At 71.0% G+C, this 55,717-nt stretch carries 49 protein-coding genes and 1 pseudogene (1 of these 50 running past the window's edge); 27 read left to right on the top strand and 23 right to left on the bottom strand.

Features of this window, described 5'->3' with window-relative positions; all coding sequences use genetic code 11:
* A protein-coding gene (locus ACFP2V_RS23690; RefSeq protein WP_381216010.1) for a peptidoglycan recognition protein family protein crosses the window boundary here: on the bottom strand, positions 1–363 show its beginning. 558 nt of this gene lie to the left of the window's left edge; 363 of the gene's 921 nt are visible here — the first part of the coding sequence; its start codon is at positions 361–363; its stop codon lies beyond the left edge, outside the window.
* 211 nt (positions 364–574) lie between these two features.
* Here ACFP2V_RS23690 and ACFP2V_RS23685 point away from each other — a divergent pair, with 211 nt between their 5' ends.
* Positions 575–1,759, top strand: coding sequence for a MarP family serine protease (locus ACFP2V_RS23685; protein WP_381216007.1), 1,185 nt, complete (start codon positions 575–577; stop codon positions 1,757–1,759).
* Positions 1,760–1,797: 38 nt separating this feature from the next.
* Here ACFP2V_RS23685 and ACFP2V_RS23680 read toward each other — a convergent pair whose 3' ends face one another.
* Positions 1,798–2,289, bottom strand: coding sequence for a GNAT family N-acetyltransferase (locus ACFP2V_RS23680; protein ID WP_381216004.1), 492 nt, complete (start codon positions 2,287–2,289; stop codon positions 1,798–1,800).
* Between the two features lie 71 nt (positions 2,290–2,360).
* Between ACFP2V_RS23680 and ACFP2V_RS23675 the strand changes: the two genes are divergently transcribed.
* Together ACFP2V_RS23675 and ACFP2V_RS23670 are read left to right on the top strand one after the other, a co-directional pair.
* A complete protein-coding gene (locus ACFP2V_RS23675) occupies positions 2,361–3,263 on the top strand; it encodes a TIGR01777 family oxidoreductase (protein ID WP_381216000.1) in 903 nt (300 codons plus the stop codon).
* 480 nt (positions 3,264–3,743) lie between these two features.
* Positions 3,744–5,138: an NAD(P)/FAD-dependent oxidoreductase gene (locus tag ACFP2V_RS23670; protein WP_381215997.1), complete on the top strand. Its 1,395-nt coding sequence runs from the start codon at positions 3,744–3,746 to the stop codon at positions 5,136–5,138.
* Between the two features lie 127 nt (positions 5,139–5,265).
* Here the strand turns inward: ACFP2V_RS23670 and ACFP2V_RS23665 are convergent, their stop codons facing one another.
* Complete coding sequence (locus ACFP2V_RS23665) at positions 5,266–6,732, bottom strand: regulator (protein ID WP_381215994.1); 1,467 nt, start codon at positions 6,730–6,732, stop codon at positions 5,266–5,268.
* Between the two features lie 413 nt (positions 6,733–7,145).
* Here ACFP2V_RS23665 and lipB point away from each other — a divergent pair, with 413 nt between their 5' ends.
* The 4 genes from lipB (at position 7,146) to ACFP2V_RS23645 (ending at position 10,384) form a co-directional block, all read left to right on the top strand.
* Positions 7,146–7,943, top strand: a complete 798-nt coding sequence (lipB, locus tag ACFP2V_RS23660; RefSeq protein ID WP_381215991.1) for a lipoyl(octanoyl) transferase LipB — start codon at positions 7,146–7,148, stop codon at positions 7,941–7,943.
* A gap of 139 nt (positions 7,944–8,082) precedes the next feature.
* Positions 8,083–9,048 (top strand): lipoyl synthase, encoded by a 966-nt coding sequence (lipA, locus tag ACFP2V_RS23655; protein ID WP_360037770.1) that lies wholly within the window; start codon positions 8,083–8,085, stop codon positions 9,046–9,048.
* Positions 9,049–9,320: 272 nt separating this feature from the next.
* Positions 9,321–9,524, top strand: coding sequence for an SCO2195 family GlnR-regulated protein (locus tag ACFP2V_RS23650; protein WP_381215988.1), 204 nt, complete (start codon positions 9,321–9,323; stop codon positions 9,522–9,524).
* Positions 9,525–9,682: 158 nt separating this feature from the next.
* A complete protein-coding gene (locus ACFP2V_RS23645) occupies positions 9,683–10,384 on the top strand; it encodes a DUF4191 domain-containing protein (RefSeq protein ID WP_381215985.1) in 702 nt (233 codons plus the stop codon).
* Between the two features lie 100 nt (positions 10,385–10,484).
* On the opposite strand, the gene ACFP2V_RS23640 is transcribed toward ACFP2V_RS23645, so the two are convergent.
* Complete coding sequence (locus ACFP2V_RS23640; RefSeq protein ID WP_381215982.1) at positions 10,485–10,955, bottom strand: RDD family protein; 471 nt, start codon at positions 10,953–10,955, stop codon at positions 10,485–10,487.
* Between the two features lie 243 nt (positions 10,956–11,198).
* On the opposite strand from ACFP2V_RS23640, the gene glnA reads away from it, so the two are divergent.
* Positions 11,199–12,608 (top strand): type I glutamate--ammonia ligase, encoded by a 1,410-nt coding sequence (glnA, locus tag ACFP2V_RS23635; protein ID WP_381215979.1) that lies wholly within the window; start codon positions 11,199–11,201, stop codon positions 12,606–12,608.
* Positions 12,609–12,677: 69 nt separating this feature from the next.
* Here the strand turns inward: glnA and ACFP2V_RS23630 are convergent, their stop codons facing one another.
* Positions 12,678–13,136: an ankyrin repeat domain-containing protein gene (locus ACFP2V_RS23630; RefSeq protein ID WP_381215976.1), complete on the bottom strand. Its 459-nt coding sequence runs from the start codon at positions 13,134–13,136 to the stop codon at positions 12,678–12,680.
* Between the two features lie 249 nt (positions 13,137–13,385).
* On the opposite strand from ACFP2V_RS23630, the gene ACFP2V_RS23625 reads away from it, so the two are divergent.
* Entirely contained in the window at positions 13,386–13,646 is a 261-nt protein-coding gene (locus ACFP2V_RS23625) for an SCO2583/SCO2584 N-terminal domain-containing protein (RefSeq protein WP_381215973.1), read from the top strand.
* 61 nt (positions 13,647–13,707) lie between these two features.
* On the opposite strand, the gene ACFP2V_RS23620 is transcribed toward ACFP2V_RS23625, so the two are convergent.
* On the bottom strand, positions 13,708–14,016 hold the full coding sequence (locus ACFP2V_RS23620) for a hypothetical protein (protein WP_381215970.1): 309 nt from the start codon (positions 14,014–14,016) through the stop codon (positions 13,708–13,710).
* A gap of 232 nt (positions 14,017–14,248) precedes the next feature.
* On the opposite strand from ACFP2V_RS23620, the gene ACFP2V_RS23615 reads away from it, so the two are divergent.
* The 8 genes from ACFP2V_RS23615 (at position 14,249) to ACFP2V_RS23580 (ending at position 21,893) form a co-directional block, all read left to right on the top strand.
* A complete protein-coding gene (locus ACFP2V_RS23615) occupies positions 14,249–14,608 on the top strand; it encodes an arsenate reductase family protein (protein ID WP_381215967.1) in 360 nt (119 codons plus the stop codon).
* A gap of 133 nt (positions 14,609–14,741) precedes the next feature.
* Positions 14,742–15,416: a hypothetical protein gene (locus ACFP2V_RS23610; protein WP_381215964.1), complete on the top strand. Its 675-nt coding sequence runs from the start codon at positions 14,742–14,744 to the stop codon at positions 15,414–15,416.
* A gap of 377 nt (positions 15,417–15,793) precedes the next feature.
* A complete protein-coding gene (locus ACFP2V_RS23605) occupies positions 15,794–15,916 on the top strand; it encodes a hypothetical protein (RefSeq protein WP_381215961.1) in 123 nt (40 codons plus the stop codon).
* Between the two features lie 118 nt (positions 15,917–16,034).
* Positions 16,035–16,766 (top strand): winged helix-turn-helix domain-containing protein, encoded by a 732-nt coding sequence (locus tag ACFP2V_RS23600; protein ID WP_381215958.1) that lies wholly within the window; start codon positions 16,035–16,037, stop codon positions 16,764–16,766.
* 67 nt (positions 16,767–16,833) lie between these two features.
* Positions 16,834–17,883 (top strand): SDR family oxidoreductase, encoded by a 1,050-nt coding sequence (locus tag ACFP2V_RS23595; protein WP_381215955.1) that lies wholly within the window; start codon positions 16,834–16,836, stop codon positions 17,881–17,883.
* A gap of 69 nt (positions 17,884–17,952) precedes the next feature.
* Complete coding sequence (locus ACFP2V_RS23590; RefSeq protein ID WP_381215952.1) at positions 17,953–19,326, top strand: sensor histidine kinase; 1,374 nt, start codon at positions 17,953–17,955, stop codon at positions 19,324–19,326.
* A complete protein-coding gene (locus ACFP2V_RS23585; protein WP_381215949.1) occupies positions 19,311–19,964 on the top strand; it encodes a response regulator transcription factor in 654 nt (217 codons plus the stop codon). The genes ACFP2V_RS23590 and ACFP2V_RS23585 overlap by 16 nt, the downstream gene beginning before the upstream one ends.
* Before the next feature lie 348 nt (positions 19,965–20,312).
* Entirely contained in the window at positions 20,313–21,893 is a 1,581-nt protein-coding gene (locus ACFP2V_RS23580; protein WP_381215946.1) for a DUF1996 domain-containing protein, read from the top strand.
* A 105-nt stretch (positions 21,894–21,998) separates the two neighbouring features.
* On the opposite strand, the gene ACFP2V_RS23575 is transcribed toward ACFP2V_RS23580, so the two are convergent.
* Positions 21,999–22,460 (bottom strand): hypothetical protein, encoded by a 462-nt coding sequence (locus ACFP2V_RS23575; protein WP_381215944.1) that lies wholly within the window; start codon positions 22,458–22,460, stop codon positions 21,999–22,001.
* A gap of 194 nt (positions 22,461–22,654) precedes the next feature.
* On the opposite strand from ACFP2V_RS23575, the gene ACFP2V_RS23570 reads away from it, so the two are divergent.
* From ACFP2V_RS23570 to ACFP2V_RS23560, 3 genes are all read left to right on the top strand, one after another.
* Positions 22,655–24,685 carry a hypothetical protein gene (locus tag ACFP2V_RS23570; RefSeq protein WP_381215941.1) on the top strand — a complete coding sequence of 677 codons (2,031 nt, stop codon included), beginning with the start codon at positions 22,655–22,657 and terminating at the stop codon, positions 24,683–24,685.
* A gap of 87 nt (positions 24,686–24,772) precedes the next feature.
* The gene (locus ACFP2V_RS23565; protein ID WP_381215938.1) at positions 24,773–25,492 is read left to right on the top strand and encodes a TetR/AcrR family transcriptional regulator; all 720 of its coding nucleotides are present in this window, start codon (positions 24,773–24,775) and stop codon (positions 25,490–25,492) included.
* 5 nt (positions 25,493–25,497) lie between these two features.
* A complete protein-coding gene (locus tag ACFP2V_RS23560; protein ID WP_381215935.1) occupies positions 25,498–25,926 on the top strand; it encodes a hypothetical protein in 429 nt (142 codons plus the stop codon).
* Positions 25,927–25,950: 24 nt separating this feature from the next.
* Here ACFP2V_RS23560 and ACFP2V_RS23555 read toward each other — a convergent pair whose 3' ends face one another.
* From ACFP2V_RS23555 to ACFP2V_RS23525, 7 genes are all read right to left on the bottom strand, one after another.
* Positions 25,951–26,319, bottom strand: coding sequence for a 5-carboxymethyl-2-hydroxymuconate Delta-isomerase (locus tag ACFP2V_RS23555; protein ID WP_381215932.1), 369 nt, complete (start codon positions 26,317–26,319; stop codon positions 25,951–25,953).
* Positions 26,320–26,384: 65 nt separating this feature from the next.
* Complete coding sequence (gene pulA, locus ACFP2V_RS23550) at positions 26,385–31,811, bottom strand: pullulanase-type alpha-1,6-glucosidase (protein ID WP_381215929.1); 5,427 nt, start codon at positions 31,809–31,811, stop codon at positions 26,385–26,387.
* A 204-nt stretch (positions 31,812–32,015) separates the two neighbouring features.
* The gene (locus ACFP2V_RS23545) at positions 32,016–33,389 is read right to left on the bottom strand and encodes an alpha-amylase (RefSeq protein ID WP_381215926.1); all 1,374 of its coding nucleotides are present in this window, start codon (positions 33,387–33,389) and stop codon (positions 32,016–32,018) included.
* A gap of 181 nt (positions 33,390–33,570) precedes the next feature.
* A complete protein-coding gene (locus tag ACFP2V_RS23540; RefSeq protein WP_381215923.1) occupies positions 33,571–34,263 on the bottom strand; it encodes an HNH endonuclease in 693 nt (230 codons plus the stop codon).
* A gap of 44 nt (positions 34,264–34,307) precedes the next feature.
* The gene (locus tag ACFP2V_RS23535) at positions 34,308–35,684 is read right to left on the bottom strand and encodes an AAA family ATPase (RefSeq protein WP_381215920.1); all 1,377 of its coding nucleotides are present in this window, start codon (positions 35,682–35,684) and stop codon (positions 34,308–34,310) included.
* A 127-nt stretch (positions 35,685–35,811) separates the two neighbouring features.
* Positions 35,812–36,021 carry a DUF397 domain-containing protein gene (locus tag ACFP2V_RS23530; protein ID WP_381215917.1) on the bottom strand — a complete coding sequence of 70 codons (210 nt, stop codon included), beginning with the start codon at positions 36,019–36,021 and terminating at the stop codon, positions 35,812–35,814.
* Positions 35,997–36,845 carry a Scr1 family TA system antitoxin-like transcriptional regulator gene (locus ACFP2V_RS23525; RefSeq protein ID WP_381215914.1) on the bottom strand — a complete coding sequence of 283 codons (849 nt, stop codon included), beginning with the start codon at positions 36,843–36,845 and terminating at the stop codon, positions 35,997–35,999. Before ACFP2V_RS23525 ends, ACFP2V_RS23530 begins: the two co-directional genes overlap by 25 nt.
* Before the next feature lie 119 nt (positions 36,846–36,964).
* On the opposite strand from ACFP2V_RS23525, the gene ACFP2V_RS23520 reads away from it, so the two are divergent.
* Complete coding sequence (locus tag ACFP2V_RS23520) at positions 36,965–37,249, top strand: hypothetical protein (protein WP_381215911.1); 285 nt, start codon at positions 36,965–36,967, stop codon at positions 37,247–37,249.
* Positions 37,250–37,322: 73 nt separating this feature from the next.
* Here ACFP2V_RS23520 and ACFP2V_RS23515 read toward each other — a convergent pair whose 3' ends face one another.
* The 4 genes from ACFP2V_RS23515 to ACFP2V_RS23500 form a co-directional block, all read right to left on the bottom strand.
* Positions 37,323–39,017, bottom strand: coding sequence for a glycoside hydrolase family 13 protein (locus ACFP2V_RS23515; protein ID WP_381215909.1), 1,695 nt, complete (start codon positions 39,015–39,017; stop codon positions 37,323–37,325).
* 191 nt (positions 39,018–39,208) lie between these two features.
* A complete protein-coding gene (locus ACFP2V_RS23510) occupies positions 39,209–40,126 on the bottom strand; it encodes a sugar ABC transporter permease (protein ID WP_381215906.1) in 918 nt (305 codons plus the stop codon).
* Positions 40,127–40,139: 13 nt separating this feature from the next.
* The gene (locus ACFP2V_RS23505) at positions 40,140–41,144 is read right to left on the bottom strand and encodes a carbohydrate ABC transporter permease (protein WP_381215903.1); all 1,005 of its coding nucleotides are present in this window, start codon (positions 41,142–41,144) and stop codon (positions 40,140–40,142) included.
* Positions 41,145–41,240: 96 nt separating this feature from the next.
* Positions 41,241–42,512, bottom strand: a complete 1,272-nt coding sequence (locus tag ACFP2V_RS23500; RefSeq protein WP_381215900.1) for an extracellular solute-binding protein — start codon at positions 42,510–42,512, stop codon at positions 41,241–41,243.
* A 457-nt stretch (positions 42,513–42,969) separates the two neighbouring features.
* On the opposite strand from ACFP2V_RS23500, the gene ACFP2V_RS23495 reads away from it, so the two are divergent.
* Positions 42,970–44,004: a LacI family DNA-binding transcriptional regulator gene (locus ACFP2V_RS23495; protein ID WP_381215896.1), complete on the top strand. Its 1,035-nt coding sequence runs from the start codon at positions 42,970–42,972 to the stop codon at positions 44,002–44,004.
* Positions 44,005–44,453: 449 nt separating this feature from the next.
* Here the strand turns inward: ACFP2V_RS23495 and ACFP2V_RS23490 are convergent, their stop codons facing one another.
* Together ACFP2V_RS23490 and ACFP2V_RS23485 are read right to left on the bottom strand one after the other, a co-directional pair.
* Positions 44,454–45,659 carry a PP2C family protein-serine/threonine phosphatase gene (locus ACFP2V_RS23490; protein ID WP_381215893.1) on the bottom strand — a complete coding sequence of 402 codons (1,206 nt, stop codon included), beginning with the start codon at positions 45,657–45,659 and terminating at the stop codon, positions 44,454–44,456.
* Positions 45,656–47,263 carry a sensor histidine kinase gene (locus ACFP2V_RS23485; protein ID WP_381215890.1) on the bottom strand — a complete coding sequence of 536 codons (1,608 nt, stop codon included), beginning with the start codon at positions 47,261–47,263 and terminating at the stop codon, positions 45,656–45,658. The genes ACFP2V_RS23490 and ACFP2V_RS23485 overlap by 4 nt, the downstream gene beginning before the upstream one ends.
* A 108-nt stretch (positions 47,264–47,371) precedes the next feature.
* Between ACFP2V_RS23485 and ACFP2V_RS23480 the strand changes: the two genes are divergently transcribed.
* Both ACFP2V_RS23480 and ACFP2V_RS23475 read left to right on the top strand, forming a co-directional pair.
* Positions 47,372–48,142, top strand: coding sequence for a response regulator (locus tag ACFP2V_RS23480; RefSeq protein WP_381215887.1), 771 nt, complete (start codon positions 47,372–47,374; stop codon positions 48,140–48,142).
* 389 nt (positions 48,143–48,531) lie between these two features.
* Entirely contained in the window at positions 48,532–49,557 is a 1,026-nt protein-coding gene (locus tag ACFP2V_RS23475) for a phosphatase PAP2 family protein (protein ID WP_381215884.1), read from the top strand.
* Positions 49,558–49,656: 99 nt separating this feature from the next.
* Here the strand turns inward: ACFP2V_RS23475 and ACFP2V_RS23470 are convergent, their stop codons facing one another.
* Positions 49,657–52,659, bottom strand: a complete 3,003-nt coding sequence (locus tag ACFP2V_RS23470; RefSeq protein ID WP_381215880.1) for a bifunctional [glutamine synthetase] adenylyltransferase/[glutamine synthetase]-adenylyl-L-tyrosine phosphorylase — start codon at positions 52,657–52,659, stop codon at positions 49,657–49,659.
* Between the two features lie 151 nt (positions 52,660–52,810).
* Here ACFP2V_RS23470 and ACFP2V_RS23465 point away from each other — a divergent pair.
* Positions 52,811–52,903: pseudogene (locus tag ACFP2V_RS23465) on the top strand (pyridoxamine 5'-phosphate oxidase family protein); the annotation flags it as partial.
* A 53-nt stretch (positions 52,904–52,956) separates the two neighbouring features.
* Entirely contained in the window at positions 52,957–53,418 is a 462-nt protein-coding gene (locus tag ACFP2V_RS23460; protein WP_381216061.1) for a VOC family protein, read from the top strand.
* 134 nt (positions 53,419–53,552) lie between these two features.
* On the opposite strand, the gene ACFP2V_RS23455 is transcribed toward ACFP2V_RS23460, so the two are convergent.
* Both ACFP2V_RS23455 and ACFP2V_RS23450 read right to left on the bottom strand, forming a co-directional pair.
* Positions 53,553–53,921 (bottom strand): helix-turn-helix domain-containing protein, encoded by a 369-nt coding sequence (locus tag ACFP2V_RS23455; protein ID WP_381215877.1) that lies wholly within the window; start codon positions 53,919–53,921, stop codon positions 53,553–53,555.
* Positions 53,918–54,316, bottom strand: coding sequence for a type II toxin-antitoxin system RelE/ParE family toxin (locus ACFP2V_RS23450; RefSeq protein WP_381215874.1), 399 nt, complete (start codon positions 54,314–54,316; stop codon positions 53,918–53,920). The genes ACFP2V_RS23455 and ACFP2V_RS23450 overlap by 4 nt, the downstream gene beginning before the upstream one ends.
* Before the next feature lie 434 nt (positions 54,317–54,750).
* Between ACFP2V_RS23450 and ACFP2V_RS23445 the strand changes: the two genes are divergently transcribed.
* Positions 54,751–55,689, top strand: a complete 939-nt coding sequence (locus ACFP2V_RS23445; protein ID WP_381215871.1) for a TauD/TfdA dioxygenase family protein — start codon at positions 54,751–54,753, stop codon at positions 55,687–55,689.
* Positions 55,690–55,717: the final 28 nt, after the last annotated feature.

Genomic DNA, 55,717 nt, shown 5'->3' with positions numbered 1-55,717 from the left:
GGCGCAGCCGTAGCCGTTGGGCGAGTCGGTGTGGTGGACGAAGACGGCGACGACCTTGTCGTCGTAGCGCGGGGGCGGTTGTTCGCGGCCGGCGTCGCCCACCCAGGCCGCTCTCGACACGATGGGGGGCCTGGGTGCCGTGTAGGCGGCCGCCTTGCGGGCGGGGGCGGGGGCGGCGGACGAGGGCTCCGCGGCCCGTTCGACGCCGTACGCGCACAGCACCAGGGCGACCGCCGCGGCGACGCCCGGCAGGCAGCCGAGCAGTACTTTGACGGTTCCGGGCAGGCTCGTGCGGCCGGTTGTGCGGGATATCCGGGAAGCACGGCGCGGCCGCGCTCCCCTTGGCCTTTTGAGGACGCGCATGCCTTCACTGTGGGTCGGATCGAGCGGGCCCGCGACGTGGCCGTGCCAACCGGTGGAGCCATGGTCCGGTCCACGGCGGAACCATCGTCCGGGTCCTCGACGTTCTTCCGGGTACACGCGCGTGCGGCCACTTCCCGGTGGTCACCCGCGCGTGGCTGATCACCGGGCCCCTCCCCCACGTATGAGAGGGCCCGAGAGAAAGGCGGCGTGCGTGCACCTGCTCGACATCCTGCTGTTGCCGGTCATCCTGGCCTACGCGGCGTCCGGATACCGGCGCGGTCTGCTGGCCGGCTGCGTGTCGCTGGCCGGTTTCGTGGGCGGTGCCCTCGTCGGCGTGTGGATTCTGCCCTGGGTGATGGACCTGGTGACCCCGGGGACGGCCGGGGCTACGGTGACGGCCCTGGTCACGGTGCTGCTGCCGGCGGCCGCGGGCCATGAGTTCGCGGGCCGGCTGGCGCTGCGGCTGCGGCGGGAGCTGGACCGGGGGCCGCTGCGGGTGGCGGACGGGGTCGGCGGGGCGGTGGCCAACTCGGCGGCCGTGCTGATCGTGGCCTGGGTGATCGCGTCCGTCCTCGGCGCCTCCTCGTCCCCGCTGATCACCTCCGCGATCCGGGACTCGCGGCTGCTCGGCGCGGTCCACGAGGTGATGCCGGACAGCACCCCCGCGTGGTTCTCGCGGGCCACCTCGGCGCTGACCGAGGCGGGCTTCCCGCAGGTCTTCAACCCGTTCGAGAACGAGTCGACGGCCGAGGTCGCCGAGCCCTCCGGCGACAGCGTCACCGCCGCCGCCACCCGGGCCGCCCAGCGGAGCACGGTGAAGGTCGAGGGCGTCGCGGGTCTCCAGGGCCGCGAGGGCAGCGGCTTCGTCTACGCGGCGGAGCACGTGATGACCAACGCCCATGTGGTGGCCGGCGTCGACGAGCCGACCGTGCGGGTCGGCGGCGTCGGGCGGGCGTACGAGGCCCGGGTGGTGCTGTTCGACCCGCAGAAGGACGTGGCCGTGCTGTACGTGCCCGAACTGCGGGCGCCCGTCCTCCGGTTCGTCGACGACGCCGACCGCGGCGACTCGGCGGTCGTCGCGGGCTACCCGCAGGACGGCGACCTGAATCTCCAGGCGGCGACGGTCGCGAACCGGGTGCGGGCGAGGGGGCAGGACATCTACGGGGACCAGGTCGTCACGCGCGAGATCTACTCCATCCGCTCCACCGTGCGCCCCGGCAACTCCGGTGGGCCGCTGCTGACCACCGACGGCCGGGTGTTCGGCGTGGTGTTCGCCCGGTCCACCTCGGACGTGGAGACCGGCTACGTCCTGACCGCGGCCGAGGTCGCCGGTGACGCGGAGCGCGCGGCAAACGCGACGTCACCGGTGGACACGGGGGAACCGGTGACGTCGTAGGCGGCGGCGCGGGGCACGTGGGCCGGCGCGGACTGCCGTCAGATCAGGGACCGGCCCATCAGTACGTCGTCGACGTACCGGCCGCCGAGGAAGAACTCCTCCGGCTGGACGCCCTCGACGACGAAGCCCTCGGACTCGTACAGCGCGCGGGCGGTGGTGTTGTGGCCGAGGACGCGCAGGGTGATGCGGCGGGCGCCCCGGTCCCGGGCCTCCTGGACGGCTGCCCGCACCAGGGCCCGGCCGATGCCCCTGCCGCGGACCTCCTCGGACACGGCGAGTCCGCGGATCTGCTGCACGTGTGCGTTGGAGGCGAGTTCGGTGGGGCAGCCGAGCCGGACGTAGCCGACGACGCGCTTCTCGTGCTCGGCGACGAGGTGGGCGGGGGGACCGAACCGCCCGCGGAAGAACGGCTCGTACGGCGGCTGCGGCGGTGGGCCGACGGCATTCAGGTGGGACCAGGTGTCGCGGTCCAGCAGGACCAGTTCCTGCTCGTCGGAGTGGTGTGCGGCGCGGATCGACAGGTCAGGCATGGGGGGCACTTTACGGCCGGGCCCGTCGTGTGTCCGCTGTGATGTCCGGGTGGCGGGGCAGGATGGGCATCATGGAACCTTCCCGAATCGCGGTGGCCGGTGCGTCCGGTCTCATCGGCGGCGCACTCGTACGGTCCCTCACCGCCGACGGGCACACGGTGGTGCGCCTGGTGCGCAGGACGCCCCACGCGGAGAACGAGGTGCGGTGGGACCCAGAGCGGGGGTCCGTGGACGCGGCCGGGCTCGCCGGGTGCGACGTCGTGGTCAATCTCGCCGGTGCCGGGGTGGGCGACCACCGCTGGACACCCGCGTACAAGGAGCGGATCCGCACCGGCCGGGTGCGGGGTACGGCAGCGCTCGCCGAGGCCGTCGCCGGGATGGAGCGGGACGTACGGCCGCGGGTGTTCGTGAACGGCAGCGCGATCGGCTACTACGGCGAGACCGGCGACCGGACGGTCGACGAGAGCGCGCCGGCGGGCTCGGGCTTCCTGCCGGAGCTGTGCGTCGAGTGGGAGGCCGCCGCGGCACCGGCGCGGGAGGCGGGCGTGCGGACGGCGTTCGCCCGGACCGGGCTGGTGGTGGCCCGCGGGGGCGGGGCGTGGGGCAGGCTCTTCCCGCTGTTCCGGGCCGGGCTGGGCGGGCGGCTGGGCGACGGGCGCCAGTACTGGTCGTACGTCGCCCTGCACGACGAGGTGGCCGCCCTGCGTCATCTGCTCGACACCGACGGGCTGTCCGGGCCGTTCAACCTGACCGCGCCGCATCCGGCGACCAACCGTGAGATCACCGAGGCGATGGCGCGTGTGCTGCGCCGGCCGACGCTGTTCGCGGTACCGGCGCCGGTGCTGCGGACGGTGCTCGGCGAGATGGCCCAGGACGTACTGGGCAGCGCCCGGGTGCTGCCGACGCGGCTGCTGGAGTCGGGGTTCCGGTTCGCTTTCCCGGACATCGAAGGGGCGATCCGCGCGGCGCTGTGACGGGGCGAGCGGGGCGGAGGGCATCCCGGGTGAAGGCCGGTGGGGGCTGGGGGGTGCGGGACAACCGGGGCGCGGGGCCCCCTGGGGTCTTTCGTTCGGATCAGGCCGGATCACGGTGCCGTGCCCCGCGAGGCGGAGGAGGGAGCCCATGGGGGTCTCCCCTGCTCGTGGGGTCCCCGCTCGAGCGGAGCCGGGAGTGGGGGGAGAAGCCGGGAGCCCGGGAAGAGGCCGGGGACCGACGGCAACGCGGCGAGGCGCGGTACCGGGCCCCGCGGACCCGGCGTGATCCACACGACAGGCCCTGAATGACCACTGCGTGCCGTCCGGCGGGCGTATGCGACCGCCGTGCGCCCGTGCCCCTGTCGATGCGCGACTCCCCGGGCGCCTTCCCGGACCTAACCTCAAGCAGAACTCGGGTATTCCTGGGGCCTGTTGGGGGCATGACGTCTCCAGCGTCCGCGCAACCTCTAGGAGGGGCACGTGCTTGAGCCCACGTACCAGGCGGACGTCGTCGTCGTGGGGGCCGGGATCGCCGGACTCTCCGCGGCGCGACGACTGACCAGCGCAGGAGTCACCACCGTGGTCCTGGAGGCCGCCCACGCGGTGGGTGGCCGGATGGCCACGGAGAAGGTCGACGGCTTCCGGCTCGACAGAATCGGGCAGTTGCTGTCCACGGCGTATCCCGAACTGCGGCCGGCCGCGGGCCGGGACGGGCTCGTACTGCGCCCGTTCGCGCCCGGGGTCCTGCTGCACAGCGACGGACGGCACCACCGCGCGGGCGTACCCACCGGGGCGCGGGGCGCAAGGGGCGCACTCCATGTGGTGCGCGCCCTCGCGAGCGCCCCCCGGGCGGGGTCGGCACCCCGGAGGCCGGTGGCCGTGCCCGGACGGCAGGTGTCCGCGCCGCGGAGCCGGACCGGCGCCCCGCTGGGCACCGCCGTCGACCAGGCCCGGCTGGGTGCCGCGTTCACCCGGCTCGCGGGCACACCGGTGGAACGGCTGCTGGCCCGGCCGGAGTCGACCGCCGCCGAGGCGCTGGTCGCCCGGGGCCTGCCGGCCCGTACCGTCGACGGCTTCCTCCGTCCGCTGCTCGCCGCCCTGTTGTGCGACCCGGACCTCACCACGTCGAGCCGGTGCGCGGATCTCGCCCTGCGCGCCTTCGCGGCCGGGCGGCTGTGTCTGCCGGAGGGCGGCGCGGAGGCGCTGCCGGAACTGCTGGCGCGAGGACTGCCGGCGGGCACGGTGCACACCGGCGTCCGGGCCACCTCCGTCTCGACGACGTCGGTGACCACCGCCGAGCACGGCGAGTTCCGCTGCCGCGCGGTGCTGATCGCGACGGACGCTCGCGCGGCCGCGCAGTTGCTGCCGGGCCTGCGGGTGCCGGACTTCCACCCGGTGACGGTGGTGCACCACGCGACCGACGAGCCCCCGCAGACCGGCGCCTCGCTGCTCCTGGACGCCGACCGGGGCGGTCCGGTGACGCACACGGCGGTGGTCAACCGGGTCGACCCGTCCCGGGCCCCGGCCGGCCGCGCGCTGGTGTCGTCCACGGTCCTGGGCCCGCCCGGGGCGCAGGTCGACACGGACGTACGCATGCACCTGTCCAGGCTGTACGGCATGTCGACGGCGCGCTGGGAGACGCTGGCGGTCCACCACACCGCCGACGCCGTGCCGGCGACGCCTCCACCGCACGATCTGCGCCGCCCGGTGCGACTGCTGGCGGGCCTGTACGTGTGCGGCGACCACCGCGACACCAGCACCGTGCAGGGCGCCCTGTACTCGGGCCGCCGCGCCTCGGCCGCGATCCTGGCGGACCTGGGCGCGGACCGCCCCATGCACAGGGCCGACCCCCTCCCGACGGCCCGAGCGGCCTGACCACCCCGGTGGGCGGCGCGGGGCGCCGCCCACCGTCTCCTTGCCGGACACCCCGCCCGCCACCGACGCACGGAGCTCCCCCCGACGCACGGGGCCTGTCCGGGCCCGCGCCCCTCGGCGTCGCCGCTCAGCCGTACGCCGCGATCCTGTCCCGGTAGACGCGGACCGGGGCCGCGTCCCGGTAGGGCTCCAGGCGACGCTCGAAGTCGCGGACGTACTCCACGGCCCGTACCGAGCGCATCTCGGCGGCCTGGCCCGCCGCCTCGGCGGCGAGGAGGCAGGCCTGGTCGAGTTCGCCGAGACCGAGGCGCGCGGTGGCGAGGACGACCCGGCAGAACAGGCGGCTGCGGGCGTAACCGGGGGCGCGCAGTTGCAGCGAGCGCTCCGCGTGCTGGGCGGCGGCCCGGAACTGCTGGAGGTCGCGGTGGCAGTGGCCGAACTCGTCGGCGAGCTGGGCCTCGTCGAAGAAGCGCACCCAGTGGGGGACCTCGTCGCCGGGCCGTGCGCTCTCCAGAGCGCGTTCGGCGCGTACCAGCGCCGCGGTGCAGGCGCGGACCTCACCGAGCACCCCGTGCCCGCGCGCCTCCACGGCGTGCAGCAGGGCCTGCACCAGGGGCGGGGTGGAGCCGCTCACGCCCTGCTGGGCCACCCGCGCCAGCTGCACGGCCTCCCGGCCGTGGCCGAGGTAGACGGCCTGCCGGCTCATGGTGACCAGGACGTACGCGCCGTAGGTCCGGTCCGCGGCTGCCTGGGAGAGGCGGAGCGCCTGGACGAAGTAGCGCTGGGCGAGCCCGTGCGCGCCGATGTCGTACGACGTCCAGCCGGCCAGCCGGGTCAGGTCGGCGACGGCGGCGAACAGGCGGCGGCCGGTCTGTTCGCCGTAGCTGCCGCGCAGCATCGGCTCGCACTCGTGCTCCAGGTAGCGCACCAGGGCCTGGCGGGCGTGGCCGCCGCCGTAGGCGTCGTCGAGGGTGCGGAACAGCTCGCCGACGGAGCGCAGGGCGGCGATGTCGCCGCCGGTGACCCGCTGGCCCGGGCCGCGTTCGGCGGCGTGCCGTCGGCGGGTGGCGAACCCGGGCGGCCGCCCCGCCGGTCCGCCCGCCGGTCGGATCTGGGCGGGGACGCGGACCGGCGGTTCGGCGCGGGCCACCTTCTCGTCGGCGCGGCCGATGAGCCAGTCCCGGCTGGGTACGACGAGCCCCGCCGAGGTGAAGGCGATCTTGCGCAGCTCGGCGTGGCTGCCGGAGTCCTTGCGCCACAGCCCGCTGACGATGTCGACGGCCTCGTCGGGGGTGGCGGCGAACTCCAGGCCCGCGTAGACGGGGGCGCAGGCGTCCAGGCCGAGGTCCTGGGCGGTGAGCCTGCGACCGAGGCGCCGGGTGAAGACCTCGGCGATGAGCGCGGGTGTGGTGCCCCTGGGCTGCTGCCCACGCAGCCAGCGGGTGACGGAGGTCTTGTCGTATCTCAGGTCGAGCCCGTGTTCGAGACCGAGCTGGTCCACGCGACGGGCGAGTCCCGCGTTGGAGAACCCCGCTTCTGCGATGAGCGCGGCGAGCTGGCGGTTGGGGGTGCGCTGCGCGGATCGTTCCGACATCTGCGGTGCGGTCTCCTGCCTTCCGGCGAACGTGGGTGGTGCCCGGATTGCCCGTGAGCAGCCCATGAGCAGCTCTTACGGCCTGCTGAACGGCGCGAATGTAGCGGAGAGTGAACACCTGGTCGCAGTCTTCGACTCGCATTCATCCGATCGTGTGAGAATTAACCTCGCGGCTGACGACGGACAGCGACCGGGGACCGCGGACCGGCACGGAACCGGTGCCCCCGCGGGCGCCGGGAGAGCTGCCGGAACAGCGGCCCGACCGGGCGCCGGAACAGCGACCGGTCCTACGGTCGTACAGTGGCTTGGGCACGTTTCGCGCCTTACCGCGCTTCCGTGTTTCCGTGTTTCCGCCTTGACGCTCGTCTGCCTTACTGCCTTACTGCCTTACTACTGCCTGGGAGGCACTCGCCGTGAGTGAGTTGCGGTTCGTCCGAATGGGTTTCGGGACCGAGTCCGTCGACTACCAGGTGGCCTGGGACGAACAGCGCCGGGTGCACGCGGCGCGGTTCGCCGACGAGGTGCCCGACACCGTGATCCTGCTGGAGCACCCCTCGGTCTACACGGCCGGCCGGCGCACCCAGGACAGCGAGCGCCCCCTCGACGGCACCCCGGTCATCGACGTGGACCGCGGCGGCAAGATCACCTGGCACGGTCCCGGCCAGCTGGTGGGCTACCCGATCCAGAAGCTGCCCCGCCCGGTGGACGTGGTGGCGCACGTACGGCGCCTGGAGGAGGCTCTGATCCGCACCTCCGCGGAGTTCGGCGTGGCAGCCACCCGCATCGAGGGCCGCAGCGGGGTGTGGGTGCTGGGCGACCCGGTCGAACAGCGCCCGGCACTCGGCGGACTCTCCCTGGACTTCGACCCCCGCCTGGCCGACGAGGAGTTCGACCCGCGGCTGAACGGCCCCGAGTACGCGCCCTCCAACGCCGGCCAGCGCCGCGAGGACCGCAAGCTCGCCGCCATCGGGATCCGGGTGGCCAAGGGCGTCACCATGCACGGCTTCTCGTACAACGTGCAGCCGGACAACAAGTGGTTCGACCGGATCATCCCGTGCGGCATCCGCGACGCGGGCGTCACCTCCCTCGCGGCCGAACTGGGCCGCGACGTCACGATCGACGAGGTGCTCCCGGTCGTCGAACGCCACCTGCGCGACATCCTGGAGCACGCCGACCCGAAGCCCCGGGAGATCGTCCGCGCGAGCGCCTGATCCGGCCTGATCCGAACGAGAGGCCTCGGCCCCGCGTCCGGGAATGTGCCCCGCGCCTCGGAGGTTGGCCTGACCGGCAGGCCCAACAAACACGGGCGTACCCTGGTGTACGCCGAAGAATCGAAGCTAGGGAGCCGATGTGTCCGCAGTCGCACCCGACGGACGCAAGATGCTGCGCCTTGAGGTCCGCAACAGCCAGACCCCCATCGAGCGCAAGCCCGAATGGATCAAGACGCGGGCGAAAATGGGGCCCGAGTACACGAAGATGCAGAACCTCGTCAAGAGCGAGGGCCTGCACACGGTCTGCCAGGAAGCCGGCTGCCCGAACATCTACGAGTGCTGGGAGGACCGCGAGGCGACCTTCCTCATCGGCGGCGACCAGTGCACCCGGCGCTGCGACTTCTGCCAGATCGACACCGGCAGGCCCGAGGCCCTCGACCGTGACGAGCCGCGCCGCGTGGGCGAGTCCGTGGTCACCATGGACCTGAACTACGCCACCATCACCGGCGTCGCCCGCGACGACCTGGAGGACGGCGGCGCCTGGCTGTACGCCGAGACCGTGCGCCAGATCCACGCGCAGACCGCCGCGCGCGAGACCGGCCGCACCAAGGTCGAGCTGCTGGCCCCCGACTTCAACGCCGTCCCGGAGCAACTGGCGGAGGTCTTCTCCTCCCGCCCCGAGGTGTTCGCGCACAACGTCGAGACCGTGCCCCGCATCTTCAAGCGGATCCGTCCCGGCTTCCGCTACGACCGTTCCCTGAAGGTCATCACCGCCGCCCGGGACTACGGCCTGGTCACCAAGTCGAACCTGATCCTCGGCATGGGCGAGACCCGCGAGGAGGTCGGCGAGGCACTCCGGCAGCTGCACGACGCCGGCTGCGAGCTCGTCACCATCACGCAGTACCTGCGCCCGTCGGTGCGCCACCACCCCGTCGACCGCTGGGTGAAGCCGCATGAGTTCGTGGAGCTGAAGGAGGAGGCCGAGCAGATCGGCTTCTCCGGCGTGATGTCCGGTCCGCTGGTCCGCTCCTCCTACCGTGCCGGCCGCCTGTACCAGATGGCGGTCGAGAAGCGCGGTACGTACGTCGCGGCGCAGGCCGTCTGACCCGACGCCCCCCGCACGCTCCGGCCTCGGGCGAGGCATACGTGTGAACTCTCGCACAAGATACTACTGGCCGGTAATGGCCGAGAAGACGCGGTCCCGGCCGTCCTCGCAGATGAGGGCGTACGCCGGGGCCGCGTCGGCTTTCCCGGGGCGCGAACCTCGGCTTCATGTCCGTTTGACCGGCGGGTCACGCCCTGGTAACACCAATCAGTGACCCTGGAATCACGCCACGTACTCCCGTACCCGAAGACGTTTCGAGGGGGACCTCCACGATGCAGGCCGCGCCCGTCCGCGCCACCGCCATCCCGTCCTTCGGCACCGCCCTGCGCGCTGTCGAGTCGCTCCTGATGAGCGGCGGCCAGCGCACCGCCCGCCGCAACGCCTGGACCTCCGTACTGGAGGACCGCCGTCGCGCCAAGGACCGGGTCGAGGCGCAGCGCGTGCTCGACCAGTCCCCGACCGTCACCAGCCTCTGAGCTCTTCCCCGTTTCCTGAACTCCTCCTGCCGCCACCCGGTTCCGTCCCGACACCGGTCCCGCGCCCGCTCCCCCGCGCGGCACCCGTCCGTCACCCTCCCGGCCCCTCACGGACACTGCCGTCGTCCTCGCTCCCGGGGACACGTAGACTTCGTGGCATGGCGAGGAAGGAAACCGCAGCGGACGCTGCGAACCCCGGGCGACTGAAGCAGATTGCCCTGACCTACAAGATGACCCGCAAGGTCGACAAAAAGATCGGTCTTGTACTCGCGGCTATCGGAATCGTCACCTTCGGTGTCTTCCTCGCGGTCGGTTTCTTGATCGGTCACCCCATCTATCTCGGCATCCTGGGCTTCCTGCTCGCCTTCCTCGCGACGGCGATCGTGTTCGGGCGCAGGGCCGAGCGAGCGGCCTTCGGGCAGATGGAGGGACAGCCGGGCGCCGCCGCGGCCGTACTGGATAACGTCGGCCGGGGCTGGACCACCACCCCCGCCGTGGCGATGAACCGCAACCAGGACGTGGTGCACCGCGCGGTCGGCAAGGCCGGCATCGTGCTGATCGCCGAGGGCAACCCGAACCGGGTGAAGAGCCTGCTCGCCGCCGAGAAGAAGCGGATGAACCGCATCGTCGCGGACGTGCCGGTGCACGACATGGTCGTGGGCACGGGCGAGGGCCAGGTCGAGCTGAAGAAGCTGCGCACGACCATGCTCAAGCTGCCCCGCGTCCTCACGGGCCCGCAGGTCACCGCGACCAACGACCGGCTGCGCGCGCTGGGCGACCTGATGAGCAACATGCCGCTTCCGAAGGGCCCGATGCCCAAGGGCATGAAGCTCCCGAAGGGCGGCCCGAAGGCCCGCTGAGGCCCCGTATACGACGCTTGTACCACGAAGAGGGGCGCCCGGAGTGATTCCGGGCGCCCCTCTTCGTGGTACCGGCTTCGCTGTACCGGCGCCGTTGGCGTCAGCTCCGTACCTCGACCGTGCCGGCGAGCCGGTCGTGCAGGCCGCGGCCGTCGCGGTCCCAGATCAGGGCGGGGACGGCCAGGCAGAGCAGGGCCGAGCGGACCAGGCCGCGCACCGGCTGGACCCGGCCGCTTTCGAGGGCGACGACGCGCAGGCCGAAGAGGCGCTTTCCGGGAGTGAACCCGACCGTGCCGACGGTGAGGACGCTCAGCACGAAGAACACCAGGAGCGCCCAGTTGCTGGTGCTCTGCCCGTCGTAGCCGTCGGTGACGAGGCCGTATGCGATCAGGACGCACAGCGCCCAGTCGACGACCAGGGCGCCGATCCTGCGTCCCGGACGGGCGATGGAGCCCGGCCCGCTCTCCGGCAGCCCCAGCTGCTCGCCCCGGTACCCGAACTCGGCGCCGGCGTCTTCCATGGCCGCGCGCGGCCCGGAGAGCCACGATCCGATTGCCTGCCTGTTGTCCACCCGACCACGGTACTGCGCCCGTATCCGACCGGCGGAGGGCGGGGTGGACAGGGGGGAACGACGATGCGACGGCGGGATGTGACAGGACTACCGTGAGAGATGAGCCGGTTAACTTGTGCGAAACAAATGAGTCACGCCCGAGAAATCACCCGTCCCTAGGGTCGAGGGCAGCGTGGGCCACCCGCACTGGCCGCACGAACGATCTACCACCCCGGCGGGACGGTCGGGAGTAGGAGGAGCTGGATGTTCCAGAACGCCGACGAGGCCAAGAAGTTCATCGCGGACGAGGACGTCAAGTTCGTCGACGTCCGCTTCTGCGACCTCCCGGGCGTGATGCAGCACTTCACGGTGCCTGCTGAGTCGTTCGACCCCGATGAGGAGCAGGCCTTCGACGGATCCTCGATCCGCGGTTTCCAGGCCATCCACGAGTCCGACATGGCGCTGCGCGCGGACCTCACGACCTCCAGGGTCGACCCCTTCCGCCGTGACAAGACGCTGAACATCAACTTCTTCATCCACGACCCGATCACGGGCGAGCAGTACTCCCGCGACCCGCGCAACGTCGCCAAGAAGGCCGAGGCCTACCTCACCTCCACCGGCATCGCGGACACCGCCTTCTTCGGCCCCGAGGCCGAGTTCTACGTCTTCGACAGCGTGCGGTTCAAGACCTCGGAGAACGAGTCCTTCTACCACATCGACTCCGAGGCGGGCGCCTGGAACACCGGTGCGCTGGAGGACAACCGCGGCTACAAGGTCCGCTACAAGGGCGGCTACTTCCCGGTCCCGCCGGTCGACCACTTCGCCGACCTGCGCGCCGAGATCTCCCTGGAGCTGGACCGGGCCGGCCTGAAGGTCGAGCGCCAGCACCACGAGGTGGGCACGGCCGGCCAGGCCGAGATCAACTACAAGTTCAACACCCTGCTCGCGGCCGCCGACGACCTGCAGCTCTTCAAGTACATCGTGAAGAACATCGCCTGGCGCAACGGCAAGACCGCGACCTTCATGCCGAAGCCGATCTTCGGCGACAACGGCTCGGGCATGCACGTCCACCAGTCGCTGTGGTCGGGCGGCACCCCGCTGTTCTACGACGAGCAGGGCTACGCCGGCCTGTCGGACATGGCCCGCTACTACATCGGCGGCGTCCTGCGGCACGCCCCGTCGCTGCTGGCCTTCACCAACCCGACGGTGAACTCGTACCACCGTCTGGTGCCGGGCTTCGAGGCCCCGGTGAACCTGGTGTACTCGCAGCGCAACCGTTCCGCCGCGATGCGCATCCCGATCACCGGCTCGAACCCGAAGGCCAAGCGCGTCGAGTTCCGTGCCCCGGACGCCTCCGGCAACCCGTACCTGGCGTTCTCGGCACTGCTGCTCGCGGGCCTGGACGGCATCAAGAACAAGATCGAGCCGGCCGAGCCGATCGACAAGGACCTCTACGAGCTGGCCCCCGAGGAGCACGCCAACGTGGCGCAGGTCCCGACCTCGCTCGGCGCCGTCCTCGACCGCCTCGAGGCCGACCACGAGTTCCTCCTCCAGGGCGACGTCTTCACGCCGGACCTGATCGAGACGTGGATCGACTTCAAGCGCACCAACGAGATCGCCCCGCTGGCCCTGCGCCCGCACCCGCACGAGTTCGAGCTCTACTTCGACGTGTAAGGAGCACCGGCCGGTCCCACACAGCCCGGCCACATCTCCGCCCGCACGCCGGGGACACTGCGAGGGCCGCTACCACCCTGCCGGGGTGGCAGCGGCCCTCACTGTCTCGTCCGAGTTCTGCGCGCCCGCTGCGAGGAGGAGTTCGGCCGTCTTTGCGTGCTGGCCGTTCCTGGCCCACTCGAGGGGCGAGCGGCCCTCGCCGTCGTCCTCACGGAGATCGGGATCGGCTCCATGGGCGAGGAGTTGACGTACGACATCGGCATGGCCCCAGGCGGCAGCCGCGCACAGAGGCGTTCCGTCCGTCAGGTCACGGCTTTCCACGTCCGGGAGGGCTCCCGCCTCCAGCAGGCAGGCGACGATCTCCACGGCCCCGCCGACGGCGGCCGCGTACAGCGGTGTCGTGCCGTGGGTGTCGGCGTCATTGGGGTCGGCGCCTGCCCGCACGAGGGCTCGCACCGTGCCGACCTCTTGGAACGCCGCCGCCTCGACCAGTTTTCCGGAGAGTTTCTTGCGCCTTCGCCTGTTCATCAGGGCGAGCGTATGCGACTGCTGCCTCTCCTCGTACTGCCGTTGTCGGCCGCCCCGCGCCACGGGCGGCCGTGCCACCCCCGTGCTCCGTCACCACGCTCCCCTGTCCGACGGTGCCCGCCGGGCCCCCGCGAAACCGTCCGGCCCGGCCGGGAACGAGGCTCCCACGTGTGTCCGGAAGACACTTTCCCCGGTGGGCCCGGCAAGGGATGATGGAACTGACACTGTTGTTCGAGAGAGGTCACGGGGATGCCCGAGAGGGACGACGAGGAGCGCGATTTCGACATCAAGTGGGCGGACACGGCCGAGCACAAGGAGCCGTCGGCCCGAGCCCGTATGCTCGCCGCGCGCTGGAGGGACAACCCTCCCGGCCCGGTCCCGTTCCGCGGCGAGCCGGAGCACCGGGCGTCCCGCCGCTCGTCGTCGTCCTGGGTCTCCACCGCCGTGGTCCTCGGCTGCGTCGCCGCGGTGATCGTTTTCCTCGGCTACATCAACTTCCGGCCGTACTGATCGCGGAGCGGCCGGGCACCCCCGGGGATCGGGGGCGCCCGGCACCGGTCAGGAGTCTGGTTCAGCGGTGGTAGCGCATGAAGGCCCGGACCATGTGGCAGGTCGTGTCCGACGGCGGGTGTACGCCGATCATGTTCGCCATGCCGCGTATCGTCTCGTCGCGGGCCTGGGCGGGGAGGTAGACGCCGGAGTCGAGCAGGGCGATGGCGAGCCGCATCGCCTTGAGGCGGCGGTTGTGCGTCACGTACCAATCCCGCGGGCGGCCCGGCGGCAGCGGCCGCTTCGCCACGGGCGCGCAGGGCATTTCGAGCTGGACGGCACGCTTCGCTGTGGACTGGGTGGGCATCGGCTTGAGTGCGGCAGCGGGCACAGGGATCCTCCTGTCGCGGTCAGGGCGCCCACCGGGATCCGTTCCGACCCCGGCAACACCCTCGAACACTGCTCCTAGTTTACTGCCCGGCACTGACATCCGGGGAACCTGAAGCAGCCACCGAACGACCAGGTGAGGGGGCGAATCGCGACCGTGGAACACCCGGTTCCAAGGAGGTGCGTGAGGCCGGAGGGAAATCGAACAGGGCCGGACCGGGCGTACGGTGGGCGGCATGGAGATCTGGATCAATCCGGCCTGTTCCAAGTGCCGGAGCGCCATCAGCCTGCTGGACGCCGAGGGGGCCGGTTACACCGTCCGCCGCTATCTGGAGGACGTACCGAGCCCGGACGAGATCCGGGAGGTGCTGGGACGGCTCGGTCTTGAGCCGTGGGACATCACCCGCACCCAGGAGGCCGCCGCCAAGGAGCTCGGGCTCAAGGAGTGGCCTCGGGACGACGGCTCGCGCGAGCGCTGGATCACGGCGCTCTCCGAGCACCCCAAGCTGATCCAGCGGCCGATCATCACCGCCGGGGACGGCACGGCGGTCGTGGCCCGCACCGACGAGGCGGTACGGGACGCCCTGTCCCGTTGAATACCAAGTCCCGCTGAAGACCAACCCCTTTGTGACACAGGCCACTTCGGGGAGTTGGCCGGACCGCTGAGCAACTCCGTTCGGCATCTCGTACATAGCGGCGTACGCTCCCCTACCGTTTCAGGAGGCGCGCATGTCGCGCAGGAGAACGCTCGGCCCCAAGAAGAAGATCGCGCTGCTGCTGAGCGCGGTGACGGTGGCCGGCGGCGGTGCCTTCGTCATGGCGAGCACGTCGAACGCCTCCCAGCCGCCCACCACCAAGTCGGCGGCCGACTCGACCGTCTGCCAGGGCCTCGCCACCGCGCTCGGCAACAACCAGAAGTTCATCGAGGGGCAACGGGCCGAGCCCGACGCGCTGTCCGAAGCGCGGATCGCCAACCGCGAAGCGGTCATCGCCGAGATCGAGCTCAAGCAGAAGGCGTCCGGGTGCACGGTTGGGGAGTCGGCTCAGGACTCCCAGCCCGCACAGCCCGCACAGCCCACGCAGCCCGCCCCGGACGAGCAGGCCGGCGGTGACGACGCGGCGCAGAACCCGGGCGGCGACGGCGCGGCGGCCTCCGGTCAGCAGGTGTGCAACGGTTCCACGATCACCCTCTCCGGCGAGGACGGCGCCCCGGCGGCGTCCAGCAACCAGTTCCCGGCGGGCACCCGACTCAAGGTCACCAACCTGGACAACAACAAGTCCACGACCGTCGAGGTCACCGGGGTGTCCGGCAGCTGTGCCCTGCTCAACAACGCGGCCTTCGAACAGGTCCGCGAGCCCGGCAAGTTCCTGATCCGCCGGGCGCTCATCGAGAAGGTGGGCTGAGACCCGGGGCCCGCCCCGGAATCCGGAAGCATCTCCCGCGGAGAACCCCTGCGGCACAGACCGAGTTCGGGGGTCGGGGCGTGCCGCAGCGCGCCTCGGCCCGGTCGCGCCCGGGGTGGGAGCCCTCCCCTGTTCGACCGCCGTCCGAACGCGAACGTCGACCCGTACCCGGTGACGTGTCTGATGGTCGACACGTGCTGCTCCGCGCTGGAGAAGGCCGGTCGGGTCCGAGTCGTCCCCCGGCACCACACCCGCCGGCGAAGCGAGGGGCACCCGTCCGCCGGGTGCCCCTCGCTTCGTCGGGTTTCACGCCGTCCCGGGCGTCCGTGCTGTGAACGAGGCTCCTGCCGTGGCCCGGGGTCTGCTTCAATGGGGGCATGGACGGTTTCCGGGAGCTCACCGCGACGGATCGCCACGACCTCGAGCCCTTCTGGCCCTCCCGTCAGCACGACGACTTCGACCGGGAGTGTTGCCGCGCGACGACCGCGCCGGCCCTCTGACGCCGTACATCCCGGCCTTCCGCCGGCGCGAACCGCGTACGTCCTCGACGAGCCCGGCCACGATCTCGCGGCCGTCGAGCATCTCGACGAACCCTTCGCGCGAAAGAGCTGACCTCTCATGGCGACCACTCGTTCCGTCTCCGCCACGGCCGACACGGCCACCACCGCCTCCGCGACCCCCTCCGCCTCCCCCGCCCCGCTGGGCGCCCCTCTCGGCACCTCACCCCACGCCTCCCGTACCGCGCCGGTGAACGGTCATCCGCGCCACCGGCTGCGGGCCGTCGCCCCGGACGGGGATCAGGGCCTCCCCTGGTCGAACGAAACGGAGAACTCGGGGAAGACGGTCGCGGACCTGCTCCCGCCGGGTGCCACCTGGCTGCCCGCGCCGCAGCACACCCTGCCCGCCCTGCCCGGACATCCGCCGATGGTCGGCTACCTGGTGCTGGTCCCCGCCGGCCGGCGGCCGCCGTTCCCGGTGGCAGTCCCGGGCCCCGGAACGGCGCAGCACCACGGCACGGCTTCCGCGGCCGCACCCGACGCCGCCGACGACATCGCCGTCGCCGTCGCCGACCAGCGGATCCGGGTCGACACCGTGCAGCGCACCGCCGAGGTGGACGGGCGGCAACTCGACCTCACCTACCTGGAGTTCGAGCTGCTCGCCCATCTCGTGGCGCACCCGAACCGGGTGCACACCCGCGACCACCTGGTCGCCACGGTCTGGGGCTACGGCCATGTGGGCGACGGCCGCACCGTCGACGTCCACATCGCCCGGCTGCGCCGCAAGCTGGGCGCGGAGCACCGGGGCGCGATCCAGACCGTGCGCCGGGTCGGCTACAAGTACACACCCTGAGCCCCCGCGCTCTGCCCTCAGCAGATCCCGTTCCCTCCGCCCCGCCCGACCCGGCAGAGTCTGACGTATGAGGCTTCTGATGCTGGGTGGTACGGAGTTCGCGGGACGGGCCGTCGTGGAGGCGGCGCTGGGGCGGGGCTGGGAGGTGACCGTCTTCCACCGGGGGCGGCACGCGGCCGTGCCGGGTGTGCGGTCGCTGCTGGGCGACCGCACGTCCGACGGCGGCCTGGCCGCCCTGGAGGGGACGGACGAGACGTGGGACGTCGTCGTCGACACCTGGTCGGCGGCCCCGCGTGCCGTCCGGGACACGGCGCGGCTGCTGCGGGACCGCGCCGACCGGTACGTGTACGTGTCGAGCCGTTCGGTGTACGAGTGGCCCGCGCCCGCCGGAGCCACCGAGGAGGCCCCCCTGGTGGCGGACGCCCGCGCGGACGCCGGTCACACCGACTACGCGCGGGACAAGCGGGGCGGCGAACTGGCCGTCGTGGACGCCTTCGGCGCCGACCGGTCGGTGCTGGTGCGGGCGGGGCTGATCCTCGGGCCGTACGAGAACGTCGGCCGGCTGCCCTGGTGGCTGAACCGGATGGCCCGCGGCGGCCCGGTCCTCGCGCCGGGGCCCCGTGACCTGACCCTCCAGTACGTCGATGTCCGCGACCTCGCCGAGTGGATCCTCGGGGCGGCCGAGCAGGGGATCGGCGGACCGTACAACCTGACCGGCCCGCAGGGGCACGAGACGATGGGCACGCTGCTGGAGGCGTGCGCGGAGGTGACGGGGGGCACGGCCGAACTACGGTGGACCGCGCCGGAGGCGATCCTGCGGGCGGGCATCGAACCGTGGACGCAACTGCCGGTCTGGGTGCCGCCGGGCGGCGAGATGCACGGCGCGCTGTACGCCTCGGACGTCTCCCGGGCACTCGCGACGGGGCTGCGCTGCCGTCCCGTCACCGAGACCGTGGCCGACACCTGGCGCTGGCTCCAGGGCCTCGACGGGACCGCGCCCCAGCGCCGGGACCGGACGGCCAAGGGACTCGACCCGGAGACGGAGGCGAAGGTCCTCGCGGAGATCTCGGAGATCGGGGCGGTCCAGGAGCCGGGCGGAGGCGAGGAGAGGGTGTAGGCAGCACCACCCCGGAGTCGGGGGGTTCGGCCCCGTGACCGGGTGTCGCGGCTCGGCCAGACTGACGTCATGACCACGGAGCGCATGAGCACGGACCGCACGAGCGGTGGCACGACGACCCCGGACACCACGAGCGCGGAGGCCGGGAGTCCGGAGGCCGGGAGTCCGGAGGCCGGGAGCGGGGTCACGAAGAGGGGCGGCGGGCGCGAACGGCGTACCAAGGGCCTTCTGAAGGGAGCGCTGCGGGGGCTGGGGCTGGCGCTGGTCTCGCTCCCGCTGTCGGTGTTCGCCTTCACCCTGACCCTGATGTCGATCGCGTTGATCCCGGCCGGTGTCGGCATCATCACCACGCCGTACGTACTGAACGGGGCCCGGACCTACGCGAACTGGCGGCGGGTGCTGGCCGCGGAGTGGGGCGGGGTGCGCATTCCGCCCGCGTACCGGCCGGTGCCGAAGGACGCCAACCCGTGGGCGCGCACCTTCGGAATGCTCCGCGACCCGGCGACCTGGCGGGAACTGCTGTGGCTGCTGGTCGACATGACCGCGGGGTTCGTCACCGCGCTGCTGCCGGCCATGCTGCTGCTGTACCCGCTGGAGGGGTTCGCGCTCGCGGCCGGGCTGTGGCGGGTGGTGCCGGACCCGTACTGGTACGGCTTCGTCCCGGTGAGCGACCAGATGACCGCGATCGGCGCCGGGACTCTGGGCGTCGGACTTCTCTTCTTCGCTCACTTCCTCTCCCCCGGGGTACTCACCGCGCACTACCGGCTCACCCGTGCCGTCCTCTCCCCCAGCCAAGGTGAACTGGAAGAGCGTGTACGGGTGTTGACCGAGACGCGGCGCGACGCCGTGGACACCTCCGCCGCCGAGCTCCGGCGCATCGAGCGGGATCTGCACGACGGGGCGCAGGCGCGGCTGGTCGCGATGGGCATGGACCTGGGGACCATCGAGGTGCTGCTCGACAAGGACCCGGAAAAGGCACGGGAGTTGATCGCGAAGGCCCGCAAGTCGTCGGTGGAGGCGCTGTCGGAGCTGCGCGAGCTGGTGCGCGGCATCCATCCGCCGGTGCTGGCGGAGCGCGGTCTGGGCGACGCGGTGCGGGCGCTGGCGCTGCGGCTTCCGGTGGCCACCGAGGTGAGCGTGGACCTGCCGGGGCGGGCCGAGGCGCCGGTGGAGTCGGCCGCTTACTTCGCCGTCAGCGAGGTGCTCACCAACGCGGTGAAGCATGCGGAGGCGGACCGGATCTGGGTCGATCTGCATCGCGCCGAGGGGTGTCTGCGGGTGAGCGTCACCGACAACGGCAAGGGCGGTGCGGCGATCGGGGCCGGCTCGGGGCTGGCCGGGGTGGAGCGGCGACTGGGTACATTCGACGGCGTCCTGGCCGTCAGCAGTCCCGTGGGCGGCCCCACCATGGTCACCATGGAGATCCCTTGCGAGTTGTCCTAGCCGAAGACCTGTTCCTGCTGCGTGACGGGCTGGTCCGGCTCCTCGAGGCCCACGGCTTCGAGATCGCCGCGGCGGTGGAGTCCGGACCCGAGCTCAGCCGCGCACTGGCGGAGCTGGACCCGGACGTCGCCGTGGTCGACGTCCGTCTGCCGCCGACGCACACCGACGAGGGGCTGCAGTGCGCGCTCGAGGCGCGGCGACGGCGGCCCGGACTGCCGGTGCTGGTGCTGTCGCAGCACGTCGAGCAGTTGTACGCGCGGGAGTTGCTGGCCGACGGCAGTGGCGCGGTGGGTTATCTGCTGAAGGACCGGGTGTTCGACGCGGAGCAGTTCGTCGACGCCGTACGGCGGGTGGCGGCGGGTGGCACGGCGATGGACCCGCAGGTGATCCAGCAGTTGCTGGCACGGAAGTCGGCCGACGACCGGCCGCTGGCGCGGCTGACGCCCCGGGAGCGGGAAGTGCTGGAGGAGATGGCTCAGGGCCGGTCCAACACGGCGATCGCCGGCAAGCTGGTGGTGACGGAACGGGCCATCGCCAAGCACACCGCGAACATCTTCGCCAAACTGGGCCTGGAGGTCTCGGACGACGACAATCGGCGGGTACTGGCGGTTCTCGCCTATCTCGACCACGGCCGGTGAAAGGGGACCCGGTCACGCACCCCACGTGGTCGATCAACAACCCCCGGTGTTCCAGGGGCTGTTGACACCAGTGTGTCGGCAGGAACTTCTCATCGATTTCCGTTACGGCTGAACACCCCCGGGGCGGCTCCCGTACTCAAGGGAGCCGCCCCGCTTCTGTTGGGCGATTCGATACCCATAGGGGGGTGCTCCTCAGCGAAGTCAGAGGAGTTGCGTGACTCCACCCACCGCTGAGGCGGCGGGCTTCCAACCCGAAGGCTGCGGGCCGGCCCGAACCGACCCCTTTGCGGGGCAAGCGCAAATTACCAGAGCACCGGGAAGGCCGAGGGCCCCCTTGCGAGGAGAATGATGGGACGCAATACAAGAAAACGCCGTATGCCGTTGGCCGCCAAGGCCGTGGCCGGGACGGCGGTCCTGGCGCTCGGTGGGGGCGGGCTGGTCTGGGCGAACTTCTACGCTTCGGCTCACGAGTCGAACCAGTCGCAGAACCGGACCAAGGCGAACGCGGCACGGCAGATCGCCACGATCGACTGCCCGGACGTGGGCCAGCAGCTCCCCGACGTACCGGACCCGGCCCGCGGTGAGGTCGACGGTGAACTGGCCTCGATGGACCAGCAGATCACCGACGCCTACCAGCGCCTGGTCACTACGCGCCAGGCGCAGGCCGGGGACTCGCAGTACGTCCAGAATGCCATTCTGGGTCCGCTCAAGGACCGGCGTAAGGTGCTCCTCGACCGGATCAAGCTGGAGATCAGCCGCGCGGGCGGCCAGGCTCCCGGGAACCTGGACGAACTCGCCTCCTGCTCCGGCCGCCCCGCCGACCAGCCGCAGCCGAACGACGGTCAGAACGACGGCGGTCAGAACGACGGCGGCCAGGACAACGGCCAGAACGGCGACGGCCAGAACGACGGCGGCCAGGACAACGGCCAGAACGGCGACGGCCAGAACGACGGCGGCCAGGACAACGGCGAAGGCCAGACCCCGAACGACAACGGCAACGGCGCCGCGGGCCCGTTCGCCGAGGACTTCATCGACATCAACGACGTCCAGCCGAACTCGCGCAACCTGCCGAACGGTCTGGCCGCCAACGGCAGGTCCGGCTCCAAGGGCAGCTTCACCACGAAGTGCGGTGTCAACGAGAACAAGCTGTACAACAGCGACAACATCATCGTGGCCCCCGGTGTCGCGAACGGCGCGCACCACATGCACGACTACGTAGGCAACCAGAGCAACAGCTCGCTCTCCAGCGACGAGGACCTGGCCGCCGCCGAGACCAGCTGCCAGAACCAGGGCGACAAGTCCTCGTACTTCTGGCCGGTGCTGCGCGTGCAGGACGGCACCCAGGAGTTCGACGCGGCCGACCAGGGCGGTGGCGCCGAGGGCAACGTCGGCAAGATCCTGCAGGTTCAGGAGGCCCAGCTCCGGTGGGTCGGCAACAAGCGGGGCAAGGTCGTCGCGATCCCGAAGCTCATGCGCATCATCACCGGTGACGCCAAGGCGTTCACCAACGGTCTGGCGAACGCCAACACCTCGTACAGCTGCACCGGCTTCGAGGACCGGCAGTCCACGGACAAGTACGTGCTGTGCCCCGAGGGCAGCCAGCTCGTGCGCACGTCCAAGTTCCAGAGCTGCTGGGACGGGCAGAACACCGACAGCGCCAACCACCGCGCCCACGTGGCGTTCGTCCAGCCGGACGGCAGCTGCGCGAACGGCTTCAAGGCCATCCCCCAGCTCCAGGTCCGCCTGGTGTACGACGTTCCCACCCCGACCATCGAGAACGGTCAGGTGAAGAACCCGTACGCCGTGGACAGCTTCCCGGAGCAGCTGCACAAGCCGATCACCGACCACAACGACTTCATCAACGTCATGGACGAGAACCTGATGAACAAGGTGGTCAAGTGCATCAACCAGGGCAAGAAGTGCACGTAGTCCCCACGGTTGTCCCCTGAGAAGGACCGGTGAGGGAGAAAGGGCCGGTGGCGGGAATCCCGCCACCGGCCCTTTCCGTGTGCCCGGTGTGCCCGGTGCGCTCGTTCAGCCTCCGTGCCCGGCGTGACCGGACGCGTGCGCACCGCCGCCGTGGTCCATGCTGCTGTGGTCGATGCCCTCCTCCACGTCGCCGCCGAGCCGGTCGCGCAGGTCGTCGAGCACGTTCTCCTCACCGACGGCGACCCACTTGCGCCCGACGAGGTAGAAGCCGCCGTAGTCCTTGGCCATGTCGATCCACTCACGCTGGCCGCGGTCGGTGGCGAAGGTGGCCAGGATGTACTTCTCCTTGCCGGTCTTGCAGATGGCCTGGCGGATGGTGTCGGCGTCGGTCTGCATGTTCGGCTCGCACTTCACCTCGGCGGCCAGGTGCTCCAGACTGCCGGTGGCCGTGGCCGGCACCTCGCTCTTCCCGTCGCCGTTCGTGTCCTCACCGCCGGACCCGCAGCCCGCCAGCGCCAGTACCGCCACCGCGCCGGTCAGCGCGAGCATCGGTCGGGTCAGCCTCATGAGTTCCTCCGGTCCCTCCGGCGACATGCCGCACGGAGCCCCGGCGAGGGGCTCTCCGCCTTCGATACGGCTCCGGGGCCCGGAGCGCTCAATCCCGGGCGGGACAAGGACCGCGGGGGCGGGACAAGCGAAGTCGGAGCCGGTGACGCTGCGCAATCAGGTGACTTACGGCCGCATCGCTCGTTCTGCCTGACGTGCAGTCACAGCATGCCGCCAAGCGCCCCGCGCCCCCCTCCCCCGACGGTCCGCTCCTCGACGTCGGGCAGGCCGAGGCCGCCCTCGTCGAGCACTATCCGCGGCTCGTCCGGCTCGCCTACCTGATGCTGCCGGCCGAGCGGGGTGTCCGGGGCAGGCGGGTACTGACCGCGCACGCCCTGGTGCAGCGCGCGCTCCCCCGCGGCCGCACCGCGGCGCCGGTCGTCCCCGCCCCGTCCCGGCGGTCCGCGACGCGCTCCGCCCGCTCCGGGCAGTCCGGCGGGGCCGCCGGCCGGGACGGCGACCGCGGCTACGCGCTGGTCAGGCTCCAGGTGGTGCGTGCGGCACTGCGGGCGAGCCCGTCGCGCAGGCGCGGTGCGCGGCGCAAACGGGCGGGGCTGCCGGCCCTGCCCGCACTGCCGCCGCTACTGCCCCAGGTATGGGGGCTGCGCCTGTACCCCCGGTCCGGCGGTGCCGGCGAACTCGCACTGCACCAGAAGCTGTCCGCGCTGCCCGGTCCGGCCCGCGCCGCCTATGTGCTGCGCGGTCTGGAGCGGCTTCCGGACGACGCTGTCCGCACGGTGCTCACCGACGCGGGCGTCGCCGACGCGGCTGCCGCGCTGCGCGAGGCGGACCGGGTGCCGGCCGAGTACCGGCTGCTCGACTCCCCCGCGTTCGACCCCTGCTCGCTGCAGGCCCGGCCGACCGATCTGGTGCACCGCCGCCACCATCTGAAGGCGGCGCTGGCCGCCGGGGCCGCGCTCGTCGTCTGCGGCGCGCTCATCGGGCTGCCGGACGACGGCTGGGCACCCGACGGTGCGGCCGCGCCGCCGTACGCGCGGAACCCGGCCGCCGAGGCCGCCCTGGCCCCGGGCCGGCTGACCCGGGTCTCCCCCCCCGCCTGGAAGACCTCCGCGCGTACCGACTTCTCCGTGTGGCCGGCCCGCGGCGGCCTGACCGGCGACTCCGGCCTGCTGCGCCGCGCCCTCGCCGTGTGGGCCCGGCCCGGCGAGCGGGTCCAGGTCTCGGCGACGCCGGGCACCCCGTCCGGCGGCCCGGCGGGGCCGCCCCAGCTGCTGTACGCCGGGGCGGTCGACAACGCGCGCGTGGTGGTCTTCCACGACGGCCTGCGCATCGCCAGGTACGCCGAGCCCGTGGACGGCGCCGAGGGCGCCGCTCTCGACTTCGCCCGGGTCGACGGCGCGGACCGGGCCGGGGCGAGCGCGCTGGTGCTGAGCCGGTCCGACGGCAATGTCCGCTATCTGACGGCGCCCTGGGTACGTGCGGCCGGTGCGCGGAACCTGCGCGAGCCCGGCGCGGACACGACGGACCTCTCGCTCGCCGACGGCGTGACCTCGCCGCTGGCGAGTCCGGCCCTGAAACCCGGCTCGTGCACCTCGTGGAACGTGCTGGAGCTGACCGACGACGCCGGCACCCGGCTGGTGACCGACCTCGGCGAGCTGGTCCCGGCCGTGCTGACCGCGGGGCGGCCCGGGGCGGCCGGTGGGGCCGCCGGTGCCGAGGCACTGCGCACCTGGGCGCCGTTCGCCTGCTCGCTGGCGTCGATGAGCTCGGCGGGCGTACGGAGCGTGAACGCGTGGGCCTTCGCCGAGCAGCCGCTGCCGGACGCGAGCGGAGCGAGGTGGGGGTCCTCCCGCCCGGAGGGCGGGGAGGGTTCGGCGGCCTGGGTGTGCACCCGGGCCGAGACCTGGCGGGGCGGCGGTACCCGGGTGCAGGCTCAGTTCCACACGCCGGGCGGGCCGTTCGGGGTGGTGGCGGCCCAGGCCGAGGACGTACCGCAGTGCGGAGAGCGTGAGCCTCGGGTGCTGGCCGGGGTGCTGTGGAAGTCCGGGGCGGGCACCTGGTACCTGCTGGCCGCCGGCAGCCGCGACACCACGTCGGTCACCGCGACGGGCGGTGTCAAGGGCACCGCGCAGGGCAACCTGCTGACCCTCGAGGCAGAACAGGGCGCCCAGGCCGACCTCGAGGGCACCCTGGAGAACGGGGACTCGGTCACCGGGCTCCGCTGACCCGGGGCGGGCCGGCCGACGGACCGGATGATCACTGCCGCCCGGTCCGGACCGTTCACGGCCGGGTTCGATCGGTAGGCTGTGTGTATGACTACCGGGGCACGCCGCAGAATGGGAGTCGAGGAGCGACGGCAGCAGTTGATCGGCGTCGCCCTCGAACTGTTCAGCCGCCGCTCGCCCGACGACGTCTCCATCGACGAGATCGCGTCGGCGGCCGGTATCTCGCGCCCGCTGGTCTACCACTACTTCCCCGGCAAACTCAGCCTCTACGAAGCCGCGTTGAGGCGTGCCGCGGACGATCTGGCATCGCGGTTCGTGGAGCCGCGCGAGGGCCCGCTGGGGGCGCGGCTGCTGCGGGTGATGGGCCGGTACTTCGACTTCGTCGACGAGCACGGGCCCGGTTTCTCCGCTCTGATGCGCGGCGGCCCGGCGGTCCCCGCGGGCGGAGCCTTCTCGATGAAGACCTCCTCGACCACCAACGCGCTGGTCGACTCCGTACGGCAGCGGGCGTACGAACAGATTCTGTCGCACATGGGCGCGGTGGATCCGCCCGCACGGCTGGAACTGGTGGTGCGGTCCTGGATCTCGCTCGCCGAGTCGACGGCGCTGCTCTGGCTGGACGGCCGTCGTATACCGCGGGACGAGCTGGAGACCCAGCTGGTGCACGACTTCGCCGCGCTCTGTGCCGTCGCCGCGGCCCACGACGAGAAGTTGGGCGTGCTGCTGCGCGACCTGCTCAAGAACGAGCCGGGCGACGGACCGTTCACCGACCTGGTCACCCGGCTCGTCGCACTGGCTTCCCGGTGAGCACCATGACGACGTGGGGTCTCGTCGTCGAGACGACGGTGGGTGGCGGGGAGCGCAAGCACACGGAGGCACAGGTGGTGGCGCACGTCACCGGGTCTCGGGCGGAGGCGTTCGCGGAGCTGGAGCGGCGGGCGCGAAACCACGTACCCATGCACCCCATGAGCCCCAAGCGCCGTCGCCTCCTGCGGGCCGGCGACGGGTTCCTGCTCGTCGTCGACGGGGCGTGGCAGTCGTTCGTGACCCGGTTCACCGTGGCGGAACTCCTGGAGGACTCCGCCGCGTCCCCCGCCCCGAAACCCGTGGTCGAGGCACCGGCCCCGCCACCGGCCGCCCCTGCCGCTCCCCCGGGTGAGCCGGCTGAGCGGCAGGCCGAGCTGGACGCGGACGGAGTGCCGGTGCGGCCGGCCTGGCTGGGCCGCACCGACCTGACGTGAAACCGTCCGCCGGCCGGTGAGGCCCTACGCGCTCTCGAACTTGCGGTACGACGCGTCGAGGTCGCGTACCTCGGCGGAGGCGTGCAGGGTCAGATCGCCGACCGCCCGCACATGCTTCCGTACCAGTTCCAGGACGGCCTCGGTGAGCCGCGCCTTGGTCTCCTCGGTCCGCCCGGGGAGCAGGGCGATGTGGACGTGCACGAGGGCGTGCTCCGCCTCCTCGTCGTGGCCGATGAAGACGTCCTCGGTCGGACGGAACCGGGTCTTGCACGCCGGGAGCTTCGCCGCCGCGATCTCCACCACGGTGGTGTGCAGGTCCCGGACGAAGGCGGGCCGGTCGTGGTCGAAGCCGTGCTTCAGCTGCGCCGAGTAGTCGACAGTGATCTGCGGCATGGGTGAGCCCTCCGGTTCCAGGTCGGAGGGCCCACCTTAGCTTCCGCGGTTCCGCGCCCGGTGCGTCAGCCGGCCGCGGTGAACACCGTGACCGAGCGGGCCGGGACGGTGAAGGTGCCGGTGTCCGCCGTGTAGGACGAGGTCCTCACCACCGCGTCCGAGCCCGCCGCCTGCACCGGGTGCAGGCGGTGGCCCGTGCCGGCGAGGGCGCCGACGCGCTGTTCCTGCCGGTGGGGCGTGGCGTTGAAGACGACGACCAGGTCGCCGAGGCGCATGGTGATCACGCCGGGTGTCTCGTCCTTCCCGGACAGCGGGAAGGACAGCGCGGACTGCACCTGCCCCGCGGTGTCGAGGGAGAAGGCCCCCTCCGTCGTACGGATCCTCAGCAGATCCCGGTACGCGGCCGAGGCGCCCTCGATCTGCGGGCACCCGACCCGCACCGCACCCAGCAGGGGCTTGGCGTGGGGCCACTTGTCGGCGTTGTCGGCGGCCGGGGGCAGACCGCGGCCGAAGCCGTTGCCGTCGGCGCAGTTCCAGTGGATGGCGTTGAACCAGTCGCCGCTGTCGTAGGAGTTGCGGTCCAGGGACTTGGAGCGCAGCAGGTCGGTGCCGGCCTGGGAGAGCGCCGGCCCCTGCGAGAGGGCGGCGGTCGCCATGGCGAGGACCTGCATACGGGCCCGGTCGTCGGCGCTCACGGACGTCGGCAGCTTGAACGCCAGCGCGTCGAACAGCGACTCGTTGTCGTGCGCGTCGGCGTAGGCGAGGGCGTCGCCCGGGACGGCGGCGTATCCGGCCGGTGAGCCGTTGTAGTCGACCTGGGAGCCCTTGACCTCCTTGCCGTCGGTGTCGGTGAAGCGGTACTCGGCGAGGTTGCCGCTCAGGCCCACCTTGATCAGGTCCTGGTAGTGCAGGAGCCGGGCCCTCTGCTCGGCCTCGGTGCCGTTGTCCTGAGAGGAGTTGGGGTCGGTGTAGAGGCCGGAGGCGAAGCCCTGGACGCCGGGGTCCTCGTCGAAGGGGCCGCCGCCGCGGACGGCGTCGCGGGCCCGGTCGGAGAAGGTGGCGATGCCGGTGCCGGCCATGTTCTGCTGCGTGGCCTGCTCGAAGCGGGCGTCGTCGGCGATCTCGCCGAAGTTCCAGCCCTCGCCGTACAGGATGATCTTCTTGCCGTCGACGCCGTCCTTCTTCAGGGTCAGCGCGTCGAGGGCCTTGCGCACGGCGAGCATGTTGGCCTTCGGGTGGTGGCCCATGAGGTCGAAGCGGAAGCCGTCGACCTTGTACTCCTTGGCCCAGGTGACGACCGAGTCGACGACGAGCTTGCCCATCATCGCGTTCTCGGGCGCGGTGTTGGCGCAGCAGGTGCTGTTGGCGACGGAGCCGTCGGCGAGGAGTCGCTGGTAGTAGCCGGGCACGATCCGGTCCAGGACGCTGGTGTTCGCCTGGCCACTGGCCGCGGTGTGGTTGTAGACGACGTCCATGACGACGCGCAGGCCGTCTTCGTTGAGCGCCTTGACCATCTTCCGGAACTCGACGGTACGGGCCGTGCCGTCCGGGTCGGTGGCGTAGGAGCCCTCGGGGACCGTGTAGTGGTACGGGTCGTAGCCCCAGTTGTAGGCGTCCTTGGCGGCGGCCTTCGCCACGCACTCCTGCTGCTTCTCGGAGTCGGCCGGGTGGGCGGCGAGGTCGCAGTCGACGGTCGCCCGGTCGGACTTCTTCTCGGGGATGGTAGCGATGTCGAAGGCGGGCAGCAGGTGCACGTAGGAGGTGCCGGCCTCGGCCAGCTTCCGCAGGTGCCGGGAGCCGTCGCTGTCCTTGTCGGTGAAGGCCAGGTAGGTGCCGGGCTGCTTCGCCGTGCGGTCCTCGACGGAGAAGTCGCGGATGTGCAGCTCCTGGATCTGGGCGTCCTTGAGGGGGACGGCCTTCGGCTTGTCCAGGCCCGACCAGCCCTTGGGGGCGAGGTCGCGGTCGCCGAGGTCGACGGCGAGGCTGCGCGCGGAGTCGGTGGTCAGGGCGACCGAGTAGGGGTCGGTGACCTTGTTGGTGACGAGCTCGCGGGTGCTGGGCGCCCACACCTTCACCGCGTACCGGTAGGGCTTGCCCTTCCAGGACGCCGGGCCGGTGACGGACCAGACGCCGGTGGCGTCGTCGCGTTTCATCGTGGCGGTGGAGCCGCCGATCTCCAGCGAGACGCTCTGCGCGGTCGGCGCCCACACGGAGAGCGTGGGACGGCCGTTGCGGAAGACCGGACCGAGCTCCGCCTTCGTCGCGCCGGCCGCGTACAGGTCGTCCAGGGCACCCGCGATCTGCACGCCGGTCGCCGCGAGGACCGCCCCGTTGACGGCGCGCTGGGCGGCGACGACCTGGCCGCGCAGGGCCTCGCGTACCCGGTCCCGGTCACGCGGGTCGACGGTCCAGGCGGTGCCGTCCTTCAGGTGCGGGAACTTCGCCTTCTGCGCGTCGGTGAGGGTGGTGGGAGCCAGGCGCAGGACGCGGGTGTCGTCGCCGGTGGCGAGCGTGCCGCCCTCCGCCTTCACGGAGCCGGTGCGGGAGGCGAGGAGCTGGGTGGAGGCGGCGCCCGCGGAGCCGTTCCAGACGACGGTGTTCCGGTCGATCCAGACCGCCTTCGAGGTGGTCAGGTCGACGGCGGCGGCCGAGCCGGGCGGCTGGGGCAGCAGGTACTTCTCCTCGCCGCTCACCAGCCACACCTCGTGGCCGTTCGCCTTGAGGTCGAGCGACTGGTCGGAGGGGAGGTCCTTCTCGTCGCCCTTGTGGATGATGTAGCTGAGACTGGTGGCACCCTCGGTGAGCGGTACCTCGAAGACCGCGCCATAGGGATCAGTCTTCACCGGCTTCAGGGGTTTCGACCAGTCGGTGGGGTCGGCGGCGCCGGTCCACGTGTGCAGTCCCCAGCCGTCGTAGTTCCCGTCGGCGCGGTGGTAGTGCAGCACCGCCTTGGTCGTGTCCTGCGCCGGGTACTCGGGCCGTTCGGTGGTGACGGTCTCCTTGCCCTGCTCGATCCAGATCTCGCCGTTCCTGGTGACGTCGATCGTGCGGTCGGTGGAGACGTCCTTGTCGCCGTCCTTGTCGATCACCAGGAAGCCGACGTCCGAGGCACCGGGCTTGAGCTTGACGTGGGCGAAGGCGCCGTAGGCGTCGCGGCCGGTGAAGGGGTGGCTGTCCGGCCACTCGGTGGCCTCGCCGTCGGCGAGGTCGCCCCAGGCGTACAGGCCCCAGTCGTCGTAGGCGCCGTCGGCGCGCTGGTAGTGGACGACCACGTGGTCGCGGGAGGCGGCGGTGGGCGGTTCCTCGACGGGCGGGGTGCCGGTGGTGGAGGCGGCCGGGGCGCTCGCGGTGCGGCCGGCGGAGTCGATCACGACGGCCTTGTAGCGCAGGGCGGTGCCGGCGGGCACGTCCGCGCCGATGGTGTGGGTGACCTGGTGGGGGGCGTGGTCGGAGGAGCCGAGCGTCCGCCACTTCCCGGTGCCGGTCTGGGCGGCGAAGACGACGCGGTTGAGCTGTCCGCCCTCGACGTCGGCGGTGAGCTCGACGGTGCCGGTGGCGCCGGCCTCGGGGGCCTTGAGGGTGACCGTGGGCTTGGCGGCCGGCTTGGCGAGCGGGCCGGACGCCCTGAGGACGATCGCCGAGCCCGCCGGGACGGTGACGGTGATCTTCTTGCCGGCGTCGCTGGTGACGGAGGCGTCGGTGCCGTGGATGCCGCGGAAGGTCATCCGGGCGGAGCCGGTCGCGAAGGTGGCCTTCTTCGCCTCGTCGGCGTTGTTGAAGGCGACGACGTACTCGGTGGTGTCCTGGCCGGTGCGGGTGCCGGTCGCGGTGCGGGAGAAGGCGTAGACGCCGGGGCCGTCGGCCGCGTACCGCTCCTGCTGCACACCGTCGGTGAGGGCGGGGTGGGCCTTGCGGAGCTTGGCGAGGGCGCTGATCTGCCGGTAGAGCGGGGCCTTCGTGTCGTAGGTGTCCTCGGCGTGGGTGCGGTCGGTGCCGATGAGGTCGTCGTCGAGGTAGTCGGCGGTGCGGGAGGCGAACAGGGTCTGGCGGGCGTCCTTGTCGCCGCCGGCGCCGGTGAAGCCCTGCTCGTCGCCGTAGTAGACGACGGGGTTGCCGCGGCTGAGGAACATCAGCTCGTTGGCGAGCATGTCCTTCTTCAGCAGGTCGGCGTCGGACGTCTTCGGATTGTCCTGCTTCAGGAACGTCCCGATGCGGCCCATGTCGTGGTTGCCGAGGAAGGTGACCTGCTCGTAGGCGTTGGCCTTGTCGGTCGTGTACTTGTGGTCGTCGCCGAAGACGGAGGCGAGTTTCCGTGCGCTGCCGCCCTGGGAGGCGTACTGGCGGGCCGCCTCCTGGAAGGGGAAGTCGAGGGTGGCGTCGAGGCGGCCCTCGGTGACGTAGGGGGCGGTGACGTCGGTGTCGGCGGAGTAGACCTCGCCGAACATGAAGAAGTCGTCGCGCCCCTTCTTGGCCGCGTAGGCGTCCAGGGCGGTGGCCCACTGGGTCCAGAACTCCATGTTGACGTGCTTCACGGTGTCGATCCGGAAGCCGTCGATGTCGAAGTCCTTCACCCACCGCTGGTAGATCTTCTCCATGCCGTCGACGACCTCGGGACGCTCGGTCCACAGGTCGTCGAGGCCGGAGAAGTCGCCGTACTCGCTGGACTCGCCGGCGAAGGTGGAGTCGCCCCGGTTGTGGTACATCGTCGGGTCGTTGAGCCAGGAGGGGACCTTGACGTTCTTCTTGGCGGCGGGGACGGCCGGGGTCCGCGGGAACGATCCTGCGTCGACGCGCGGGAAGGTGCGCGAGCCGTCGGCGTAGTCGGCGTCGTCGAAGGGCTTCCCGTCCTTGGTCAGGTAGGGGAAGGCTCCCTTGGAGAGGTAGTCGTAGGACTTCTCCTCGTAGTCGACGACATCGGCGGTGTGGTTGGTGATGACGTCGAAGAAGACCTTCATGCCCTTGTCGTGGGCCTTGTCGATGAGGGTCTCGAGGTCCTTGTTGGTGCCGAAGTGCGGGTCGACCTGGGTGAAGTCGGTGATCCAGTACCCGTGGTAGCCGGCGGACGCGTCCTCGCCGGTGCCCTGCACGGGCTGGTTCTTGAAGATGGGCGCCATCCAGATGGATGTGGTGCCGAGCCCCTTGATGTAGTCGAGCTTCTGGGTGAGGCCCTTGAGGTCGCCGCCCTGGTAGAAGCCCTTGTCGGTGGGGTCGTACCCGGTGCTGAGCCGCGAACCGGTGAGTCCGCCCCGGTCGTTCTTGGTGTCCCCGTTGGCGAAGCGGTCCGGCAGGACGAAGTAGAACTGCTCCCGGGTGAGGTCGTGCCGCGCGGGGGCCTTCGCCAGCGTGGCGTCGGACGGGGGCGCGGGGGGTGTGGCGGCACTGGCCGCCAGGGGCTGCACGAGGGCGGCGGCGAGCGCGGCCGCGGTGACGGCGGCCACCCGCCTGCCGTGCGCGGTGCGGCGTCTCCCGGACGCCGGCCATCTGGGTGTCACAGGCGTGAACTCCTTGCGATTACGGCTCATTCGGGGCCGATTCCGCACCACGGCACGACCTGTTCCAGCCATGTCACCGGGGTGTCGCGCGACCGTATCGCCGTTGAAAGCTTTACAGCAAGGGTTGTGAAAGTAACGGTAAGGACTTTCATGCGGACGCCGGTCGCGCCGCCTCCCCTGAACGGCGGCGCGACCGGCGCGCGTTCAGCAGGACGACTTGCCCGCGTACACCGCGAGGGCCGTGTTGGAGCCCAGGGTGGCGGTCAGCTGCCCCGAACCGTTCACCGTCACCTGCGTGTTGTTCTGGATGTTGCAGTACGTGCCGGAGGGCAGCGAGGTCTGGTAAGTGCGGGTCAGAGAGCCGGACTCGTGGTTGATGGCCACGAAGCCCTTGTTGCCCCGGCCGAAGGCGATGGCGTCGTTCCCGTTGTCCCACCAGTTCGTCACGGCCTGGCCGCGCGTGGTGTTGCGGAAGGCGACCATGGACTTGATCTCCGGCCAGGCGTGCTGGCACTTCCAGCCGTTCTGCCAACAGGCGTTCACCTGACCGCCGTTCGGCGGACCGGCGTCCGTGGAGGAGAACTCGTAGCCGGAGTTGATGTCCGGGGAGCCGTAGGGCCAGGCCAGCATGAAGACGTTGGCCAGGGTGTAGTTGGCGTTGTCCTTGTAGCTGAGCGTGGAGCCGTTGCGCTCGGTGTCGTGGTTGTCGACGAAGACGCCGGAGACACCGCTGTTCATGTAGCCCCAGCCCTCGCCGTAGTTCTTCAGGTAGGCGAGGTTCTCGTTGTTGAAGACCCGCTTGAGGTCGTAGGCGTAGCGGAACTCCTGGACGTCGCCGGTGCCGGTGTACTCGCCGGGCTGGACGGCCTCGCCGGCGCCGTAGATGGCCTCCTGCTTCCAGTACACGCCGGGGTTGGAGAGCCGGGACTTGATGTTCGCCAGGTCGGCGGCCGGTATGTGCTTGGCCGCGTCGATGCGGAAGCCGTCCACGCCGAGGGAGAGCAGGTCGTTGAGGTACCCGGCGATGGCTCCGCGGACGTAGTCCTCGCCGGTGTCGAGGTCGGCGAGACCGACCAGTTCGCAGTTCTGGACGTTCCAGCGGTCCTGGTAGTTGGTGATCTGCGAGGTGCAGTTGTCGAAGTCGGGCGCCGAGTACAGGCCGGGGTAGTTGTACTTGGTGTACGAGGAGCCGCCGGTGCCGGTGCCGCTGCCCGCGGACATGTGGTTGACGACCGCGTCGGCGACGACCTTCACGCCGGCCGCGTGACACGTGTTCACCATGTTCCGGAAGGCGGTGCGGTCGCCGAGCCGCCCGGCGATCTTGTAGCTGACCGGCTGGTACGACGTCCACCACTGCGAGCCCTGTATGTGCTCGGCGGGCGGGGAGACCTGGACGGAGCCGTACCCGGCGGGGCCGAGGGTGGTGGTGCACTCGCGGGCGACCGAGTTGAAGTTCCACTCGAAGAGGACGGCGGTGACGTCCTTGTTCCCGGGCGGCGCGGCCTGCGCGACAGTCGGGGTCATGACAACCGAGGCGACCGCGAGCGCGGCGACCCCGGCGAGGGTTCTGCGTGCCATGTGGGGTGTCCTTCTTCATCGAAGGGTGTGGGGAGTGCGAAGGCGGCTGAAGCTTCTTGCTGAAACCTTCAGAAACCTTGCGGTGACGCAGATGTTAAAGCTTCACCCTCCGAAAGGGCAGCGGTCGGCGTGAAGTTGCGGCAAGAAATTCCGGAAGGACGGCCTGCCGGTCCGTTCGGGATCAGCTGAGCAGCCCCGCCCGCACCCGCTCATCCGTCAGCAGTCGCAGCACCCCGGGGTCGTTGGCGAACACGTCCTCCGCTCCGGGGGCCATCGCCTGGTGGAACATCGCGTACACCACATCGGCGGTCGGCTGTTCCCATACGGTGCTCGTCCACTCGCGCACCCCCTCGGCGTCACCCTCCTCGTGTGCGCGCAGCCACTCCTCGATGCACAACCGAGTGATCCGGTAGACCTTCCGCCGGCCCCGTACCAGCACTCCGCGGTTGAGCCCGAAGACCTCGCAGGTCGCCTCTCCCCTGGGCGTCAGGGGCAGGTACTCACCCACCGCGAGCACCAGGTGAAGGTGATCGGCCGGGTCCTCACTGCTGGGGTCGATCAGCAGAGGACGCCCCCGGAGGTCGAGGGGAAACGCCTCTCGCTTCTGGTGGCTGTTGCAGAGGGAGCAGGCGAGCAGGTGGTTGTTCCAGTCGAAGGTGCGCAGCGGGGCCCGGCTCAGCGGCTCGAAGTGGTCGATGTCGGTGCCCTGGTTGTCGCCGCAGTACATACACCGCTCGATACCGGGGGCCATCCCCGCCAGGGCCTCGCTCAGCACGCTGTGGACGTGACGCCGCACGGTGGTGTGCTTCCACAGACCTCGAGCACGGTCCACCGGTTTCCCGGCCTTGCCTATCTCCTGTGTGTAGGCGGTCATACGCCGACGTGTCCGCTGCGGCAGACCGGTTCGTTGAATCCTGATCACGACGACCACTCATCGTCGGCTCGGTCACGCAGTCGCGCGGCCACCTCGTCCACGCGGGTCGCCGGGGAGCTCACCAGCTTGCGTTTCAACTCCCGGTAGCGCATGCGTTGTTCATCGCTCGCCCTGCCGCGCAGCACACTCATCTCCAGCGCCACGAGCTCGCTCCGCTTCCGTTCCGCCCTCTCCGAGTAGGGCGTGTCGAGCCCGAACAGGTACGACAGCACGGCGTCGTCCCCGCTTCCGTACACGACCCTGTCGTACACGTCCGGCGAGACCTTCTCGACCCGCCCTTCCTCCTGCGCACCCGGAAGCCGGATGAGACCTCCCGGATCGGCCGACTGGCAGATGTACGGGCTGTGGGTGGTGACGATGAACTGAATGCGGGGGAAGTGCGAGGTGAGCCAGCTGCCGATGCGCCTCTGCCAGGAGACGTGCAGGTGCGCGTCGATCTCGTCGATGATCACGACTCCCGGGTAGTCGGCGACCGGAATCTCTGTCTCCTCGTCGTAGAACACGTCCAGCTCGCCATAGGCGTCGTAGATCTGCCTCAGGAGATCCACGACGAGGGCGGCGACGGTCCGGTAGCCGTCGCTCATCTCCTTCAGCGGGAAGCGACGCTCCCGGTGCACCACCCACAGCCCTTCGGAGTCGACACCGTCGATCCGGCAGCCGTCGGGCAGCAGGTCGTCCCCGAGGATCTCCAACGCGGAGGCCAGCAGCTCCTCGGCTCCCTCCCGCTGCTCAAGCGCCCGCAGGTGCTGTTCGATGAGCCATGTCACGCCCTCGGCGAGCGAGGCGTCCTCGTGGAACAGACTCGCCTGCCGAGCCACCGGTCCTGCGGCCGTCATGAGCCGCTGCACCTCTCCCGAACCTCCGGCAAGCCTCCGGAAGGGGCCATAGGCAGCGCAGAACCAGCCTTCCGGATTGTCGGCCCAGGGGCCGCGTTGAGCGGTGATCGTCTTGGCACCGGTGTAGTTGACCGGGTCCAGGGAGGGTTGCACCGCTCTGCCGGGCTTCCCCTTCCCGTGGCCCGTCTCCGGAGGAAGAACCCACCGCAGACCCGACCAGAACGCCCTGGACGGCCGACGCCCCTGCGTGAAGCGGTCGAATGCGGGGTCGTGCGCCAGCTCCACTTCGGCGTGCGCTCTGCGTTCACCGTGCGCGACCCAGTTCTCGAATGCCGGCATCAGACTTCGCGCGGCGGCGGGACCGCTCACGGCCAGGGAGATCGCCCGCAGCAATGTGGTCTTGCCCGAGCCGTTACGGCCGGCCAGTACCGTCCACCCCGCGTACGAACCATCGGGCCGGGCCAGTTCGAGGTCCACCTCGTCGAACGACTTGATATTGGCCAGGTAGACCCTGGAGAGGTACATGATCCGATCCGCCCGATCCGCCGTTGCCTGCCGGGTACCCATGCTGTTTCGCCACGTCAGCCTAGATGAGGTCGGGCCTTGCCATCGGCCGCCGTTCGGACGGCACGACGAATCCGGAGGACCCGCGTCAGGACGTGCCGTGCCGTATGCCTTCGACGAACGCGGCCCAGGCGGCCGGAGCGACGAACAGAACCGGTCCGGTGGGGTTCTTGCTGTCGCGGACGGGGACGGTGCCGGGGATGTTGCCGGCGAGTTCCAGGCAGTCGCCGCCGCCGCCGTCGCTGTACGTGCTCTTGCGCCACACTGCGGCCGTCAGGTCGGGTCGGGTACTGCGCATGTCTCGTACTCCTTCATGGCCCGCCGGATCAGGGCCATGGATGCCTCTGGCGGCAGGGCTCGGGCATGGACGAGATCGTAACGATGGGAGTGCCGGGTCACCATGGCCCGGTCTTCCACCAACTCACCCGAGTGCCCCGCCTCCAGGTAGGCCACGTCCGGCGCGTTGTCGAACGACAGGAGGGTGAGCGAGCCGCCCATGGCGGAGTGGGCCCCCGCGACGAAGGGCATCACCTGCACCTCGATATGCGGGGTGCGGGCGGCTTCCAGCACAGAGGCCAACTGCTCCCGCATGACGGTCGGACCTCCCACCGGGCGTCGGATCACCGACTCGTCGAGCACCACCCACAACAGTGGCGGTTGCGGCCTCCGGAGCAGACTCTGCCGACTCAGCCGCGCCGCCACCTTCTCCTCGATCTCCTCCACGGCGCACCACGGCTGTCCATGGCGCAGCACCTCACGTGCGTAAGCCTCGGTCTGGAGCAGGCCCGGGACGCTGTGCGCCATGTACTTGTGCATGGCGTTCGCCCTGGCCTCGTACGCCACGAACTTCCGCGCCCAGTCCGGGATCGGCGTCCGCTTGAGGTGAGTCCACAGGTCGACCAGGTCGCCGTCGGCCTCCAGGATCTCGTCCAGCCTGGTGTTGACGTCCTCGGGCGGGGTCTCCTTGCCCAGTTCGAACTGGGCGATACGGCTGTGGGCGACGGGGATCAGGTCACCGAGCCCGCGTTGCGTGAACCCGGCGCGGACGCGGAGCTTGCGCAACTTCACGCCGTACAACGCCGGCAGGGACGCGGACGGGTCGAGTTCCTTCGGCGCGGGCATCGGCTGTCCCCCGTTTTCGATCCGGTGCAACGAAAACCGTTACCGCTGGTGAGCGTAGCGTCACGTACCGATGATCGTGGGGAGAGTCGGGATCATCACGAAGGAAGGACACCGCACTCATGGCACCACAGGAACGTACGAGGCGCGCGGCCGCGATCCGGGACGCCGACGAGGCCAGGAATGAACTCTCCCTGGCACTGGACGACGCCGGCGTGCTCCTGCCCTCGTTGGGGCTCGACACCGTCTCGCTGGCCAGCAACTGTCTGCCGCCGCTGGTGGATCTCGGACGCTGCAATCCGGGCACGGCACGCAAGCTGGCGGAAGCGCTGCGGGAAGGTCGTCGCACCGCCGAGCTGAGTGCCAGGGTGCGTGAGGCGAACCGGCGGAGCGGGCAGCGGACTTGACGGCGCACTCCGTGCAGGGCGAGGGCCCGCCGCTCCCCGGGAGGGAGCGGCGGGCCCTGTGGCCGGCGAGTCGTCAGGCCCGTGTCCACCACACCGTCGTGTCCGCCGGCACCTTCGCCTCGTCGCCGGTTTCGGCCACCTCACCGTTGGTGATCAGTACCCTGCCGTAGGACGGCGTGGTCACCGCCTCGCCCGTGGTGTTCGCGACGCACACGAACTCCCCGCGCCTAAAGGCGAGGACGCCCTCGGGGGCCCGCAGCCACTCCACCGATTCGCCCGCGCCCAGGTCGGCCTGCTCCCGGCGCACGGCGAGCGCGGCGCGGTACAGCTCCAGGGTCGAGCCGGCCGTTCCGGTCTGCGCCTCGACGCTCAGCTCGCCCCAGCCCTCCGGCTGCGGCAGCCAGCTGCCGCCGCCCCCGAAGCCGTACGAGGAACCGTCGCGGGTCCACGGGATCGGCACCCGGCATCCGTCGCGGAAGCCGTCCTGGCCCGCGCCCCGGAAGTACGCCGGGTCCTGGCGCACCTCGTCGGGGAGGTCCACGACGTCCGGCAGGCCCAGCTCCTCGCCCTGGTAGACGTAGGCCGAGCCGGGCAGCGCCAGCATCAGCAGGGTCGCCGCGCGGGCCCGGCGCAGGCCCAGTTCACGGTCGCCGGCCTGGCGGATCTGGGTGCCGAGGCCGGGCGGGTTGGCGAAGCGGGTGGCGTGCCGGGTGACGTCGTGGTTGGACAGCACCCAGGTCGCGGGGGCGCCGACCGGGCGCATGGAGTCCAGGGTGCGGTCGATGACCTCGCGCAGTTCCTCGGCGTCCCAATGGGTGCCCAGGTACTGGAAGTTGAAGGCCTGGTGCAGTTCGTCGGGGCGGACGTAGTTGGCGGTGCGCTCGACGGTCGGGGTCCAGGCCTCGGCGACGAAGATGCGCTCGCCCGCGTACTCGTCGAGGATGAGCCGCCACTGCCGGTAGATGTCGTGGACGCCGTCCTGGTCGAAGAACGGCATGACATCGTTGCCCAGCAGCTTCAGCTGCTCGTGGTCTCCCAGGTCGGGCAGGCCCTCGGCCTTCACCATGCCGTGCGCGACGTCGATGCGGAAGCCGTCCACGCCCATGTCGAGCCAGAACCGCAGGATGGAGCGGAACTCGTCGCCGACGGCCGGGTGCTCCCAGTTGAAGTCGGGCTGCTCGGGGGCGAAGAGGTGCAGGTACCACTCGCCCGGGGTGCCGTCGGGCTCGGTGACCCGGGTCCAGGCGGGGCCGCCGAAGATCGACTCCCAGTCGTTGGGCGGGAGCTCGCCGTCCGCGCCCTTGCCGGGGCGGAAGTGGTAGCGGTCGCGCGAGGGCGAGCCGGGGCCCTCGGCGAGTGCCCGCTTGAACCACTCGTGCTGGTCGGAGGAGTGGTTGGGCACGATGTCGACGATGATCCGCAGGCCCAGCGCGTGGGCGTCCCGGATCAGCGCGTCCGCGTCGAGCAGGGTGCCGAACATGGGGTCGACGGCACGGTAGTCGGCGACGTCGTAGCCGGCGTCGGCCTGCGGGGAGGCGTAGAAGGGGCTGAGCCACACGGCGTCCACGCCGAGGTCGCGCAGGTACGGCAGGCGGGAGCGGATGCCCTCCAGGTCGCCCATGCCGTCGCCGTTGCTGTCGGCGAAGCTGCGCGGATACACCTGGTAGATCACCGCGTCCCGCCACCAGTCGCGGCGCCTGGTGACGGTGGCTACGGCAGCGTCGGTCGTCGGGGTGGGGGCCGGGGCGGCGGCGTGCTGCTGGCTCATGTCGTCCTTGAATACGTGGGGTCGGTCAGGGAAGCGAGTGGGGCCGGGGGCCGAGGGGCGGGAGGCGGGGGACAAGGCGGCCGCGGTGCCGGCGGGGTCTGGGGGTCCCCCTGCTCGAAGAGCTTGGGGGAGGACACCGCGGCCGCCTACCCCGCGCGCCGTGGCGCGCGGGATTCGTCGGACGGAGGGCGTCAGCCCTTCGTGCCGCCCGCGGTGAGGCCGGCCACCAGGTTCTTCTGCACGAGGTAGAAGAACGCGGAGACGGGTATCGCGATCAGGACCGCGGTGGCGGCCATGAGGTTGCGCTGGGCGTCGTGCTCGCTGACGAAGCTCTGCAGACCGACGGCGAGCGTGTACTTCTCGTCGTCCAGCATGAACGTCGTGGCGAAGGCGACCTCGCCGAACGCGGTGATGAAGCTGTAGAAGGCGGCGACCGCCAGGCCCGGCTTGGCGAGCGGCAGGATCAGCCGCACGAACGTGCCGAACGGGGACAGCCCGTCGACCCGGCCCGCCTCGTCGATCTCGAACGGAATGGTGTCGAAATAGCCCTTCATCAGCCACGCACAGTACGGCACCGCGGTCGAGCAGTAGACGAGGATGAGGCCGAAGTAGGTGTCGATCAGCTGAAGGTCGGACAGGATCTGGTACATCGGGACCATCAGGACGGCCACCGGGAACATCTGGGTGACCAGCAGGACCCACATGAACTTCTTGTACCCGGGGAACCGCATCCGGGACACCGCGTACCCGGTGGTGGCGGCGACCAGGACGCCGATGACGGTGGTGCCGAGCGAGACGATCAGCGAACTCTTGAGCCAGTCGAAGAAGTTCGTGTTCTGCAGCACGAACGCGTAGTTGTCCAGCGTCATCTTGCCCCAGATACCGCCGGGGCGCAGATAGTCGTCCTTGTCCGGGCCGAGGGACAGGAAGACCAGCCAGGCGACCGGGAACAGCGCGACGACGCTCGCCACGACCAGGATGCCGTGCGAGGCGAGGACGCCGCCGCGGCCGACCTCACCGCGCCGCCGCGTGTCGGGCCGCCGGGGCGTGGTCTTCTCGGCCGGCTTGCCCGTCACCACGGCTGACGGCGGGCTGTCGAGGGTGCTCATGGGGGCTCCTGCCTCAGATCGCGAGCTGCTGCTCATTGCGGTTCAGCCAGCGGCGGTAGAAGGAGGTGAAGACGATCAGGATGGCCAGCAGCAGCATGCCGTAGGCGGCGGACTGCGCGAAGTCGCGCGGCTGCTGCCCGAAGCCGAGTTGGTACGCCCAGGTGACGAGGATCTGCGCGTCCGGGGCGGTGTTGCCGAACAGCAGGAAGATGACGGCGAACTGGTTGAAGGTCCAGATGATGCCGAGCAGCACGACGGTGGAGCTGACCGAGCGCAGGCCCGGCAGGGTGACGTGACGGAACCGCTGCCAGGCGTTGGCGCCGTCCATCTCGGCCGCCTCGTACAGCGTCCCGTCGATCGACTGGAGGCCGCCGAGCAGGGAGACCATCATGAACGGCACACCGCACCAGGTGTTGACCATGATCGCGGCGAACCGCTGCCAGAAGGTGTCCTCGAGCCACAGCGGCGTCGGCAGGCCGAGGGACTCCAGGGCCGAGTTGATGACGCCGGCGTCGGCGAGCATGAACCGCCAGCCGAAGACGGTGACGAAGGTCGGCACGGCCCACGGCAGGATCAGGATCAGCCGGTAGAAGGTGCGGCCGCGCAGCTTCTGGTTGAGCAGCAGGGCGAGGCCCAGACCGATGGTGTAGTGCAGGCCGACGCAGGCCGCCGTCCAGACGATCGTCCAGATGAAGTGCGACCAGAAGCGGTCGTACGCCGTCTCGCCCCAGAGGATGTCGGCGTAGTTGTCCAGGCCGATGAACTTGTACGTGGCCTCGATCTCGTTGACGCCGATGGTGCGGGCCGAGTTGAGGCTGTTGGCGTCGGTGAGGGTGAGGTAGAAGCCGTACGCCAGGGGATACAGCACGAGGACGCCGAGCACGACGACCACGGGCACGATCATGGCGAAGGCGTACCAGTACTTCTGGTAGGCGTGCTTCAGGCGGCCGGCCCGGCCGGCGCGGGGCGGGCGGTCACCGCTGCGCTTGCCGGTCGCGCGGTCGATGGCGACTGTCATGGTTCGGCACCTTCTGGATGATCAAGGGGTTCGGCACACAGGCCGGTGGCCGCCGGACCCTTCCCTCCCGGAAGGGACCCGGCGGCCACGCGGGCTCTACTTGCTGAAGTCCGGCACCAGCTTGGCGATGGCGATCTCGGCGTCGCCCAGACCCTTGTCCAGGGACTCCTTGCCGCCCGCGATCTGGGGCAGTTCGTCGTCGAGCGGACCCCACAGCGAGCTGTACTCGGGCAGGGCCGGGCGCGGCTGGGCGGCCTCGAGGACCGTCTGGTAGCCGGCGATGCCCGGGTCGGCCTTGACCTTGTCGGTGTAGGCGTCGTCACGCGTGGGCAGCGTGGAGTTCTTCAGGGCGATGGTCTCCTGGGCCTTGGCCGAGCTCATGAAGTTCACGAACTTCAGCGCGGCCTTCTGCTTCGCGGCGTCGGAGCCGGCGTAGACGGAGAGGTTGTGGCCACCGGTCGGGGCGCCCGCCGTGCCGGAGGTGCCGGCCGGGACGGTCGCGATGCCGAGGTTGCTCTTGTCCTTGAAGGCCGAGCCCTTGTAGAAGTTGGTGATCTCCCACGGGCCCTGGATGATCGCGGCGACCTTGCCGTTGACGAACGCGTCCTGGATGTGGGCGTAGGCGTCGGCGGTGGTGTCGGCCTTCTTGAGGCCCTTGCCGTCGAAGAGGTCCAGCCAGGTGCCGTAGGCCTTCTTGGCCTCGGGCGACTTGACGGTGATCTTCTTGGCGTCGGCGTCGACCGTGTCGGTGCCCTCGCCGTAGAGGAAGGACTGGGCGTAGTAGGCCTGGGTGGAGCCCCAGTAGCCGTCGACGCCGGTCTTGTCCTTGATGGCGGCGGCGGCCTTCTTCAGGTCGTCCCAGGTCTTGGGAGCCTCGACGCCGGCCTTCTCGAACAGTTCCTTGTTGTAGACCAGCGCGAGCGTGTCCGTGACGAACGGGACGCCGTAGACCTTGTCCTCGTACGTGGCCTGCTCGATCAGGTTGGACTTGAACTTCGCCTGGTCCTTCAGCGCCTCGGTGCCGTCCAGCGGCAGGAAGAAGCCCTTCTTGGCGAAGGCGGGGGTCCAGCCGACCTCGGAGCGCAGCACGTCGGGAGCACCCTTGGAACCGGCGGCGGTGTCGAACTTGTTCTGCGCCTGGTCGAAGGGGACGTTGACGTACTTGACCTTGACGTCCTTGTTGGCGGCCTCGAACTCCTTGACCAGGGCCTGGTACGTCGGCGCCTCGTTGGTCGCGTTGGAGGTGTCCCACCAGGTGATGGTGACCGGGCCGTCGGCCGAGTCGCCGCTGTCGCTGTCTCCGCCGCAGGCCGTCGCCGTGAGGGCGAGGGACGCCACCAGCGCGGTGGCCGCTATGCCACGCCGCATGAGTTCTCCTTGAGGGTGAAAGCCCGTGTGCTGCAGATACGGCCCCGTCTGCCGACCTGCCGACTTGCCGACCGCGCCGATGGGGCCGCCGGGCGACGTGAACGTAACAGCGATGCAACCGATCCGAAAGACCTTGCTGAAAAATTTTGCAAGAAAGTCCGACGGTTATCCCGTCGTGACCTCTCCTCGCCCCCTCCCCATAGTGTCCCGATCGCCGTGCCACCGCCGGGTTTCCGGTGCCAGGACAGGCGTTCGGACAGCTGTGCAAGACTCTGCAAGTACTTGCCATCCGTTTCCGTCGGGGGGATCATCCGTTGCGGGACGGACGCCGAGCGACATGCCGACCACGACATGAGGGACCGCGATGACCCAGCAGCCCGCGACGGGCCGTTCGACGGCACGCACCAGGCGTCCGGCCGGTGTGCAAGGAGTGGGACGGCCGATAGGGTCCGGTGCTGTGACCACACGTCTTGCCGACATCGCCGCTCAGGCCGGGGTGAGTGAGGCGACCGTCAGCCGTGTGCTCAACGGCAAGCCGGGCGTCGCCGCCACCACCCGCCAGTCCGTCCTCGCCGCTCTCGACGTTCTGGGCTACGAACGCCCGGTGCGGTTGCGGCAGCGCAGCGAGGGCCTGGTGGGGCTGATCACTCCCGAGCTGGAGAATCCGATCTTCCCCGCGCTGGCCCAGGTCATCGGGCAGGCACTGACCCGCCAGGGCTACACGCCGGTCCTGGCCACCCAGACCCCGGGCGGGTCGACGGAGGACGAGCTGACGGAGATGCTCGTCGACCGCGGGGTGGCCGGCATCATCTACGTCTCCGGGCTGCACGCGGACACCACGGCCGACATGCAGCGCTACGAGCGACTGCGCGCCCGGGGGGTGCCGTTCGTGCTGGTCGACGGCTTCTCGCCGAAGGTGCAGGCGCCGTTCATCTCGCCCGACGACCGGGCGGCGATGGCGCTGGCGGTCACGCATCTCGCCTCCCTCGGCCACACCCGGATCGGGCTGGCGCTGGGGCCGAAGCGGTTCGTGCCGGTGCAGCGCAAGATCGAGGGCTTCGTCCGCACTGTGCAGGAGCAGCTGGGCCTGGCCGCCGAGACCGTGGAGACGGAGCTGGTCCAGCACTCCCTGTACACCTTGGAGGGCGGCCAGGCCGCCGCCACCGCGCTCATGGACCGCGGGTGCACGGCGGTGGTGTGCGCCAGCGACATGATGGCGCTGGGCGCGATACGGGCGGCCCGGCAGCGCGGTCTGGAGGTGCCGACGGACATCTCGGTGGTCGGCTTCGACGACTCCCCGCTGATCGCCTTCACCGACCCGCCGCTGACCACGGTCCGCAAGCCGGTCCCGGCGATGGGCCAGGCCGCGGTGCGCACCCTGCTGGAGGAGATCGGCGGGACGCCCGCCCCGCACAGCGAGTTCGTGTTCATGCCGGAACTGGTGGTCCGGGGCTCGACGGCTTCGGCACCCGGGGACCGGAACCGTTCCTAAGAGCGCGCCTCCGAACAACACGCGGGTCCACGCCCCGCTGGTGCCGACCTCGGCGCCTACTCGGTGCGACGTCGCCGCAGGTCAGCCACTTCTGGCCCATGTCGCAGGCGCAGAACCGAAATCGGCGTGTCATTGATCTGCACGCCCTGAGCTTTGTCCGTGACTCGGCGCAGGGGCCGGCGGGTCACCGCCGCCGGATCGGCTTGTCCGGTTCCGGCCCGACTCCCGGCCTCGACGACGACCTGCCTCATCAGGTCGCACCGGGTCGCACCGGACGCCGGCAAGCGGTCTCCAGAGGTGCGGGACAAGCCTTGGGGCCGGTCCGGGGCGCGGCGCCGGCAGCCGCCGGGCCCGCTCGTGCCCTCCGCCTCCGCGCACACCGGCGAGGAGCCCCGCGGACGGTATCGCGGCTGCCGCAGTCGCCGGCCCCCTGCCGGCGCACGGGGTTCTCAGAGGCGGGTGGGCCGATCGCCCCAGTCGAGGCGGAGCACGGCCAGGTCGTCGGAGTGGCGGCCGGCGTTCAGCGCGTGGGTTTCCTTGATGAGGAGGTCGACGTGGTCTGCCGGGTCCGCCGACGGCAGGTCCCCGATCAGCCCGAGCAGCCCTTCGACGCCGAGCCGCTCCCCCTTCGTCCCGTTGTGCCCTTCGATGAGGCCGTCGGTGTAGATGGTCAGGGCTCCGGCGGCCGGGAGCGGAACGACCGTGGAGGGCCAGCTGCACTCTCCGGGGACGATGCCCAGGGCGATGCCGTGTTCGGCGCTCACTTCCCGGGTCCCCTCGGCTGTGGTGAGGAGGGGCTCGTGGTGGCCGGCCAGGTGGAGGACGGCAGTGCCGGAGCTCTGGTCGAGAGTGAGGAGAGTGCAGGTGGCGAACAGGTGTTGGCTGTCGCGTTCGGCGATCAAAAGGCGTTCCATCAGGTGCAGCAGGTCGTCTCCGCGGTGCCCGCCGAGCACCAGGGAGCGCCAGGCGATCCGCAGACAGACACCCAACGCCGCGGCGTCGGGACCGTGGCCGCTGACGTCGCCCACGACGGCGTGCACCAGCCCGTCGTCTCCCTCCACCACGTCGAGGAAGTCCCCGCCGAGCAGGGCCATCGCGGCGCCGGGCAGGTAGCGGGACGTCACCCTCACCGTGGAGGTGTCGAGCATCGGCCGGGGCAGCAGGCCGCGTTCCAGGCGGGCGTTCTCCTCCGCCCGCAGCCGGGTGGCCTGGGCTTGGGCGCTCGCGCGTTCCGTCCGGCTCCGGTAGACGGCGTAGCGCAGCGTCCTTCGCAGCAGGTCCGCTTCGACCTTGCCCTTGACGAGGTAGTCCTGCGCTCCGGCGGCCATGGCCTCGGTGCCCGCCCGGTCCTCGGACAGCCCGGTCAGGACGATCACCGCGGTGTGCGGGGCCAGTCCGCGCACGGCCGTGACCGCGTCGACACCCGACACGTCGGGCAGGTGCAGGTCGAGGAGGACGCAGTCGATCGGGCTGCCGGCCAGTTCGGCGCGCGCCTCGACCAGAGTGGTCCGGGTGGTCAGCGCGAACCGCATGCCCGTGTCGTGCAGGAGTTCCTCCACGAGCAGGGCGTCGCCCGGGTCGTCCTCGATCAGCAGGATGCGGTACACCGGCCCCTCGGAGGCCGCTTCCGGCGCGGCCGTCATGGCTTCCGTCATCGCACCGGCTCCGCGTCGGCGCGGGTGGCCTCCGGCACGGTGGACGGGCCGGGGTTCTCCGGCGGCCGGGGCGCGAGGGTGAAGGTGATGCGTGCGCCGTCGTGGTATTCCGGGTCGACCCTGATGGCGCCCCCGTGGAACTCGACGATCTTCTTGCACATCGCGAGGCCGATTCCGCTGCCGGTGTAGGTGTCCTTGGTGTGCAGCCGCTGGAAGATCACGAACACCTTGTCGGCGTACTCCGGTGCGATGCCGATGCCGTTGTCGGTGACGGTGAACCGCCATAGTTCGCCCTCTCGGGCCGCCGCGACGTGGATCTTCGGCGTTTCGCCCGGGCGGCGGAACTTGACGGCGTTGCCTATCAGGTTCTGCCAGAGCATGCCCATCTGGGTGGGGTCGGCGAACAGGGTCGGCAGCGGATCGTGGGTGATCTCCGCTCCGGCCTCCTCGATGCCGACGCTCAGCTCGGACAGGGTCCTTTCCAGCACCTTGTCCAGGTCGACGCCCTGGTGGGCGTTGTGCAGCCGCCCGACCCGGGAGAAGTCGAGCAGGTCGTTGATGAGGGTCTGCATGCGGTTCGCCCCGTCGACCGCGAAGTCGATGTACTGGTCGGCCCGGCTGTCGAGCTGTCCTCCGTAGCGCCGCTGGAGGAGCTGGGTGAAGCTGGAGACCTTGCGCAGCGGCTCCTGCAGGTCGTGGGAGGCCACGTACGCGAACTGCTCCAGCTCGGCGTTGGAACGCTGAAGGTTCGCGGCCTGCGCGTCCAGCCGCAGTCGTGTGTCCTCGCTGAGGGCCAGTTCCCGTACGAGACGCTGTCGCATGAAGTCGATCTCACGGCTGAGGCGCCGCAGGTCGGCGGGGCCGGTCGGGGTGATGGGATGGTCGAAGTCACCGCCGGCGACGGCGCGGGCGTCCGCGCCGAGCCGCTCCAGCGGCATGTTGATGCCACGGCGCAGTCCTTCGAAGACCAGAGCCGTGAGGACGACGATGAGCACCGCGATGGTGCCGAACACCCCGTTCCTCAGGGCCATCGTGTCCATCAGGTCGTCCCTCACCCGTACGCGGTCCGCGCGCAGCTGTTCCTGCTGGCCGCTCAGGGCGGCACGGACGTCGTCGAAGGCCGCCTTGCCCTCCATCGCCCGTTGGGTGGCCATCGGTGAGGGTGAGCCGGCGGGCGCGGCGGCAACGGGCCGGGCGATCCTCTCCTGCCACTTCGCCACGGCGTCCTGCACGGTCTTCAGGTCGTCCAGACCCGCGTGGTCGTCCTCGAGCAGCTTGGTGAGTTGACCGAGGCTCGCTTCCTGCTCGGTGAGCCCCTGCTCGTAGGGGGTGATGAACTCCGGCATGCCGGTGAGCCCGTAGCCGCGGATTCCGGTCTCCTGGTTGAGCACGGCCGCTTCCAGGCGGATCGCGACGGTCAGCGCGGGGGACCGCACGTTCACGAGTTCGTCGCTGATCGACTGGGTCCGCCCCAGGACCCACGCGCCCGCTGTCCCGAGCAGGGCCAGAACCACGAGGGACACGGCCACCCCCACGCGAAGCCACCGCCTGGTCGTCCACGTGGAAAACCCTCGCATACGCGATCGCCTCTCGTCGGCAGTCATCCTGTGGGCTCCTCGCTGCGGCGATCACCTTGAAAGTTGGGCCAGCACACTGTAGAGGGCGACAACCCTTGTTGTCGCGGAGCTGCTTCGGGATCTAGAGTGCCGGGCATGCCCGGCAAGGACTTCGTATCGCGGATCACCCCGCAGGAGACCGCCTCCCTCACGGACGCGGCAGTCGGTGATCTCGCGCAGCGCCTCGCCCGCCGGCTTCTGGGAGCCCCGTCGCACCCGGCACCGGACGACCCGGCACAGGCCTTGGCTCTGCTCCGCGTGCTGGATCACCTCAAACAGGCCACTGAACGGCTCCAGCAGGAGGCAGCCACGGCTGCCGCCCGCGCGGGCGCCGGCTACCCGCAGATCGGTGCCGCCTGCGGTATGACCCGGCAAGGTGCCCGGCGCCGCTGGCCGGGGCTTTTCCACCACTCCACCGAGAAACCCACGGAGCATCCGACCATGACCACCCCCGCCCGTCCCTTCGACGTCCTGCTCGTCGAAGACGACATCGCCGACGCCATGCTCATCGAGGAAGCCCTCTCCGAGCGCGGAGCCCGCAACCTCGTCCAGGTCACCGACGGAGTCGCCGCGCTGGAACACCTGCGGGCCCCGGGCACTCCGCGACCCGACCTCATCGTCCTCGACCTGAACATGCCCCGGATGAACGGCCGCGATCTGCTCAAGGTCCTGAAGAACGATGACGACCTGCAGACGATCCCCGTGGTCGTCCTGACCACGTCCACCGCTCCGGACGACGTCACCGGCGCGTACAGCAGTCACGCCAACGCCTACGTGACCAAGCCCGTCAACCTGGAGGAGTTCGAGCGGGCCGTCCAGAGCATCGACTCCTTCTACCTCGACACCGCCACCCGGCCCCGTCTCTGAATCGCCCGGTGTCCGGCTCCCGAGAAGCAGGCTCTGGTGCACTTGTGGGGCGGTGACGCCTGGTCACGCGTGACGTCTGGTCACGGCGACAGCGCGTGCCGCGAAGGAACGCCCGTCCTCTGCGGACGGCACGCCGCTGATCGGTCGGGGCGGTGTCCCGGCCCCGTTCGCCCGCGCCGCCGTGCACGCACTCCCGCCCGCCGGCCGGGGCCGGGGACGGGGGTCCCGGGCTTCTGCGAATCGCCGTGCCGTCCACAGGCCGCAGGCGGCGAATCCTCGCGCCCTGCTCCGGAAAGAGGCGGCGGGGCCCCTTCCCGGAGAGAACATGCGGGTCGGCTGCCCCCGGGTGATGATCTGCGGAAGAGGCTTTTCTGGCAGACTCTGTACCCATGGGCGAGACGACGGTGACCACGCTGGAAGGCCGGCATCAGGCCGCAGCGCACCCCGTCGAGGACAGGCCGGGAACGGGGCTCCTGCGCCGGCTTCGCGCCCCCCGCCGGCCGCGGCTGTGGTTCGAGATCCTGCTGATCGCGGTGAGCTACTGGACGTACTCGCTCGTCCGCAACGCCGTGCCGGAGCAGAAGTCCGAGGCACTGCGCAACGCGGACTGGCTCTGGGATCTGGAGCGACAGCTCGGTCTCGCCTTCGAACAGTCGGTCAACCACGCCGTGAACTCGGTGACCTGGCTCGTCGTCGGCATGAACTACTACTACGCCACACTGCACTTCGTGATCACGCTGGGTGTTCTGGTGTGGCTCTACCGTAGTCACCCCGGCCGTTACGCGGCGACCAGACTGGTGCTGTTCTCGACCACCGCCGTCGCCCTGGCCGGTTACTACCTGTTCCCGCTCGCCCCGCCGCGGCTGATGCACGGCGGCGACTTCATCGACACCGTGATGGTCCACGAGACCTGGGGTTCGATGGCCTCCGGTGACCTGAAGAACATGTCCAACCAGTACGCCGCGATGCCGTCGATGCACATCGGCTGGTCGGTGTGGTGCGGGCTGACCATCTTCGCGCTGGCGACGGTCCCGTGGGCGAAGGCCCTGGGCCTGCTGTACCCGGCGGGCACGATGGTGGTCATCGTGGCCACCGCCAACCACTTCTGGCTGGACGCGGTGGGCGGCGTGCTCTGCCTCGCCTTCGGCATCGCGCTGGCGACCCTCTGGTACGGGAGCAGGCCGTACGCGCTGCCGCGGGGGGTACCGGACGGCGGGGGCGGCCGGGACCGAGGCGGCTGGAGCAGGACCTTCCCGGGCAGGGCTTTCCTTGGCAGGCGCGGCACGGACAAGGCCGTCGCGGGTTCGGACGGTGAGGGCGCGGGCCGCGCGAACACGGGCGTCGTGAGCCCGCGCACCCCGGACGGCACCGCCACGAGCGCGTCCGCCCACGCGCCGGACGCCCCGCACCCCTGAGGCGTCCTTCACCATCGAGGAGGCGCCCCGCACCACTGCGGCGCCCCGCACTCCGGGCGACCACGCCCGCCGCCTGCGCCGGGTGCCCGCGGCCCGCCCCTACGCCCCGCCGTAGAACAGCTCCTCCATCACGCCCCGCGCCCTGCGGGCCGTGCGCCGGTACACGTCGAGCATGTCACCGGCGTGGCCCGGACCGTAGCCGAGGTAGCGGCCGACCGCGGCCAGTTCGCGCGGGTTGGTGGGGAAGGTGTCCCCGGCCCGGCCCCGGACCAGCATGACCGCGTTGCGCACGCCGGTGGCCAGCACCCAGGCCTCGTCGAGGATGCCCGCGTCGTCCGCGGAGATCAGCCCGGCCGCCCGGGCGGCCGCCAGCGCCTCGCGGGTACGGGTGGTGCGCAGCCCCGGCACGTGCGCGGCGTGCCGCAGCTGGATCAGCTGGACGGTCCACTCCACGTCGGACAGGCCGCCGGGACCGAGCTTGACGTGCAGCTTGGGATCGGTGCCGCGCGGCAGCCGCTCGGACTCCATGCGGGCCTTCAGGCGCCGGATCTCGCGCACGTCCTCCTCGGCGAGCCCGGCGGGCGGGTAGCGCAGCGGGTCGATCAGCTCGACGAAGCCGCGACCGAGGTCCTCGTCGCCGGCCACGGGCTCGGCGCGCAGCAGCGCGTGCCGCTCCCACACCAGGGACCAGCGCCGGTAGTACGCCTCGTACGACCCCAGGGTGCGCACCAGCGGCCCGGACCGGCCCTCGGGGCGCAGGTCCGCGTCGATGAGCAGGGGCGGGTCGGCGCTGGGGACCTGGAGCAGGCGGCGCATCTCGGCGACGACCTTGCCGGCCGCGTCGGCCGCCTCCCGCTCGTCCACGCCGTCGCGCGGCTCGTGGACGAACAGGACGTCCGCGTCGGAGCCGTAGCCCAGCTCGTGGCCGCCGAAGCGGCCCACCCCGATGATCGCGAAGCGGGTGGGCAGGGCATCCCCCCAGCCCTCCCGGACGACGGCGCGCAGCGTGCCGGCGAGGGTGGCGGCGGTCAGGTCGGACACGGCGCCGCCGACCAGGTCCACCAGGGCGCCCTGGTCGGCCTCGGCGGGCTGGGACTCGGTGCCGTAGGAGCCGATGATGTCGGTGGCGGCGGTGCGGAACAGTTCGCGGCGGCGGATCCCGCGGGCGGCGCCGACGGCCTGGGCGGCGCCGTCGGCGCGGCGGACGGCGGCGAGGACCTCCTGTTCCAGGTGGGCGCGGGAGCGTGGCCTGAGACCGCCGGCCTCTCCGTCGCCGAGCAGGGCCACCGCCTCGGGTGCGCGCAGCAGCAGGTCGGGGGCGAGCCGCCCGGCGGACAGGACGCGGGCGAGGTTCTCGGCTGCGGCGCCCTCGTCGCGCAGCAGCCGCAGGTACCAGGGGGTCTTGCCGAGCGCGTCGGAGACCTTGCGGAAGTTGAGCAGGCCGGCGTCCGGGTCGGCGGATTCGGCGAACCAGCCGAGCAGCACGGGCAGCAGGGTCCGCTGGATGGCCGCCTTGCGGGTCACGCCGGACGCCAGCGCCTCCAGGTGGCGCAGGGCGGCGGCCGGGTCGGCGTAGCCGAGGGCGACCAGTCGTTCCCGGGCCGCCTCGGCGCTGAGCCGGGCCTCGCCGGGGGCGAGCTGGGCGACCGCGTCGAGCAGCGGCCGGTAGAACAGCTTCTCGTGCAGCCGCCGTACGACGGAGGTGTGCCGCCGCCATGCGCGGGTCAGGCTCGTCACCGGGTCGGTGCGCAGGCCCAGGGAGCGGCCGATGCGGCGCAGGTCGGCGTCGTTCTCCGGAACCAGGTGGGTGCGGCGCAGCCTGAAGAGCTGGATGCGGTGCTCCAGGGAGCGCAGGAAGCGGTAGGCGTCGTCGAGCTGGGCGGCGTCCGCGCGGCCGACGTAGCCGCCGGCGGCGAGGGCCCCCAGCGCGTCGAGGGTGGTGGCGCTGCGCAGTGAGGTGTCGGTGCGGCCGTGCACCAGTTGGAGCAGCTGTACGGCGAACTCGACGTCGCGCAGTCCGCCGGGGCCGAGCTTGAGCTGGCGGTCGACCTCGGCGGTGGGGATGTTGTCGATCACCCGGCGGCGCATCTTCTGCACGTCGGCGACGAAGTTCTCCCGCTCGGCGACCTGCCACACCAGTGGACGAAGGGCGGCCACGTACTCCTCGCCGAGGGCGAGGTCGCCGGCCACCGGGCGGGCCTTGAGCAGTGCCTGGAACTCCCAGGTCTTGGCCCAGCGCTGGTAGTAGGCGCGGTGCGAGGCGAGGGTGCGCACCAGCGGGCCGTTGCGGCCCTCGGGCCGCAGGTTGGCGTCGACGGGCCAGATGGTGCCCTCGACGGTGTTCTCGGAACAGATCCGCATCATGTGCGCGGCCAGCCGGGTGGCGGCGCGCAGGGCCTTGGCCTCGTCGGCGCCGTGCGCCGGCTCGCCGACGAAGATGACGTCGACGTCCGACACGTAGTTCAGCTCGTGCCCGCCGCACTTGCCCATCGCGACCACCGCCAGCCGGCACAGGGCGGCGTCCTCGGGCGCGGCGGCCTCGGCGAGCGCGAGGGCGGCGCGCAGGGTGGCGGTGGCGAGGTCGGCGAGTTCGGCGGCGGTCTCGGACACCTCGGTGGTGCCGCAGACGTCGCGGGCGGCGATGGACAGCAGGCAGCGCCGGTAGGCGACGCGCAGCGACACGGGGTCGGTGGTTTCGGCGAGGCCGTGCTCGAACTCGGTCACGCCGGGGTGCAGGTCCCGCGCCTCGTAGGTGACGAGTGCCTGCCAGTCGTCGGCGTGCCGGGCGAGATGGTCGGCCAGGGCCTCGGAGGCACCGAGCACACCGAGCAGCCGGTCGCGCAGCGGCTTGGCGGCGATCAGGGTGTCCAGCAGCTCCTGCCGGCCGGTGGCGCCGGTCTGCGCCTCCAGCAGCCGGACCAGTCCCAGCAGCGCGAGGTCGGGGTCGGCGGTGCCGCCGAGCGCCTCGAGCAGGACCGGATCGTCGCGCACCGCGGCCAGCTCGGGGCTGTCCAGCAGCCGCTCGGCGGCCGACGGGTCGGTGAAACCGTGCCGCAGCAGCCGAGTGAAGGTACTGCTCCTGCGCCCCGGCACCGACGTCATCCCCGGTCTCCCTCGGTCCTCGGCCCGCGTCGGGCTCACATCCGGCTCGCCACGAACCCATCCAGGCGACGAGCCTATCCGCCCCACCGCGCCCCGGCCCCGGCACGGCCGTGCGCGATGAGTTCCGGGGGCGGGCGGGGTCAAACCATCCGGACACGCTGTCGTGTTTTCGGTGGCGCCACACACCGTTTTCGGCTTCGGTGAGGGAGAGTCGTTCAGCCGGACCAGACGGCGGTTCACGTGACACCGAAAGCCCGCACCGACCGCACCGACTCAGCCGGAGGAAATCCGATGAACATGGCCATGACCCTCGAAGTGCTTCCGCTGCCCGTCAGCGACATCGACCGGGCCAGGGACTTCTACCGGGACAAGGTCGGCTTCCACGTCGACATCGACCGGGAGGTCATGCCGGGCATGCGCATCGTCCAGCTGACGCCCCCGGGCTCCGGCTGTTCGATCGCGCTGGGCGACAGCATCTGGGAGATGTCGGGCGACACCCGCCCGACCCCGGGCTCGTACCAGGGCCTGCAGCTGTGCGTCGCCGACATCAAGGCGGCCCACGCCGAACTGACCGCCCGCGGCCTGGAGATCTCCGAGCCGGTCGTGTACGCCCCGGACGACGGCGCCACCTTCATGTACTTCAAGGACCCGGACGGCAACGGCTGGGCGGTCCAGGAGTACCGCCGCCGCGCGACCGAGCCCCTCCACCAACTCCTGACGGACCAGGCCACCGAGGCGGGCAGCCCGGATCACCCGTAGGTGTACCGCTCCCCTCACCCATCGTCACCGCCGTACCTACCGTGAGACGCCTCGCGGTACAGGCGCGGTACATGTCCTCCAGCGCGGGCGTGAGTTCGTCGCCGCCGAGACCGATCTCGCCCTGCGGACGTGACTCAAGCTGCCGAGTCGCGTCCATCCGGCAGCGTTTCCTCCGGCTGATGACGTCCGTGCGGGGTGAAGGTAAAAGCCGACGTGTCACGATCCAGGTCGATGGTCAGTGACGCGTCCAGAGCCTTGGCCAGACGGGTGAGCAGCGGCAGAGTCGGTACAGAGTCTCCGCCCTCGATGTTGGAGATCTGCGGCTGGGTCATCTCCGCCCGCCGCGCCAGCTCGGTCTGCGACAGGCCGAGCGCAGTACGCCGGTCGTGGACAGCCTGGCCGAGGGCGAAGGCATACCCGGCTTCGATATAGGCGGCGGACTCCTCGGCCGTCTCCCCCAGAAGCTTCCTGGTCCGGCGGGTCTTCCACTCGGAGTGGTTCATGGGTTCCCTTCCTCCGTCCGGTCGTAGCTGTGCTCGGCAGGGCCGTGACCGACCTCGCATACCTTCTGCACCTGCTGGGCACGCTCGACCTCGCCACTCTCGCGTTGCCTGGCCTTGCGGAACACCGTCAGCAGCACAATGCGCCGGTCGGGAGCGAGCCAGTACGTGATGCGGACGGCATTGCCGTCCATGGTGAAGCGCAGCTCTCGTACCTTGCCGCCGAGGTGACGAGCGTACGGCTCCCCCAGAGTGGTCGGCTGGTCCGCGAGCATGTCAACAGCACGTTCAGCCTTGTCGTAATGCGCGTCCGCCAGAAGCTCCAGCCACTGCCGAACCTCTGGTTCGATCGCAATCGACCATCGATCACCCACGCCCACTATTATACAGAAATCCATATTACGCCAGCAGTGAGGGCCGGCGACGATGACGGGCCCCGGACCTGGTGGACGGGTTCGGCGGCCGAACGGGGCCCCGTTGACAGAAGACGGGCAAGATCACACAATCGTCGCCATGACCACGTACTGGTTCGTCAGGATGTCGGGGGCGCCGCGCGTCCCGGATCGAACCGGCTGCGAGCGCTCCGGCCGATAGCCGGCCGCACCCTCTGACCCCGGCCCGGCCTCTCACCGCCCGAGCCCGCTTCCCCGCCTTCCCGGCCGACGGCCCCGCGCAGCCCCTTTTCCGGGCCGTCCCGGCAGTCCCGCACACCCGCGTACGGCGGGTGTGCGCCTCGGCGTCCGCGATGCCGGGACGGTCCGTGCCCCGACACGGCCGGCCCGTCCGCATCTCCGCGTCCCGTTCGCCCCCGTGTACAGAGGAAGGACGCCCCATGACCGTCACAAGCACCGCACCGACCGTCACCCTGCGTGAGACGCGTATCCCCGGAGACGGCATCTACGAAGGACGGCGCGTCCTGCGCCGTGTGCCCGAGGGGTGGGAGGAGCGGCCCTACGAGCTGTTCGAGGTCGAGCCGCAGGCACGCACGATCGGTGCCGAGATCGGAGGAGTCGACCTGTCCCGTCCGCTCGGCCCCGAGCTGCGCGCCGAACTCCACCGGGCCCTGCTGGAGTGGAAGGTGCTGTTCTTCCGGGGCCAGCACCTCGCCCCCGACCGGCAGCGCGCCTTCGCGCGCCACTGGGGCGAGCTGGAGACCAACCCGCTGCTCGCCGCCGGTACCAGCGAGGACGTCGTCCGCTTCGACAAGGGCAGCGGGTCCACTCCGACGTTCGAGAACGTCTGGCACGCCGACGTCACCTTCCGCGAGCGGCCGGCGCTCGGTGCCGTCCTCCAGTTGCGCGAGGTGCCGCCGGCCGGCGGCGACACCCTGTGGGCCGACATGGCCGCCGCCTACGACAACCTCCCGCAGGACGTGAAGGACCGTATCGACGGTGCCCGCGCCGTGCATGACTTCATCCCCGGTTTCGCGCGGTTCTACGGGCCCGAACGGCTCGCGCCGCACCAGGAGCACTTCCCGCCCGTGGAACACCCCGTCGTGCGCACACATCCCGACACCGGGCGGCGCATGCTGTTCGTGAATGCCTCCTTCACCACCCGGATCACCGGCATACCCCGCGAGGAGAGCGACCGGCTGCTGCGCTACCTCTTCCAGCAGGCGCACATCCCCGAGTACCAGGTCCGTTTCCGCTGGCAGCCCGGTGACGTGGCGTTCTGGGACAACCGGGCCACCCAGCACTACGCGGTCAACGACTACGGCGCCCACCGCCGGGTCGCCGAACGCGTCGCCATCGCGGGCGACCGCCCCTTCTGATCCTCCGGCGCACGGCCGTGCGGGGTCC

Source organism: Streptomyces incanus, assembly GCF_042656345.1.
GTDB classification, from domain to species: Bacteria; Actinomycetota; Actinomycetes; order Streptomycetales; family Streptomycetaceae; genus Streptomyces; species Streptomyces incanus.
This window is presented reverse-complemented; position numbering and strand designations above follow the sequence as displayed.

Excerpts from the sequence above, each read along its gene's own strand:
- ACFP2V_RS23475 (WP_381215884.1), top strand. The coding sequence starts at position 48,532 with ATGGGCGAGACGACGGTGACCACGCTGGAAGGCCGGCATCAGGCCGCA.
- ACFP2V_RS23515 (WP_381215909.1), bottom strand. The coding sequence starts at position 39,017 with ATGAGCCAGCAGCACGCCGCCGCCCCGGCCCCCACCCCGACGACCGAC.
- ACFP2V_RS23645 (WP_381215985.1), top strand. The coding sequence starts at position 9,683 with ATGGCGAGGAAGGAAACCGCAGCGGACGCTGCGAACCCCGGGCGACTG.
- ACFP2V_RS23520 (WP_381215911.1), top strand. The coding sequence starts at position 36,965 with ATGGCACCACAGGAACGTACGAGGCGCGCGGCCGCGATCCGGGACGCC.
- ACFP2V_RS23480 (WP_381215887.1), top strand. The coding sequence starts at position 47,372 with ATGCCCGGCAAGGACTTCGTATCGCGGATCACCCCGCAGGAGACCGCC.
- ACFP2V_RS23565 (WP_381215938.1), top strand. The coding sequence starts at position 24,773 with ATGACTACCGGGGCACGCCGCAGAATGGGAGTCGAGGAGCGACGGCAG.
- ACFP2V_RS23665 (WP_381215994.1), bottom strand. The coding sequence starts at position 6,732 with ATGTCGGAACGATCCGCGCAGCGCACCCCCAACCGCCAGCTCGCCGCG.
- glnA (WP_381215979.1), top strand. The coding sequence starts at position 11,199 with ATGTTCCAGAACGCCGACGAGGCCAAGAAGTTCATCGCGGACGAGGAC.
- ACFP2V_RS23575 (WP_381215944.1), bottom strand. The coding sequence starts at position 22,460 with ATGAGGCTGACCCGACCGATGCTCGCGCTGACCGGCGCGGTGGCGGTA.
- ACFP2V_RS23595 (WP_381215955.1), top strand. The coding sequence starts at position 16,834 with ATGAGGCTTCTGATGCTGGGTGGTACGGAGTTCGCGGGACGGGCCGTC.
- ACFP2V_RS23460 (WP_381216061.1), top strand. The coding sequence starts at position 52,957 with ATGGCCATGACCCTCGAAGTGCTTCCGCTGCCCGTCAGCGACATCGAC.
- ACFP2V_RS23610 (WP_381215964.1), top strand. The coding sequence starts at position 14,742 with ATGTCGCGCAGGAGAACGCTCGGCCCCAAGAAGAAGATCGCGCTGCTG.
- ACFP2V_RS23605 (WP_381215961.1), top strand. The coding sequence starts at position 15,794 with ATGGACGGTTTCCGGGAGCTCACCGCGACGGATCGCCACGACCTCGAG.
- ACFP2V_RS23510 (WP_381215906.1), bottom strand. The coding sequence starts at position 40,126 with ATGAGCACCCTCGACAGCCCGCCGTCAGCCGTGGTGACGGGCAAGCCG.
- ACFP2V_RS23505 (WP_381215903.1), bottom strand. The coding sequence starts at position 41,144 with ATGACAGTCGCCATCGACCGCGCGACCGGCAAGCGCAGCGGTGACCGC.
- ACFP2V_RS23535 (WP_381215920.1), bottom strand. The coding sequence starts at position 35,684 with ATGTACCTCTCCAGGGTCTACCTGGCCAATATCAAGTCGTTCGACGAG.
- ACFP2V_RS23525 (WP_381215914.1), bottom strand. The coding sequence starts at position 36,845 with ATGCCCGCGCCGAAGGAACTCGACCCGTCCGCGTCCCTGCCGGCGTTG.
- ACFP2V_RS23485 (WP_381215890.1), bottom strand. The coding sequence starts at position 47,263 with ATGACTGCCGACGAGAGGCGATCGCGTATGCGAGGGTTTTCCACGTGG.
- ACFP2V_RS23490 (WP_381215893.1), bottom strand. The coding sequence starts at position 45,659 with ATGACGGAAGCCATGACGGCCGCGCCGGAAGCGGCCTCCGAGGGGCCG.
- ACFP2V_RS23450 (WP_381215874.1), bottom strand. The coding sequence starts at position 54,316 with ATGGATTTCTGTATAATAGTGGGCGTGGGTGATCGATGGTCGATTGCG.
- ACFP2V_RS23445 (WP_381215871.1), top strand. The coding sequence starts at position 54,751 with ATGACCGTCACAAGCACCGCACCGACCGTCACCCTGCGTGAGACGCGT.
- ACFP2V_RS23455 (WP_381215877.1), bottom strand. The coding sequence starts at position 53,921 with ATGAACCACTCCGAGTGGAAGACCCGCCGGACCAGGAAGCTTCTGGGG.
- ACFP2V_RS23530 (WP_381215917.1), bottom strand. The coding sequence starts at position 36,021 with ATGCGCAGTACCCGACCCGACCTGACGGCCGCAGTGTGGCGCAAGAGC.
- ACFP2V_RS23675 (WP_381216000.1), top strand. The coding sequence starts at position 2,361 with ATGGAACCTTCCCGAATCGCGGTGGCCGGTGCGTCCGGTCTCATCGGC.
- ACFP2V_RS23630 (WP_381215976.1), bottom strand. The coding sequence starts at position 13,136 with ATGAACAGGCGAAGGCGCAAGAAACTCTCCGGAAAACTGGTCGAGGCG.
- ACFP2V_RS23560 (WP_381215935.1), top strand. The coding sequence starts at position 25,498 with ATGACGACGTGGGGTCTCGTCGTCGAGACGACGGTGGGTGGCGGGGAG.
- ACFP2V_RS23650 (WP_381215988.1), top strand. The coding sequence starts at position 9,321 with ATGCAGGCCGCGCCCGTCCGCGCCACCGCCATCCCGTCCTTCGGCACC.
- ACFP2V_RS23580 (WP_381215946.1), top strand. The coding sequence starts at position 20,313 with ATGGGACGCAATACAAGAAAACGCCGTATGCCGTTGGCCGCCAAGGCC.
- ACFP2V_RS23625 (WP_381215973.1), top strand. The coding sequence starts at position 13,386 with ATGCCCGAGAGGGACGACGAGGAGCGCGATTTCGACATCAAGTGGGCG.
- ACFP2V_RS23590 (WP_381215952.1), top strand. The coding sequence starts at position 17,953 with ATGACCACGGAGCGCATGAGCACGGACCGCACGAGCGGTGGCACGACG.
- ACFP2V_RS23540 (WP_381215923.1), bottom strand. The coding sequence starts at position 34,263 with ATGACCGCCTACACACAGGAGATAGGCAAGGCCGGGAAACCGGTGGAC.
- ACFP2V_RS23555 (WP_381215932.1), bottom strand. The coding sequence starts at position 26,319 with ATGCCGCAGATCACTGTCGACTACTCGGCGCAGCTGAAGCACGGCTTC.
- ACFP2V_RS23470 (WP_381215880.1), bottom strand. The coding sequence starts at position 52,659 with ATGACGTCGGTGCCGGGGCGCAGGAGCAGTACCTTCACTCGGCTGCTG.
- ACFP2V_RS23500 (WP_381215900.1), bottom strand. The coding sequence starts at position 42,512 with ATGCGGCGTGGCATAGCGGCCACCGCGCTGGTGGCGTCCCTCGCCCTC.
- ACFP2V_RS23680 (WP_381216004.1), bottom strand. The coding sequence starts at position 2,289 with ATGCCTGACCTGTCGATCCGCGCCGCACACCACTCCGACGAGCAGGAA.
- ACFP2V_RS23615 (WP_381215967.1), top strand. The coding sequence starts at position 14,249 with ATGGAGATCTGGATCAATCCGGCCTGTTCCAAGTGCCGGAGCGCCATC.
- ACFP2V_RS23545 (WP_381215926.1), bottom strand. The coding sequence starts at position 33,389 with ATGGCACGCAGAACCCTCGCCGGGGTCGCCGCGCTCGCGGTCGCCTCG.
- ACFP2V_RS23600 (WP_381215958.1), top strand. The coding sequence starts at position 16,035 with ATGGCGACCACTCGTTCCGTCTCCGCCACGGCCGACACGGCCACCACC.